The organism is Litorimonas sp. WD9-15 (genome assembly GCF_050271975.1).
GTDB lineage: Bacteria > Pseudomonadota > Alphaproteobacteria > Caulobacterales > Maricaulaceae > Litorimonas.
This window is the reverse complement of the sequence record NZ_CP189850.1, coordinates 2,744,922-2,801,759: the sequence shown is the minus strand read 5'-3', so window position 1 is coordinate 2,801,759 and position 56,838 is coordinate 2,744,922. Positions and strand designations below refer to the sequence as shown.

The 56,838-nt window shown below is 53.5% G+C and carries 55 protein-coding genes and 1 tRNA gene (2 of these 56 running past the window's edge); 35 read left to right on the top strand and 21 right to left on the bottom strand.

The genetic code is table 11. The annotated features are described in order from the left end of the window. On the bottom strand, positions 1–474 hold the 5' portion of the coding sequence (locus ACP9M6_RS13180; RefSeq protein WP_427451828.1) for a hypothetical protein. The gene continues 474 nt to the left of window position 1, outside the view; 474 of the gene's 948 nt are visible here — the first part of the coding sequence; it begins with the start codon at positions 472–474; the stop codon falls past the left edge of the window. 145 nt (positions 475–619) lie between these two features. On the opposite strand from ACP9M6_RS13180, the gene ACP9M6_RS13175 reads away from it, so the two are divergent. The 4 genes from ACP9M6_RS13175 to ACP9M6_RS13160 all read left to right on the top strand — a co-directional run bounded on the left by ACP9M6_RS13175 (position 620) and on the right by ACP9M6_RS13160 (position 6,182). Continuing rightward, the gene (locus ACP9M6_RS13175; protein ID WP_427451826.1) at positions 620–1,507 is read left to right on the top strand and encodes an acyl-CoA thioesterase; all 888 of its coding nucleotides are present in this window, start codon (positions 620–622) and stop codon (positions 1,505–1,507) included. Then, on the top strand, positions 1,500–2,054 hold the full coding sequence (locus ACP9M6_RS13170) for a hypothetical protein (protein WP_427451824.1): 555 nt from the start codon (positions 1,500–1,502) through the stop codon (positions 2,052–2,054). Before ACP9M6_RS13175 ends, ACP9M6_RS13170 begins: the two co-directional genes overlap by 8 nt. 167 nt (positions 2,055–2,221) lie before the next feature. Next, positions 2,222–5,257, top strand: a complete 3,036-nt coding sequence (gene ileS, locus ACP9M6_RS13165) for an isoleucine--tRNA ligase (protein ID WP_427451822.1) — start codon at positions 2,222–2,224, stop codon at positions 5,255–5,257. 247 nt (positions 5,258–5,504) lie between these two features. Then, a complete protein-coding gene (locus ACP9M6_RS13160; protein ID WP_427451820.1) occupies positions 5,505–6,182 on the top strand; it encodes a head GIN domain-containing protein in 678 nt (225 codons plus the stop codon). Positions 6,183–6,193: 11 nt separating this feature from the next. Here ACP9M6_RS13160 and ACP9M6_RS13155 read toward each other — a convergent pair whose 3' ends face one another. Continuing rightward, positions 6,194–6,580 (bottom strand): GCN5-related N-acetyltransferase, encoded by a 387-nt coding sequence (locus tag ACP9M6_RS13155; protein WP_427451818.1) that lies wholly within the window; start codon positions 6,578–6,580, stop codon positions 6,194–6,196. Between the two features lie 152 nt (positions 6,581–6,732). Here ACP9M6_RS13155 and ACP9M6_RS13150 point away from each other — a divergent pair, with 152 nt between their 5' ends. From ACP9M6_RS13150 to ACP9M6_RS13080, 15 genes are all read left to right on the top strand, one after another. Further along, positions 6,733–7,185: a hypothetical protein gene (locus ACP9M6_RS13150; RefSeq protein ID WP_427451816.1), complete on the top strand. Its 453-nt coding sequence runs from the start codon at positions 6,733–6,735 to the stop codon at positions 7,183–7,185. Positions 7,186–7,191: 6 nt separating this feature from the next. Next, positions 7,192–7,773, top strand: coding sequence for a class I SAM-dependent methyltransferase (locus ACP9M6_RS13145; protein WP_427451814.1), 582 nt, complete (start codon positions 7,192–7,194; stop codon positions 7,771–7,773). A 67-nt stretch (positions 7,774–7,840) separates the two neighbouring features. Beyond that, positions 7,841–8,239: a BlaI/MecI/CopY family transcriptional regulator gene (locus tag ACP9M6_RS13140; protein WP_427451811.1), complete on the top strand. Its 399-nt coding sequence runs from the start codon at positions 7,841–7,843 to the stop codon at positions 8,237–8,239. Then, entirely contained in the window at positions 8,236–9,186 is a 951-nt protein-coding gene (locus ACP9M6_RS13135; protein ID WP_427451809.1) for a M56 family metallopeptidase, read from the top strand. Before ACP9M6_RS13140 ends, ACP9M6_RS13135 begins: the two co-directional genes overlap by 4 nt. Beyond that, a complete protein-coding gene (locus ACP9M6_RS13130) occupies positions 9,179–10,231 on the top strand; it encodes a hypothetical protein (protein ID WP_427451807.1) in 1,053 nt (350 codons plus the stop codon). Before ACP9M6_RS13135 ends, ACP9M6_RS13130 begins: the two co-directional genes overlap by 8 nt. A gap of 105 nt (positions 10,232–10,336) precedes the next feature. Continuing rightward, entirely contained in the window at positions 10,337–11,740 is a 1,404-nt protein-coding gene (locus tag ACP9M6_RS13125; protein WP_427451805.1) for a Do family serine endopeptidase, read from the top strand. A 111-nt stretch (positions 11,741–11,851) separates the two neighbouring features. Further along, positions 11,852–14,197, top strand: coding sequence for a DUF1508 domain-containing protein (locus ACP9M6_RS13120; protein WP_427451803.1), 2,346 nt, complete (start codon positions 11,852–11,854; stop codon positions 14,195–14,197). Between the two features lie 86 nt (positions 14,198–14,283). Then, on the top strand, positions 14,284–14,679 hold the full coding sequence (gene crcB, locus ACP9M6_RS13115; protein ID WP_427451802.1) for a fluoride efflux transporter CrcB: 396 nt from the start codon (positions 14,284–14,286) through the stop codon (positions 14,677–14,679). After that, entirely contained in the window at positions 14,676–15,665 is a 990-nt protein-coding gene (locus ACP9M6_RS13110) for an RluA family pseudouridine synthase (RefSeq protein WP_427451800.1), read from the top strand. The genes crcB and ACP9M6_RS13110 overlap by 4 nt, the downstream gene beginning before the upstream one ends. Next, positions 15,662–17,347 (top strand): putative 2OG-Fe(II) oxygenase, encoded by a 1,686-nt coding sequence (locus ACP9M6_RS13105; protein ID WP_427451799.1) that lies wholly within the window; start codon positions 15,662–15,664, stop codon positions 17,345–17,347. Before ACP9M6_RS13110 ends, ACP9M6_RS13105 begins: the two co-directional genes overlap by 4 nt. Beyond that, the gene (locus ACP9M6_RS13100) at positions 17,347–18,048 is read left to right on the top strand and encodes an ATP12 family chaperone protein (protein ID WP_427451797.1); all 702 of its coding nucleotides are present in this window, start codon (positions 17,347–17,349) and stop codon (positions 18,046–18,048) included. Before ACP9M6_RS13105 ends, ACP9M6_RS13100 begins: the two co-directional genes overlap by 1 nt. Beyond that, on the top strand, positions 18,048–18,455 hold the full coding sequence (locus ACP9M6_RS13095) for an OsmC family protein (RefSeq protein WP_427451795.1): 408 nt from the start codon (positions 18,048–18,050) through the stop codon (positions 18,453–18,455). Before ACP9M6_RS13100 ends, ACP9M6_RS13095 begins: the two co-directional genes overlap by 1 nt. Positions 18,456–18,530: 75 nt before the next feature. Beyond that, positions 18,531–20,396, top strand: coding sequence for a monovalent cation:proton antiporter-2 (CPA2) family protein (locus ACP9M6_RS13090; RefSeq protein WP_427451793.1), 1,866 nt, complete (start codon positions 18,531–18,533; stop codon positions 20,394–20,396). Positions 20,397–20,458: 62 nt separating this feature from the next. Then, positions 20,459–20,968: a DUF805 domain-containing protein gene (locus ACP9M6_RS13085; RefSeq protein WP_427451791.1), complete on the top strand. Its 510-nt coding sequence runs from the start codon at positions 20,459–20,461 to the stop codon at positions 20,966–20,968. A gap of 82 nt (positions 20,969–21,050) precedes the next feature. Next, a complete protein-coding gene (locus tag ACP9M6_RS13080; RefSeq protein WP_427451790.1) occupies positions 21,051–21,587 on the top strand; it encodes a DUF805 domain-containing protein in 537 nt (178 codons plus the stop codon). Positions 21,588–21,635: 48 nt separating this feature from the next. On the opposite strand, the gene lipB is transcribed toward ACP9M6_RS13080, so the two are convergent. Continuing rightward, on the bottom strand, positions 21,636–22,304 hold the full coding sequence (gene lipB / locus ACP9M6_RS13075; protein WP_427454792.1) for a lipoyl(octanoyl) transferase LipB: 669 nt from the start codon (positions 22,302–22,304) through the stop codon (positions 21,636–21,638). Continuing rightward, on the bottom strand, positions 22,301–22,750 hold the full coding sequence (locus ACP9M6_RS13070) for a hypothetical protein (protein WP_427451789.1): 450 nt from the start codon (positions 22,748–22,750) through the stop codon (positions 22,301–22,303). Before ACP9M6_RS13070 ends, lipB begins: the two co-directional genes overlap by 4 nt. A 146-nt stretch (positions 22,751–22,896) precedes the next feature. Between ACP9M6_RS13070 and ACP9M6_RS13065 the strand changes: the two genes are divergently transcribed. Both ACP9M6_RS13065 and ACP9M6_RS13060 read left to right on the top strand, forming a co-directional pair. Continuing rightward, positions 22,897–22,983, top strand: a tRNA-Leu gene (locus tag ACP9M6_RS13065). A 134-nt stretch (positions 22,984–23,117) separates the two neighbouring features. Beyond that, on the top strand, positions 23,118–24,494 hold the full coding sequence (locus ACP9M6_RS13060) for a DUF6538 domain-containing protein (RefSeq protein WP_427451787.1): 1,377 nt from the start codon (positions 23,118–23,120) through the stop codon (positions 24,492–24,494). Positions 24,495–24,507: 13 nt separating this feature from the next. Here ACP9M6_RS13060 and ACP9M6_RS13055 read toward each other — a convergent pair whose 3' ends face one another. From ACP9M6_RS13055 to ACP9M6_RS13045, 3 genes are read right to left on the bottom strand one after another with little or no spacing between them, the layout of a single operon-like run. Continuing rightward, complete coding sequence (locus ACP9M6_RS13055; RefSeq protein WP_427451785.1) at positions 24,508–24,810, bottom strand: hypothetical protein; 303 nt, start codon at positions 24,808–24,810, stop codon at positions 24,508–24,510. Beyond that, the gene (locus tag ACP9M6_RS13050; protein WP_427451783.1) at positions 24,807–25,442 is read right to left on the bottom strand and encodes a hypothetical protein; all 636 of its coding nucleotides are present in this window, start codon (positions 25,440–25,442) and stop codon (positions 24,807–24,809) included. The genes ACP9M6_RS13055 and ACP9M6_RS13050 overlap by 4 nt, the downstream gene beginning before the upstream one ends. Further along, a complete protein-coding gene (locus ACP9M6_RS13045) occupies positions 25,439–26,134 on the bottom strand; it encodes an HNH endonuclease (RefSeq protein ID WP_427451782.1) in 696 nt (231 codons plus the stop codon). Before ACP9M6_RS13045 ends, ACP9M6_RS13050 begins: the two co-directional genes overlap by 4 nt. A 461-nt stretch (positions 26,135–26,595) precedes the next feature. Between ACP9M6_RS13045 and ACP9M6_RS13040 the strand changes: the two genes are divergently transcribed. The 3 genes from ACP9M6_RS13040 to tcmP all read left to right on the top strand — a co-directional run bounded on the left by ACP9M6_RS13040 (position 26,596) and on the right by tcmP (position 30,795). After that, positions 26,596–28,767, top strand: a complete 2,172-nt coding sequence (locus tag ACP9M6_RS13040) for a DUF3363 domain-containing protein (RefSeq protein ID WP_427451781.1) — start codon at positions 26,596–26,598, stop codon at positions 28,765–28,767. 121 nt (positions 28,768–28,888) lie between these two features. Beyond that, a complete protein-coding gene (locus ACP9M6_RS13035) occupies positions 28,889–29,653 on the top strand; it encodes a DUF5131 family protein (RefSeq protein ID WP_427451780.1) in 765 nt (254 codons plus the stop codon). Next, entirely contained in the window at positions 29,650–30,795 is a 1,146-nt protein-coding gene (tcmP, locus tag ACP9M6_RS13030; protein WP_427451779.1) for a three-Cys-motif partner protein TcmP, read from the top strand. Before ACP9M6_RS13035 ends, tcmP begins: the two co-directional genes overlap by 4 nt. Positions 30,796–30,953: 158 nt before the next feature. Here tcmP and ccmI read toward each other — a convergent pair whose 3' ends face one another. From ccmI to ACP9M6_RS13010, 4 genes are read right to left on the bottom strand one after another with little or no spacing between them, the layout of a single operon-like run. After that, the gene (ccmI, locus tag ACP9M6_RS13025; RefSeq protein WP_427451778.1) at positions 30,954–31,805 is read right to left on the bottom strand and encodes a c-type cytochrome biogenesis protein CcmI; all 852 of its coding nucleotides are present in this window, start codon (positions 31,803–31,805) and stop codon (positions 30,954–30,956) included. Then, the gene (locus tag ACP9M6_RS13020) at positions 31,802–32,248 is read right to left on the bottom strand and encodes a cytochrome c-type biogenesis protein (RefSeq protein ID WP_427451777.1); all 447 of its coding nucleotides are present in this window, start codon (positions 32,246–32,248) and stop codon (positions 31,802–31,804) included. The genes ccmI and ACP9M6_RS13020 overlap by 4 nt, the downstream gene beginning before the upstream one ends. Then, positions 32,245–32,778: a DsbE family thiol:disulfide interchange protein gene (locus tag ACP9M6_RS13015; protein ID WP_427451775.1), complete on the bottom strand. Its 534-nt coding sequence runs from the start codon at positions 32,776–32,778 to the stop codon at positions 32,245–32,247. Before ACP9M6_RS13015 ends, ACP9M6_RS13020 begins: the two co-directional genes overlap by 4 nt. Continuing rightward, positions 32,775–34,730, bottom strand: coding sequence for a heme lyase CcmF/NrfE family subunit (locus ACP9M6_RS13010; protein ID WP_427451773.1), 1,956 nt, complete (start codon positions 34,728–34,730; stop codon positions 32,775–32,777). Before ACP9M6_RS13010 ends, ACP9M6_RS13015 begins: the two co-directional genes overlap by 4 nt. Before the next feature lie 978 nt (positions 34,731–35,708). On the opposite strand from ACP9M6_RS13010, the gene ACP9M6_RS13005 reads away from it, so the two are divergent. Both ACP9M6_RS13005 and ACP9M6_RS13000 read left to right on the top strand, forming a co-directional pair. Next, positions 35,709–36,047, top strand: a complete 339-nt coding sequence (locus ACP9M6_RS13005) for a hypothetical protein (RefSeq protein WP_427451771.1) — start codon at positions 35,709–35,711, stop codon at positions 36,045–36,047. Between the two features lie 42 nt (positions 36,048–36,089). Beyond that, a complete protein-coding gene (locus ACP9M6_RS13000) occupies positions 36,090–36,695 on the top strand; it encodes a glutathione S-transferase family protein (RefSeq protein WP_427451769.1) in 606 nt (201 codons plus the stop codon). Between the two features lie 15 nt (positions 36,696–36,710). On the opposite strand, the gene ACP9M6_RS12995 is transcribed toward ACP9M6_RS13000, so the two are convergent. The 3 genes from ACP9M6_RS12995 to ACP9M6_RS12985 all read right to left on the bottom strand — a co-directional run bounded on the left by ACP9M6_RS12995 (position 36,711) and on the right by ACP9M6_RS12985 (position 40,456). Beyond that, on the bottom strand, positions 36,711–37,157 hold the full coding sequence (locus ACP9M6_RS12995) for a DM13 domain-containing protein (RefSeq protein WP_427451768.1): 447 nt from the start codon (positions 37,155–37,157) through the stop codon (positions 36,711–36,713). Positions 37,158–37,293: 136 nt separating this feature from the next. Then, positions 37,294–37,989, bottom strand: a complete 696-nt coding sequence (gene pdeM / locus ACP9M6_RS12990; RefSeq protein WP_427451766.1) for a ligase-associated DNA damage response endonuclease PdeM — start codon at positions 37,987–37,989, stop codon at positions 37,294–37,296. Continuing rightward, entirely contained in the window at positions 37,958–40,456 is a 2,499-nt protein-coding gene (locus tag ACP9M6_RS12985) for a ligase-associated DNA damage response DEXH box helicase (protein ID WP_427451764.1), read from the bottom strand. Before ACP9M6_RS12985 ends, pdeM begins: the two co-directional genes overlap by 32 nt. 103 nt (positions 40,457–40,559) lie before the next feature. Between ACP9M6_RS12985 and ACP9M6_RS12980 the strand changes: the two genes are divergently transcribed. The 5 genes from ACP9M6_RS12980 to ACP9M6_RS12960 all read left to right on the top strand — a co-directional run bounded on the left by ACP9M6_RS12980 (position 40,560) and on the right by ACP9M6_RS12960 (position 46,382). Next, positions 40,560–41,306 (top strand): SDR family oxidoreductase, encoded by a 747-nt coding sequence (locus ACP9M6_RS12980; RefSeq protein ID WP_427451762.1) that lies wholly within the window; start codon positions 40,560–40,562, stop codon positions 41,304–41,306. 1 nt (position 41,307) lies between these two features. Then, positions 41,308–42,336, top strand: a complete 1,029-nt coding sequence (locus ACP9M6_RS12975) for a ligase-associated DNA damage response exonuclease (protein ID WP_427451760.1) — start codon at positions 41,308–41,310, stop codon at positions 42,334–42,336. Between the two features lie 148 nt (positions 42,337–42,484). After that, positions 42,485–44,074: a cisplatin damage response ATP-dependent DNA ligase gene (locus ACP9M6_RS12970; protein WP_427451759.1), complete on the top strand. Its 1,590-nt coding sequence runs from the start codon at positions 42,485–42,487 to the stop codon at positions 44,072–44,074. A 20-nt stretch (positions 44,075–44,094) separates the two neighbouring features. Further along, positions 44,095–45,537 (top strand): flavin-containing monooxygenase, encoded by a 1,443-nt coding sequence (locus ACP9M6_RS12965; RefSeq protein WP_427451756.1) that lies wholly within the window; start codon positions 44,095–44,097, stop codon positions 45,535–45,537. Then, positions 45,534–46,382: an alpha/beta hydrolase fold domain-containing protein gene (locus ACP9M6_RS12960; protein ID WP_427451753.1), complete on the top strand. Its 849-nt coding sequence runs from the start codon at positions 45,534–45,536 to the stop codon at positions 46,380–46,382. Before ACP9M6_RS12965 ends, ACP9M6_RS12960 begins: the two co-directional genes overlap by 4 nt. Here ACP9M6_RS12960 and ACP9M6_RS12955 read toward each other — a convergent pair. Further along, a complete protein-coding gene (locus ACP9M6_RS12955; RefSeq protein ID WP_427451751.1) occupies positions 46,379–47,125 on the bottom strand; it encodes an HpcH/HpaI aldolase family protein in 747 nt (248 codons plus the stop codon). The genes ACP9M6_RS12960 and ACP9M6_RS12955 overlap by 4 nt on opposite strands. 88 nt (positions 47,126–47,213) lie before the next feature. Here ACP9M6_RS12955 and ACP9M6_RS12950 point away from each other — a divergent pair, with 88 nt between their 5' ends. Further along, on the top strand, positions 47,214–48,749 hold the full coding sequence (locus tag ACP9M6_RS12950) for an acyl-CoA synthetase (RefSeq protein WP_427451749.1): 1,536 nt from the start codon (positions 47,214–47,216) through the stop codon (positions 48,747–48,749). Positions 48,750–48,783: 34 nt separating this feature from the next. Beyond that, on the top strand, positions 48,784–49,656 hold the full coding sequence (locus tag ACP9M6_RS12945) for a hypothetical protein (protein ID WP_427451746.1): 873 nt from the start codon (positions 48,784–48,786) through the stop codon (positions 49,654–49,656). 15 nt (positions 49,657–49,671) lie between these two features. Here ACP9M6_RS12945 and ACP9M6_RS12940 read toward each other — a convergent pair whose 3' ends face one another. Then, complete coding sequence (locus ACP9M6_RS12940) at positions 49,672–50,280, bottom strand: metal-dependent phosphohydrolase (protein WP_427451743.1); 609 nt, start codon at positions 50,278–50,280, stop codon at positions 49,672–49,674. A 169-nt stretch (positions 50,281–50,449) separates the two neighbouring features. On the opposite strand from ACP9M6_RS12940, the gene ACP9M6_RS12935 reads away from it, so the two are divergent. Both ACP9M6_RS12935 and ACP9M6_RS12930 read left to right on the top strand, forming a co-directional pair. After that, entirely contained in the window at positions 50,450–52,510 is a 2,061-nt protein-coding gene (locus tag ACP9M6_RS12935) for a protein-disulfide reductase DsbD family protein (protein ID WP_427451740.1), read from the top strand. Between the two features lie 55 nt (positions 52,511–52,565). Then, entirely contained in the window at positions 52,566–53,183 is a 618-nt protein-coding gene (locus tag ACP9M6_RS12930; protein WP_427451738.1) for a redoxin domain-containing protein, read from the top strand. 114 nt (positions 53,184–53,297) lie between these two features. On the opposite strand, the gene ACP9M6_RS12925 is transcribed toward ACP9M6_RS12930, so the two are convergent. From ACP9M6_RS12925 to ACP9M6_RS12905, 5 genes are all read right to left on the bottom strand, one after another. After that, on the bottom strand, positions 53,298–53,729 hold the full coding sequence (locus ACP9M6_RS12925) for an acyl-CoA thioesterase (RefSeq protein ID WP_427451736.1): 432 nt from the start codon (positions 53,727–53,729) through the stop codon (positions 53,298–53,300). A gap of 3 nt (positions 53,730–53,732) precedes the next feature. Then, complete coding sequence (locus tag ACP9M6_RS12920; RefSeq protein ID WP_427451733.1) at positions 53,733–54,107, bottom strand: SdpI family protein; 375 nt, start codon at positions 54,105–54,107, stop codon at positions 53,733–53,735. Positions 54,108–54,125: 18 nt separating this feature from the next. Beyond that, the gene (locus ACP9M6_RS12915; RefSeq protein ID WP_427451732.1) at positions 54,126–55,256 is read right to left on the bottom strand and encodes an iron-containing alcohol dehydrogenase; all 1,131 of its coding nucleotides are present in this window, start codon (positions 55,254–55,256) and stop codon (positions 54,126–54,128) included. A gap of 54 nt (positions 55,257–55,310) precedes the next feature. Then, positions 55,311–55,928 (bottom strand): LysE family translocator, encoded by a 618-nt coding sequence (locus tag ACP9M6_RS12910; protein WP_427451731.1) that lies wholly within the window; start codon positions 55,926–55,928, stop codon positions 55,311–55,313. Positions 55,929–56,091: 163 nt separating this feature from the next. Beyond that, positions 56,092–56,838: the 3' portion of an NADPH:quinone oxidoreductase family protein gene (locus ACP9M6_RS12905; protein ID WP_427451726.1), read on the bottom strand. 225 nt of this gene lie beyond the right edge of the window; only the last 747 of its 972 coding nucleotides appear in the window; the start codon falls outside the window, past its right edge; its stop codon occupies positions 56,092–56,094.

Here is a 56,838-nt window from a genome sequence, read left to right as displayed (position 1 = left end):
GGGATCCGGTGTGTTAACACTTTGAGTGAGTAAAGCTGCGGGCAGTGCCAGATTTATAGTCACATTTGCGGAAATATTATTTGGAGTGGCTTGTGTGTTTCCAATTGCCGATGTGAGCGGTAGGTTCATTCCAGCAATGTCTTTTCTTCCCGCGACGATATTGTCGTTCCAGAACCGTCCACCGCGTTGTCCTGTCCTAATTTGTAGAACCGCACCTTGACTGACATCCATGTCATTGGGAATAACAAGACTATCGCATAAATGTCTATCCGCTTGAAATGTTCCATATGTCGCTAAGGCGAAAGCACTGCAGGCAAGACTAACATTATCGGAGGGTGCTAAAGTCGTTTGTGGGGGCGAGAAGACAGCCGGGGCAGGGGTCGTTTGACCATTGGATGTCGGTGTCGTGCAATTGAGCTGCGCAAAGGCGGTCGGTGGTGTGAAAAGTAGAAAAAGGAAAAGTATTTTTTTCATAGCGCCCTCGAGTTTTGCCCGTAACCATACTCCAGACTGCCTCGTTAAAGTAAAGCCCCATAAAGACGCCCCAGACGATAATTTTGGTACATATGTTTTCGTTATTTTACGTTGAGAGCTTATTTCAAGATCGCTAAGCACCCCTATGTTTAAACGCGATGAATTCCTGACCAAAATGCATGTTGAGGAGCTTGATACGCTCCTCTTTCGAGGTGAGGCCTTGCAAATGGGCTTGCCGCGTGTCTTTGGCGGGCAGGTTCTGGGGCAGGCACTAAATGCCGCCGTGCGGACGGTTGAGCCCGACCGCAAGCCGCATTCCCTGCATGGCTATTTCCTGCGTCCCGGTGACCTCTCCCGACCTATTCTCTACGAAGTTGATCCCATCCGGAATGGCCGCAGCTTTTCCACGCGGCGCGTCGTCGGCAAGCAGAAGGGTGAGGCGATTTTTAACGGCTCGATCAGTTTTCAAGTCGTCGAAGAAGGCCATGAGCACCAATTCGAATTTCCTGAAAATGTCCCGCATTATAGCGAGTTGCCGAATGATTATGACCGCGCGGGTGAGGTCGGCGCCTTGATGGGCATTCCTGAAGAGCAGTTCCGCAGTTACTATCTCATCTTTGGCACAGATATTTTGGAGATGCGGACGCCGGGCCTTGAGACAGTTGTTCTACCGGGCCAGTATGAGCCGAAGTTCGGGTTCTGGTTCAAATTTAACGATGCGATTGGCGATGACCCGATTACGCACCGAACCTTGCTGGCCTTTATCTCTGACAAAGCGTTGATGAGTACGGGTATTCGTCCGCAACCCGTCAATTTCCGAACGCATAAAATCATCGGGGCGAGCCTCGATCACGCCATGTGGTTTCATGACGAAATCCGCGTCGATCAGTGGATTTACTACCACCTCGACAGCCCGCGCTCTGCCCGCTCTCGCGGGTTTAACCGCGGCAGTTTTTACACCGAAGATGGCCGTCTGATCTGCTCCACGGCGCAGGAAGGGCTTATTCGCGTTGTGGGTGAACGAGATGACTGAACAAGTTGAACGCACGGCAATTGAGGATTGGACCGCAATTGAGTCGCTGTTCACTCTTCGCCAGTCCTTCGCCCCGTTGAAATTTGCGACGATGGGCATGAGCAGTCGCCTCGCCAAGGGACGCTTGGGCAAATTGCTGGCACATAAATCCGCAGGGCGTTTAGCGGCGCATGTCGACCAAATGGAGGATGACCGCGTGAAAGCCATGCGGACATTTGCGGCGATCAATCTGGAACAAGCGGCCGCCGCGTTCAAAATCACACTCGTCGCAAATGTGACTGCGCCATTGCTCGTCGTAACCTTCTTCAATCAGATCACACCGGGCGGCGTTGGCGATCAGCTTTATGACATTTTCGGCGGAGAGGGGAACGGGATTTACGGGCTCTTTGCCGGAATCGCGTTTGGTATCGCGCTCTTATTCGGTCTCGGTTTCTATGCCCTCGCCAATCTGAACCAAGCGCGGGATATCCGGAACCTGATCGACCTCTTCGCGGCGGAGCGGGGGATTTATTTTGGGTTGGAGGATATTGACGATATGAGTGCGTAAACCTCTTCCATTGAGAGGTAAGTCATTATGGACCTGTTCAACTTCTCCTGCTAACGCGCTCACATGCATATGAAGGCCATTATAATACGAATTACTGGCCCGGTCGGTTAGCCGCCCGGGAAACGTTCCGCCTCGCCTTCAAAATTTCTTCTCTATAAGAGACACCCATGACAGATTCTACGACAACAGCCCGCGATTACCGCGAGACGCTGTTCCTGCCCAAAACAGATTTTCCGATGCGTGCAGGCCTGCCAAAGGCCGAGCCGAAATGGCTGGAACGCTGGAACCGGATTGACCTCTACCGCAAGCAGCGCGAGGCAGAAAACGCGCTCGGACAATGGACGCTCCATGACGGCCCGCCTTATGCAAATGGTCATATCCATATGGGCACGGCGTTGAATAAAATTCACAAAGACATCGTCAATCGTAGCCACCAAATGCTCGGCCATGACGCGAATTACGTGCCGGGCTGGGACTGTCACGGCCTGCCGATTGAGTGGAAAGTCGAAGAAGAATTCCGCGGGAAGGGGCGAAGCAAAGACGATGTCCCGCCGAGCGAGTTCCGCGCCCGTTGCCGCGACTATGCGGCGGGTTGGGTCGATATCCAACGCGAAGAATTCAAACGGCTCGGCGTCATCGGCGATTGGGACGATCCCTACCTGACGATGAAACCGCAGTCTGAGGCCGATATCTGCGCGGAATTGTTGAAGATCGCGCGCACGGGACAGCTCTATCGCGGCAGTAAGCCGATCATGTGGAGCCCCGTGGAACAGACCGCGCTGGCCGAGGCCGAGGTGGAATATGCGGACCGGAAAGCGACCGCGATTTATGTGAAGTTTCCTGTTCGGGATTTGAATGTTCCCGAGCTACTTATTCGAGAAGAAAAAGAAATATCTGATGAATTTGAGAGCTTATTTGGGCACGAATTTGAAAAAGAGAAAGGCGATGAAGAAAATTTTGTCGACAACATCAAGTCTGTTTTTTCTAATGCATTTGTTGTTATTTGGACAACCACTCCCTGGACAATTCCTGCAAATAGAGCTGTAAGTTTCCGTGCGGGAGTTAGTTATTCGCTCTACGAAGTCATAGAAATGGAAAGTTCCGATTTCGAGCCATGGTCGAAGCCGGGCGATAAATTGATTGTTGCTGATGCTCTGTGGGAGACTGTTTCAAAAGCTGGACTTATTAAAACTGGAAAAAGGCATGCTCCGGTTCCGGCGACAATGCTAGATGGAACAACTCTAAGTCACCCCCTCAAAAACATGGCCTACGCCAACGGCAAATACGATTTCCCCGTCCCCCTTCTGGAAGGCGATCACGTCACCGCTGATGCGGGTACGGGTTTCGTCCATACCGCACCGTCCCATGGCGAGGACGATTATATTGTCTGGATGTCCAATCAGAAAAAACTCGAAGCCCTCGGCATTGACCCCGTCGTCCCGATGACACTCGACGATGCGGGCTGTTACACCGATGTCATGCCGGAGCGGTTCCAAGGGCTGGATGTTATCCGCACCAGTGGCAAGAAACGCGGGCAGGACGGCAAAGCTAATCCGGAAGTTCTGAAAGCGCTGGTCGAGTGTGGCAACTTGCTCGCCCGTGGTGTGCTGACCCTGCGCGACGCGCATAGCTGGCGGTCCAAAGCGCCCGTCATTCGTCGCGCCACGCCGCAATGGTTTATCTCCATGTCCAAGGAGGGATTGCGGGATAAGGCGCTGAAGGCGATTGATGACACGACATTCTGGCCGGAACGCGGGCGCAATCGTCTGCGCACGATGGTTGCGGACCGTCCGGATTGGCTGATCTCCCGCCAGCGCAATTGGGGCGTGCCGATCACGCTGCTCGTGCATGAGGACGGGACGTTACATACCGAACGCGATGATGTTGACGCGATTGATGCCCGCATCCTTGCCGCCGTCACCGAAAAAGGTGTTGATGGCTGGTTCGATACGCCCGCCGAAGACTTCCTCGGGGAGGACGCAACAGGCTGGACGAAAGTCACGGACATCCTCGATGTCTGGTTTGATTCCGGCTGTACACATGCGTTCTGCCTCAAACGTCGCGATGACCTGCCGGACCGTGCGGACCTCTATCTTGAAGGGTCAGACCAACATCGCGGTTGGTTCCAATCCAGCTTGTTAGAAAGCTGCGCCGTTTACGGCGAAGCCCCCTATAAGGGTGTCATGACCGATGGGTTTGTGGTCGATAATAAAGGCCTGAAAATGTCCAAGTCGCTCGGCAATACGATGAGCCCCGAAGATATCTCCAAACAATTTGGCGCGGAAATCATGCGCATCTGGGTGTCCAGTTCTGACACCTATAATGACCTGCGCATCGGTAAGGAAATCATCCAGACCAATGCGGATGCCTACCGGAAACTTCGAAATACACTGCGTTACATGATCGGGGCATTGGACGGCTATTCCGATGATGAGGCCGTGGATTATGCCGACATGCCTGCGTTAGAGAAATGGGTGCTACACCGCCTGCACGAGATCACGGCGGAGCATGAAGGCTGGGTCCGTGACCATAATCACCGCCGCATTTTCAGCACTTTATTTAATTTCTGTACGGTCGATCTCTCGGCGTTCTATTTCGATATCCGCAAGGATGCGCTCTATTGTGATCCATTGAATTCGACCCGTCGTCGCGCCTGTCGCACGGTGATGAATGAGATTTTCCTGCGTCTGACAACCTGGCTCGCGCCCGTCATGTGCTTTACAATGGAAGAAGTCTGGCAAGCGCGCTTCCCGAGCGAGGACGGGTCCGTGCATTTGGAAACCTTCCATACGTGTCCAGACACATGGGCCAATGCTGATGTCGCAGAGGCCGTCGAAGGTGTCCGTGCCTTCCGGATGGAAGCCTATGAAGCGATGGAAGCCATGCGGAAAGAGGGCAGTCTCAAATCCTCGCTGGAAGCCAGTGTGCGCGCACCGAAATCGCGTCTCGCGAAAGAGCGCGAGGTTCTCGGCCTGACGGATGAGAGTTCTTATGCAGATCCGTCTAATCCGTCAGATGTTCTCGCGGATTATCTCATCGTGTCGAAATGTCTGTTGAACATCGACAGTGACGACATGTTGGTCACGGATCTGAAATGCGCGGACGATTGGAAGAAATGCGAACGCAGCTGGAAATATTTCCAAGGCGAAGGGGAGATTACGCCAAGGGATGCGGCTGCGGTCGCGGCGTTTGATCAGGGGTAGTGCGGTAAATTCGCGATAGCTCTCAAAATGTCATCTCACATACAACGCAGTGGAGATGCGGGGCCTATCGGCTGCTCTCTCAAAGCTGCATTCTATAGGCGTCAGGCCCCGCATCAAGTGCGGGGTGACATGAGCGTATGTTTCATGGAGACTATTTCCCCGATATAATAATTATCGTTTTTCGATAATAATCTCTTGACGACACTTGTCGTTATAGTCTATCTCTTCCTCATTAAAGGAGAGTATTATGAAATTTACAAAGAAATTGATGACAGCCGGTGCCACGGCCTGTCTTCTTATTGCCCCCCTCGCAAACGCCCATGAAACGGATGAGGATAAGGGCCCGAAGGTCGAAAAATCCTATGACTTTACCGATTTTACCGGGATTGTTGTCACCGGCGTTTATGATGTCGAGATCAAAGTCGGACCCGCCTATTCCATTGAATTAGAGGGCAAAGAAAAGCGGATGAAATATGTCGAGGTCGAAAAATCCGGCGATACGCTGTTCCTCGGCATGGATGAGGACGGGCAGGGCAAGCGCTGGAACGGCCATAATAACGGTATTCGCGCCGTGATTACGCTGCCGGATCTGGATGAAGTCTCGCTGACGGGTGTCGGCGCGATTGAGGCCAGCGGCATTAAAGCAGGAAAATTCGTCAGTGAGTTGGAAGGCGTCGGGAGTATAGAGCTTTCCGGGTCGTGCGAAACGCTGGAGGCGTCGGTTGCGGGTATTGGCTCACTCGATGCGTCTGATCTCGAATGCGAAAATGTTGAGGTCGATGTCGAGGGTATGGGGTCTGCCGAAGTCTATGCGTCCAAATCTGTCGATGCCGATATTGACGGCATGGGCAGTATTGATGTCGATGGCAGCCCGGAGGATGTGAAGAAATCCAAGAGCATGATGTCCTCCATCGATATTCGCTAAAGTCTTAAGCGCTAATATTTGCGCGTCCATTTCGGACGCCGCCGCCGCGCAGGTTCCCGCCCGCGCGGTTTTTTGTTCCGCATCTTGAGGCTCGCATCATTGAGGTCCCAGATATCGGCCGTGTCTGACAGAACCGCTTCGCCGAGATCAATCGCGGTCTGCAGGACGGGCAGGGGCGTGTTCTTCCAAGCGGGCGGCTCAATCGCGTTCCGCCAGAATTGTCCGACTGCATTATCGAGCAAGATACGGGCAAAGCAGTGGTCGAGATAGACGGGCCAATCGGGGCGGTCCTCTGCCATGGCGGGCAAGCGGGTCCGGTAAAGCTCCCGCCAGGCCAGCCGGATATCGGCTTCGTCTTCATCTTCGAAACCGAAGGGGAGAATGGGGTCATGAGTCATCAGCAGTTCTTACGCACGGGATCTGCAAAAGCGGTGATTTATACATCGCGGGTACATGTTGATTTGCTAGAGAGGGACCCAGACAAAATAGAACGAGTCCATTTTCGGCCTCATTCTTGCTACACACCCGATATCTCTTGTGGGAGGATTTTATGAAAACCATCGTCAAAACATGTCTAGGCGCTGCTATGGCGCTCGGATTCGCCGCCTCTGCTTCAGCGCAGTCAGCTGATTTTAGCCCCGTTCTCCTGATTGAATCAGGGCCGAGCGATAATCCCGAATATCGCCGCATGGTGTTTGTGAAATATCTCGCCGGCAATTCTGTGTCGGTGAATTACCGCGCCTATAATCGGACGGAATTTACGCAGGTTCCGAATACGACGCCATCCGACGTCATCCGTGCTTGCGCCAATGGTGCGGCATCGAACCTCTCCGATATTCGGGCTTTCGAGCGCGCCGAGGCCAGCCGCGAACGAAATCGCCAAGCCCCCGAAGTTACGCGGTTCTGCATCAAAAACGTCCCGAATTGGGAAGGCGGCGGTCGCACAACCTGGCTCGATCCGATTTTCAACGGTCTGCCCTATGCGGCGAGTTTGAATAATTAGGGCGCTGTGGCGCATCAGCCTGATCGGTCGCATGGCTGGGACGCTATTGCCGAAGACTTTATGCGTCTTCGGTCTGACGCAGGTGTTTCTACTGTCCGGAATTGGGCCCATGGATTAGGTGAGGGCACGACAGTGCTGGACATAGGTTGTGGGCATGGCTTGCCACTCACGCCTGTCCTCGTCTCCGCAGGATTGTCCGTCTCCGCGATTGATGCTTCGCCAAAAATGGTTGCGGCCTATCGCCAAGCCTTTCCTGCTATTCCCATCGCTTGCGAGCCTGTTGAGGATAGTCGCTTTTTTGATAAAAAATTTGACGCTATTCTCGCGATCGGACTCATATTTTTACTGCCGGAACACGCGCAGAGACAATTCATTGACCAGGTTGCAAAGCATCTTAATCCGAAAGGGTGGTTCCTGTTTTCTGCACCGCGACAGATCTGCGAATGGAAGGATTTGCAGACCGGCCGCGCGTCCAGCTCGCTCGGTATAGAGGCTTATCGCGCCTGTCTTGCGGAAAGCGGTTTGGCCGTCATCGCGACCGATGAAGATGAGGGTGGAAGCTTTTATGTGTCTGCCCGTAAGATCTAAAAACCACTTCTTTTAAAATTACGGAAGAGTCACAAAATAATTATTGACCACATCTGTAGTCAATCATATGACTACAGATGTAATCGAAGGGAAAATTGTGAAAACCAAGATCAGCCAATCCGAACTGGACGTGATGGACGTGCTCTGGCGCGAACCGACTTTGGGTGCCACCGAAGTCGCCAATCGTCTGGCAGAGAAAAAGGACTGGTCCGATCGGACGGTCAAGACGCTCCTCGCAAGGTTGGTGGAGAAGGGGGCGCTGTCGACCGAAAAAGACGGTCGACGGTTTCTCTACACGCCGACAGTCAGTCGCGAGGATTACGCCGGACCTGCCACGCGCAGTTTTGCCAAGCGGTTATTTGGCGGTCGCGCCGCACCGCTGGTCGCGCATCTGGCGGAAGGTGAGGGGCTTTCCGATGAGGACATTGCTGAACTAGAAGCGCTGATCGAGAGTTTGAAATCATGACTCCCGAAGCTGTCATGGATTGGGCGGTCCAGACGGGGTTCGTGGTCAGCCTTCTGATCGTCGGAATTCTGATTATCCGACGCCCCTTCGCGCGGGCTTTCGGTGCGGGCGCGACTTATGCGCTTTGGTTGCTTCCACTTATCCGACTGGTCCTGCCGGTCATTGCTATACCACAAAGCTGGCTGCCCGGACGATTTAGACCTCAACCCGAAGCGACGGGCCCAATGGCGGATGTCACGGCAAGATACCAAACGCCTTCACCGGATACGTTCCCTGTTGCGGACCCCAGTTTACCATTAGATGAATTTATAGCGCCTACCCAACAGGGCTTTGATTGGACACCAATGATTATTGGGATTTGGTCGGGGGTAGCGGTGTCATGGTTTGCGTTCCAACTTTTTCGCCAGCGCGCTTTTTTGTTGCAAATGCGTCGGACGAGTGATTTTGCGAATGAAACTTTGTTGGCTGAAGGCCGCGTTGCTGGGGATATTACAGGTTTAAAAGCTGTTCCGATATTGCGTGTCTCACATCAAAATATCGGTCCATTTGTGACGGGTGTTGTGAGTCCAACGGTAATCTTACCCTCAGACTTTATGCAGGATTATACGCCGGCACAGCGCCACTATGCGCTTGTCCATGAGTTCGCCCACATCAAACGCAAAGACCTCTGGGCCGCTTTTGCTGCCTTAGTTTTCCGCGCAATTAATTGGTTCAATCCGCTGGTTCACTACGCCGTGCATAAGATGCGTGTTGATCAGGAAGCGGCATGTGATGCCTTTGTCATTGCGAAAACAGGCCAGTCCGGCACGAACAAATTGGACTACGCAAAAACTCTGCTGCAGGCGGCTAAAACAACAGGATCGTCAGCAGCCGGCGCACATCTCGCACTCTCTCTCGTAGAGACAGATGAGGCTGAAATTGAAGAAAAGGAGACTTCAAATGATTAAACTACTCGATCTAGGGGTGTCTGATCCCCTGACGCTTGGTATGGCCAGTCCTTTGGCCGACCGGATAGAAATTCTCGCGCGGAAACGTCCCGTGACCAAACTCTCACGCACGCTTGCCGGTTCGGTTCTATTGTGTGTTGCCGCGTTGAGTGCGCCTCTGACCATCGCAGGTGATCATCCGCATGATGATGACAAAACGAAATCTGTTATCATGTTCTCGGACGGTGCCATCTGGTCCAATGATGGCGAGACGAAACTCCGCAGTGGGGGCGCTTATGAAATCGTCACGGAAGACGGCGAGTTGAAAGCCTATCAGATAAGCGATGGCGGTGATACGCGTGAGGAGATCAATGTGTATCTCACGGATGATGGCGTCTATGAACTGACTCTCCAAAACGGCGAAGTCGTGACCTTTGATAAACCTGATTTATCAGGGCTGGAAGGTCTGAAGGGACTCGAAGGGCTAAAGGGTCTAGAAGGCCTCAAGGGACTTGAGGGTCTCAAAGGCCTGCGCGGACTTGAGGGCTTAAGCGGCTTATCCAAACTTGAAGGCTTGAGCGCCCTAAGTGAGCTGAGCGAGTTGGGCGAAATGGATTTTCCGCAAATGCTGGAAGACGGTGATATAAAGGTCATCGTAAATGGTGAAACCCACGCCTGGTTTGACAGAGATGAAGCGAGCCAAGAGAGCTTGAGAGCTAAAATTCAATCCATTTTTAAAGGTGAGGGCGAGGGAGCAAGTGTCCGCATCTTGACGAATAGAGATGATAAATCTGCCAAGCGTTTCACCTTCAGCACAGAATCTGAGTTTACGGACTCGGACGGTCAGCGTCTGCCGGATACGGTTATTCGTTTCGGAGATGGAGGCATCAAAGTCGAACGGTCACTTGATTTGGCAGAACGTCAACTCAAGATCACCGAGCATCAATTAGAGCGCATGGCTGAAAATAGTGAAGCCTCACGTGAACTCAAACAGGCGTTACGTGAGTTGGAAAAAGCTAAAAAGTCACTCGAGAAAGCCCGCCTCAAGATTGAAGGGGAAGACTGATCTCACCGAATTATTTTGCCATGTTCCGTCCTTTGGGATGAAAACCCGGCAAGATTCTGCGCCCGAGCCTTTGAACCCTGGCTCGGGTGCGCCTATGTGAGGGCTATGAAAAAATTACTCCCCTCCATTCTCGCAGCGACCGCCATGTTCGCAATACCTGCCACCGCGCAGGATGTTCAGCGTATGGTGCCGACATCTCAGGCGCAGGTACAACTGTCCTATTCTCCCGTAGTGAAACAAACGTCGCCTGCTGTGGTGAATATCTTTACATCACGGACTGTGCGGACGCGGACGCGGTCCTCCTTTTTTGATCAGATGTTCGGCATGCAACGCGCGCCGCGGGAACGGGTGGAAAGCTCGCTCGGCTCCGGTGTGATCGTGCGCTCCAACGGAATCATCGTGACCAATGCGCATGTCGTCAAAGGCGCGGATGAGCTTAAGGTCGTGTTGAATGACCGCCGCGAATTCGAAGCTAAAGTTGTGGCACAAGATGAAGAAACCGATCTTGCCATCCTCCGCATTGATACACAGGGCGAAGTCATGCCCGTCTTACAAGTCGGAGCGGATATGGAGCCAGAGATCGGGGATATCGTTCTCGCGATTGGGAATCCGTTTGGGGTGGGCCAGACTGTGACATCCGGAATTATTTCTGCGCTGGGCCGGACCAATGTCTCGGATATTTCCAGTGCCATTCAAACCGATGCCGCCGTTAATCCGGGCAATTCGGGAGGGGCCTTGGTAAATTTACAGGGTGAATTGATTGGCGTGAATACGGCAATTTTCTCGCGCTCCGGAGGGTCAAACGGGATTGGCTTTGCTATCCCGGCGGAGCTTGTCGAGCGCGCAATTGACTCGGCCCTGTCCGAGGGGCGGATCGTCAGGCCTTGGATCGGGGCGCGAACCAATGGAATTGATGCGACCATGGCGTCCGCTTTGGGGCTGGATCGGGCACGCGGGGCTGTCATAAACGAAATTCTGCCGCGTGGTCCTGCGGACAAAGCTGGGCTCGAAAAGGGCGATGTCATCCTTTCCGTCGGCGATACGGAAATTAATGATGATAGCGGTTTACGGTTTAAACTCGCGACGCTCCGACGTGATGAAACTGTTTCCGTCGAGTATGTTCGTGACGGGCGCATGCGTAGCACAAAAGTCAAAGTCGACACACCGCAGGAAAACCCGGAGCGCGACGAACGCGCGCTAGACGGTATTCATCCGTTTGATGGGGCAGTTGTTGTGAATATGAGCCCCGCGCTCGGCGAGGAACTGGGCTTCGACCCTTACCTCACAGGCGTCATGGTTTTGAAAGTGCGTAGTCGCTCGGCGGCGAATTATAACCGTCTGCGTCCAGGCGATCTGATTCTGGAGGTTAATGGCGTAGAGATTAGTTCCACGCGCCAGATTGATGATCTTCTGCTCTCTGAGCCAGTTGATGTGGTGTGGGATGTACAGGTTGATCGTAATGGTCGTATTGGCGCCCTGCCTATTCGTTATCTTCCTCCGCAAAATTAAGCCTCAATATTAATCGCAGCTGAATGAACTTTCGCCTAAGGCGAGAGGGCGTTTACATTCGGGTAATCTTTGCCCTATCACCATTTCATGGGGTTTTAGGGGAGATTACGCATGACCGATAAAATATTGGACGAATACAAGCCGCTCGCATTTTATAAAAAGCACGGAACCGAGAAACAGACGGGTTTTTCAAAATTTGAAGTAGAGGGCGAATATTACTTCTGTCGCTATTCCGACGGAAATATTTGCATGCTCAGTCAGGCTTATAAGAGTATTGCGGGACGAGATAACGGCATTGTTTCCATACGGACGAATGAGAAAATTAAGGGGCGTTACAAGTTTACACACCGTGACGGCGGAAAGCACGGGTTCTCACTTCGAGCCGGAAATCATCAAGAAATTGCGATTAGTCCGGAATATAAAACACTGGCCGCTGCAGAACATGTCGTCGGTCGACTAACAGGAAAAGTGAAAGCTAAGAAAACGGCTGCGAAAAAAGCGACGGCTAAACCAGCGGCGAAAACAGCGACGCCCAAGAAAACCGCACCTAAAAAACCTGTTCCCAAAGTCAAACCTGCAAAAGCAGCCGCTACAGCAGCTTTCACATCTACAGACGGCCGTATTGAGAATTACAAACCTCTCGCGTTTTACGAAAAACATGGCGGGATGGGCGACGGCTTTAATCAATTCGACGAAGATGGCGCTTATTATTTCAACTATGCGCAGGACGGCGACGTTGTTCTGATTTCAGAGAGTTACACGTCTGCGCGTGGCCGTGATAATGGCGTCGAGTCGGTCAAGAAAAACATGCCTCTGGCCGCCCGTTACAAACACCACACGCATAAGAACGGCAAATATTATTTCGATATCAACGCCGCTAATCATCAGGAAATTGCGACGTCACGCTGGTATGATAGCGAAGGTGCGGCGCAGGATGGTGCGAAACGGTTGCGCGGCGAAATGCCGTTAAAGTCAGCGCTGACGGCGGGTGCTGTTGGCGCGGCAGGTTTGGCCGCTGGGGCTGCAGTGGCTGCAAGAGCCGCGAATGTTGAGCAGGATTACAAACCGCTCGCATTCTACCAAAGACAAACCGAAGGCCGCGAGCATGGTATTGAGACATTTACCGGTGACGATGGTAAACATTATTTCGCCTATTTCGAGAATGATAAAATTGCCCTGATCTCCGAAGGTTATCCAACGAAAGCCGCGCGTGATACGGGTGTGGCGTCCGTTGAAAAAAATATCGGCATTGAGAAACGCTATGAGTATCGGGGTCCACTGAAAAACGGTAAATATGATTATCGTCTCAAGGCCGGCAATCACAAGGAAATCGCGCGGTCAGTTTGGTATGGCTCTGCCGCTGCTGCGGCAGCTGGCGCGGCTTATCTCATGGGCACACGCAAACGGGCTGCGGCTGTTCCGGTTGTTGCGCCGAAACCCTCTGCGCCAATTGCGAAAGTCGCTGCGGCCCCCTTGGCGGCGGCGGCCGTCGCCGCGTCAGCGGCTGCGAGACCGGAACCCGTTGCGGCTCCGGTTGCCGCCAAGCCAGAACCTGTTGCAGTGGCCGCAGCGGCTGAACCCGCAGCGGCGGCCTATGATGGTGGTGGCGGTATTTGGGGTTGGTTGAAGTGGTTGCTTCTGGCGCTCATCGCGCTGCTCGCCATGTTCTTCCTGTTCAAAAATTGTGTGGGCGGTGAGACAACAGCCAAAGTCGCACCTGTAGCCACCGAAAGCGGCGCAGCGGCAGTTACTCCCATGGTCAGCTGTTGGAACGGGACGGAAGCCGCAACGCTCTCGGCCTGTCCGGCCAAGATCACGTGTTGGAACGGGGATGAAGTGACCGCGCAATCGGCTTGTCCAGTGGAACCGGCCCCAGCGGCGGTTGAACCTGAACCCGCGCCGACTTTCACTTGTTGGGACGATAGCGAAGTCGAAGACCTCGCCAATTGTCCGCCAGTGCCAGAGGTCGAGTTTGCCGTGGTTGAAACACCGAGCGCGACGCCAACACGCAATAATTCTGTGACGTCATCTGCAGGTTTCCTCTCCGGTGCAGGTGCGACGGCGGGTATCTTCCTTGCGGGCGATACACCCGTGACGGTCCGTCGTCTGGGGACATTCCCGGAATTTGGTGACAGTCGCGGCCTGAGTGGTTCGGCCTTCTATGACAAGTTAAATGCGCGCTACGCGACAAACAACTTTGATCGGAACTATCTCGACTATCTCGCAAAAGAACTGGGTTATACGGGTTGGTCAGAGGTGACAGCGGCAGACTTTACAGAGACGTCCATTGCCAATGGTACATCAGGCGTTCTAGGTTTTGGCGAATATCACGGCTATCAGTATGTGACCTATGACATGGAGGATCTGTCCCATCTCGAGGCGTTTCAATTCGCGTCCCGCAATGGAAAGCAGGTTTATTTCATGAAGCGCTGCGGGAATTATTTCTTCCCGACTTAGGTCCGCACTGTATTGCGTTTGAGAACGGGGCCTTATGGCCCCGTTTTTTATTGGCCAAGCGGGGAGGGCGGGTCTAAGTCCCGCCCATGATGTCTTTTCTTTATGTCGCCCTTGGCGGGGCCATCGGTGCGAGTGCGCGCCACGGCCTCGGACTTGTATCTTTACGGGCCTTTGGGCCGGGTTTCCCGGTAGGAACGCTGTTGGCGAATGTGATTGGTGGCCTGCTCATGGGCTTGCTGATTGGCTGGTTAGCGATGAAGACGCCTGAAGCGCAAAACGATATTCGCCTTTTTGCAGGTGTCGGCGTGTTGGGCGGATTTACGACTTTCTCCGCGTTTTCGTTGGAAGCATTTCGGATGTTTGAAACGAAAGCCTATGGGCAATTGTTCGGATATGTCAGCGCGTCAGTTTTATTATCAATTATGGCCGTCGGATTGGGATTAGTCCTGATGCGGACATTGGCCGGAGGAGTCGCGACATGAGTGGCGTTCAAAAGATCACGGTCCCAGACCACGACTCCGGCTCCCGCTTGGACCGCTGGTTCAAAAAGCAATTCCCGCATATCCCGCATGGCAAAGTCGAAAAACTTCTCCGCAAGGGTGAAATTCGCCTCGACGGGAAACGCGCCAAGGGCAATGTCCGTGTTGAGGGCGGGCAGGAAGTCCGCGTGCCGCCCTTGCCGGACCCGTCCGATATGTCCGGTCCCAAACCCGTCAATCCGGAAGATGCGAAGCTCATTAAATCTCTTGTGATTTATGAGGATGATGAACTCATTGCGATTAATAAACCTGCGGGTCTGGCCGTGCAGGGCGGTACGAAAACAACCCGTCATGTGGACGGTATGCTGCCTGCGCTGGGAGAAGGTTGCCGTCTGGTCCACCGTCTTGACCGTGATACCTCCGGCGTGCTGCTCATCGCGAAAAACGTCGCCGCCGCGAAATGGGCGGGTCGGGCGTTCCAGAGCCGCCGTGCGGAGAAGATCTATTGGGGCGTAACCAATGGTGTGCCCAAACCACCGGCAGGCGAAATTAAGGGCTACATGGCCAAGGGTCGCCTCGATAATCGCTTTGGCAATATCAATGAGGGCAAGGAAGTCATGGTCGCCGTGCGTCACGGGTCGGACGGTGCGAAACATGCTCGGACCCTCTATCAGGTGCAGACCAATGCCGGACAGAAAGCCGCCTGGGTCATCATGATGCCGCTCACCGGACGAACGCATCAACTGCGTCTCCACATGCAATTGCTCGGCGCACCCATTGCAGGCGACCCGCGTTACCTCACGGACCGTCCTATGCCGGGCGGCCTTATCTGGCAGCTCCACCTCCATGCGCGCTCACTGGAAATTCCGCGCGAGGGCCGCGAGCCGCTCAAGCTTGTCGCAGACCTCCCGCCGCATATGTTCAGTGCCTTTCAAACGCTCGGTTTTAATCCGAAAAATGACGAGGTCGATTGGGAGGGCTTGCTATGAGCGAACTCGCGCAAACCCTTCAAAACCTCTACGGCGCCTATCAAGCGGGTGAGGTCATACAGGCTGAAATCGGGATACGTAGCCTGCTGCAACTCTACCCGGAACAGCCGGATGTGTTGCGCCTCGGTGCGCTTACGGCACTTGCCGTCAATCAAGTCGTGACGGCTGACCAACGCCTGTCAAAGGCTGCGTCACTGACACCCCTGACGGCGGAAATGGCAAATACGCGGGGAAATATTCTCAAAAAGGCGGCGGATTGGCCGGCCTCCAGAGAAGCTTATCAAGCGGCTATCAAGCTCGATTCGAATTATCAGCCTGCTTATGATAATTTACTGGATATGTATGTTCAGTCTGAACAGCCTGGTCAGGCTTTAACATTATTGGAAAGCGGTAGAGACTTCGGCGAAATGGGGGAATATGCCCGGTCTCAAGCGCTCACCAATCTGGGCAAATATGAGGACGCGCTTGAAACACTCAACGCCGTTAATGCGACACGCTATGCAGATCGCATGACCCTTCAGCGGGTCGTTATTCTCTCGGCAATGAGTCGGTTAGACGAGATGAAAGAGACGATTGGGAAATTACCGATTGGGTCTGAGCTGTTTCCAAAAGCGCTGGGTATAGGAGTGAACGCCTTGGAAATGCGGGGACTGCGATCCGAGGCCCTGAACATGATCGCAGAATATACGGTGCCATCTGACACGACACCGCTGACTTATATAAAAGGTGTCCAGCTCTTGCGACGGGCAGAGCAGAATGCGGCGTCACGGGCCTTGATGGATGTCGCGGCTGATAAATTTGACTCGAACCCGGAGATATTGGGGGAGATGGCAAATTTTGCACTGTCCAATGGAAATGCGCCGGGCAGTTGCGAGATCTATCAGAGAGCGCTGAGCGTCAAACCGGGCGACCTGTCCTTGATGACCGGCTATGCGCAGGCTGCGATTGTGGCGGGGAATTATACGACAGCTCAAAAGCTGATTCAGTCTGCCCTGGGGCAAGCGCCGAATAATCAATTCCTCTTCGCTCTCGCCGCGACGCTGCAACGGGCCAGTGGTGCGGACCATACCGCGCTTTATGATTATGACCGTTTCGTTCGACCTTATGATCTGGACCCGCCAAAAGGCTATGCCGATATTGGATCTTTCAATGCGGCCTTGAAAGACGCTTTGGGTCGTTTGCACATCTACACTGGAACGCCTGTCAATCAGTCACTCCGGAAGGGGACGCAGACAGATATTAATCTCGCGCTTGTCGAGGATCCGGTCATTCAATCCTTCTTCGACATGGTCGATGGGCCTCTTCGGGATTACATGTACCGCCTACCACAGGATGTGCAGCACCCGCTATGTCGTCGAAAGCGGGAGTCTTATCGCATTGCGGGGGCATGGTCTGTCCGTCTCTCCGAGTCGGGGCATCATGTTAATCATGTCCATCCTATGGGCTGGATCAGCTCATCTTATTATGTCGATATTCCACCTTCCGTGAATGAGACTTCAAAAGAGGGGTGGATTAAGTTTGGCGAGTCCTCTCTTCCTTTGCCGAGCGTAGGACCTGAAAAATTTATCCAGCCCAAACCCGGCCGCCTCGTCCTCTTCCCCTCCTATATGTGGCACGGGACTGTCCCGTTTCAGGGGCAGGAAACGCGCTTGACCCTCCCCTTTGATGTGGTGCCGGATTAATGGCCAAGTCTCTTGCTAAGCGGTTTTATCAGGACGTCACCGTTGAGCCGTCTGATGACGGATGGTGTGTGCTGCTCGATGGGCGACAGGTCCGAACACCCGGTAAGATGAAATTGACCTTGCCGAATGAAGCGCTGGCCAAGGTGGTCGCGGCAGAATGGGATGCGCAGACTGATAAAATTGATCCATCCACAATGCCCGTCACACGGCTCGTCAATGTCGCGAGTGAGCAGACGCCAACCCGTCGCGATGATCTGATAGAGGAAGCTGTCCGTTATGCCGGGACAGACCTCATTTGCTACCGCGCCACTCAACCCCGTATTTTGCAGGAGAGACAAGCCGCAGCTTGGGATGACTGGCGCGATTGGGGCGCAGAGCAGGGCGTTGACCTGAAAATAACGGAGAGCCTCACAGCGCTTGAACAGCCTGAGGCCAGTTTGAGAGCCGTCGCGTCCTATGCGGATGAATTAGATGATTTGAAACTGACGCTCTTCGTGCATCTCATCGCCGTTTATGGGTCTGTCGTTTTGGCTATGGCGGTGATACAGCGGGCGCTGGATCCCCGTACCGCCTTTGATGTGTCCCGCGTCGATAATGCCTATCAAATTGAACATTGGGGCGAAGATGAAGCGCAAGCGGAAATTGATGCCGCTCTGCGGACGGAAACCATCACCCTCGCAAACCTCGTGGAGATTTTATAATGGCGCAACCCGTCACCGTTAAAGAACGTCTTGGTGGAATATATACCTTGGATGTCACGAATGGCCGTCACCATCTCTATGCGGATGAGCCTGTCGAATATGGCAGTTCCGATCTCGGGCCGTCGCCATTCGAATATCTCTGCGCCTCGCTGGGGTCTTGTACGGCGATTACGCTGCGTATGTATGTGGGACGGAAGAAATGGGAGATTGAGACTATCGCGGTCACGGTCACACATAGTTACCGCAAGACAGCCGACGGCGAGACTAAGAGCGTCTTCTCACGGGTGTTGAATATTGAGTCTGACCTCCCGGAGGAAGAGCTTGGCCGCCTCGTAGAGATTGCAAATAAATGCCCGGTCCATAAAATGCTGGAACATGGGAATATTGTCGAAACAACATTGGGATAATCCTGCGCGCTTAATTTACCTGTCATTCCAGACTGAGGCGTCTAAAGTCTCAATAAATTACTCTTAGGTGTTCCCATGAGTGCAGACCTCCTCTTCTCCGTTTTTGTTTTTCTGGCGGCGGCCTGCGTGCTGGTCCCGATATCCAAATTATCCGGATTGGGGTCTGTCATTGGTTACCTGATTGCGGGTGTTCTGATTGGGCCCTATGTTCTGGGCCTCATTACAGAGCCGGAAACGATTTTACATTTTGCGGAATTCGGCGTTGTCATGATGCTGTTCCTCATCGGCCTGGAATTACAGCCCAAAGCCTTGTGGGACATGCGGTCCAAACTTCTGGGTTTAGGTGGGCTGCAGGTCCTTATTACGACGGTATTGATAACGGTAATTGCCCACGCGCTTGGCCTGGCCTGGGCGGAAGCCTTTGTTGTCGGCATGGCATTGGCGCTCTCTTCCACGGCTATTGCGCTTCAGATGATGCAAGACCGGTCCATCATGGGTCACCCTGAGGGGCGTTCAGGTTTCGCAGTTCTCTTGTTCCAAGATGTGATTGTCATTGCGATGATCGCCTCACTCCCGTTTTTGGGTGGACTGAGCGGAGACGTGCTCGATCCAAATATTCTCGGGGCTGAGGCCGCGCATGGCGCAGATCATGGCGTCAGTCATGAGTACAGTCATGGTCCGGCAATGGCGCGTCCCGAAGGCTTTATGTTTGTCCTCGCAATATTCGGTGTATTGGGCGGCATGGTACTGGCGGGGCGTCTGCTCCTACGTCCTGTTTTTCGTATGATTGCGCGCTCCAATGTCCGCGAAACTTTTACAGCCATTGCTCTGCTTCTTGTGATCGGTGCGGCTTTACTGATGAATTGGTTGGGTCTTTCTGCGGCGCTAGGCGCATTTATTGCCGGGGTCGTGTTGGCGGATAGCGAATATCGGCACCAACTCGAATCCGATATTGAGCCATTCAAAGCGTTGCTATTAGGCCTCTTCTTTATCAGTGTCGGGATGAGCCTCGACTTCGGTATGTTGGCACAATTCCCCGTTCAGATTTTCGCGGTGGTCTTTGGGTTGCTCGCGCTGAAATTCGCTGTGTTGTTTGGTATTGGCACGCTGTTTAAATTGGAAATTTCCAGTCGAATACTCTTCGCAACATTGCTCTGTCAGGCAGGCGAATTCGGTTTTGTCCTGTTCCAATTCGCCCTGACAGAAAATGCGATCAAGCCTGAAACGGCGAGCTTCCTAAATGCCGTCATTGCGCTGTCCATGGCGCTGACGCCGCTCCTCGTCCTGTTTTATGACAAGCTTGTCGCGCCGCAATTGCAAGCGGCCGCCAAGACGGGTGAGAGCCCGCAAAATGAGCATAATCCCGTTCTCATCCTTGGATTTGGCCGGGTGGGGCAGGTGGTTGGACGATTGCTGCAAACACAGAATGTCGGCACGACGATCATCGACATTGACGGCGACCATATCGAATTTTTGAAACAATTCGGACATCGCGTCTACTATGGCGACGCCACGGATATGGATCTCCTTCGCATTGCGGGCGCGGACGAAGCCAAGCTGATTATTGTGGCGATGGATGATCGTGTTGCCGTCACGACAGCGGTGAAAGCGATCAAACAGGCTTTTCCAAATGCAAAAATTCTGGCGCGGGCACGGGGCCGCACGCATCTCTTTGATCTTTTGGCGGAAGGGGTGGATTATGCGGAACGGGAAACCATTCGCGGTGCGCTGGCAATCGGCGAGACAGCGCTAACGATGCTCGACTTCGACGATATCCGCGCGGCGCGCCTTGCCAAAGATTTTCTCGCATTTGATTATAAGCTCGTCGAGGAGACTTATGAGATGCGCGACGATATAGCGGCACTGGCCGAGCGGGCGGATAAACACCGGGCTTTATTGAAAGAGACGTTAAACGCGACGCAGCAGGATACGGGTGGATAAAGCGGCGCGACATTTCGGTCACACCGCTTGTACCTTGCGGGGCAGGGCGCTAAGTGCACGCTATGCCAAATATGTTGAAAATCCTGCTCTCTCCCCGTGGTCGAATGGGCCGCCGCGACTACCTGATTGGGTTGGTCGCAATCGTTGTTCTGTCAACGATTTTCAATTTTGTTTTAGGTCGATTGGGTAATTCTGTTTGGGCTTTTCTTATCTCATTGCCCTTTCCATTCCTCGTTTTGCACATGATGTATTGTGTTTACGGAAAACGCCTGCACGATATTGGGCGGTCATTTTGGCCACTGACGGGTATGATTGTCGCGCTGATCGCCGTCATGATTGGTGTCATGATGACGTTTGGCGGCAGTGAATATTTCACCGCCTTTTCGCAATATACGCCGGATAATCCCGCCCCCGAGGATGTACGCGCTGCGCTACAAGCTGAATATGAAACTAGATTGGCAGAAGGGACAGGTTGGCTTTACGGCCTTATGTGTGCCGTCATTGGCGGGTTTTCCCTCTGGCTGGCCCTCGCAAAACCTGACTCTAAAGAAAATCGCTACGGTCCCGCATAAACTTATTCCCGTCGATTTTTCTTGATTTTTCGTTAGAATCCGCCATTCTCTTATCGTTATTCAACAAATGAGAGAGTGTCACATGGGTAGTTTACTGTTTTCTCCGTCGGGTCGTGTTGGACCTGCAGACTTTATGAAGGGCTATACGATCTTAATCGTGATCGGCCTGATCATTAATTTGCTTTTCGCATTCGCGCCAATGTTGGCGTTGCTATCATTTCCGATTTTGATTGTCTTGCTGTGGTGCTCTATTGCGCTCTGGATTAAGCGTTATCACGATGCGGGTAAATCAGGTTGGATGTGCTTGATTCCAATTATCGTCGGCATGGTCGCCGGCTTTGTCCTGTCCTTGATCCTGACGCCAATGTTCGTGGACGCGGATGCGGCACTTGCGGCAACTGAAGCTGCTGAAGCTGCGGCAGCCGAAGGCGATATTGGCGGCGCTATGTCCGCCGCGATGGGGGCCAGCGGTATGACACAGATGGGAATGATTATTTCCGCCGTGGCCAGCGCTGTCCTGTCCTATGTCATCGCGATGGTCTTTAACGGCATGATCAAACACGAAGACCATGATAATCGCTTTGGTCCAGAAACAAGCACAGCTGATACATTTAGCTAGGCCGGTTCGATTAAAAGTTTGAGAAGCCCGTCATTTGGCGGGCTTTTTTCATGCGGTAATCGTCGTTGGCCCGAACAGGGCTTCAAACGCTGATTTCAACGCCATATCGAGATCCACCATCGTGGCCGAATGACCAAGATTTGCTAAACTCGCGACGCCATGTTCCCGAATACCGCAGGGGATGATACCGTCAAAATGGGTGAGGTCCGGGGAGACATTCACACTAATCCCGTGAAAGCTGACCCATTTTTTCAGACGTACGCCAATCGCCGCGATCTTCTCCTCACGTCCATCATTCCGTGTGACCCAGACCCCGACCCGGCCGCAGCGGCGTTCTGCTGTCACATCGAATTGTGCCAGCGCATCAATAATCCATTGTTCCAGCCCCCGCACAAAGGCGGACACATCCCGCCCCCTATCGCGCAGGTCTAACATGACATAGCCGACGCGTTGTCCGGGCCCGTGATAGGTATATTGCCCGCCACGTCCCGTCTCGTGCACCTCAAATCGATCCGGCGCGACGAGGTCTGCAGGGTTGGCAGAGGTCCCCGCCGTATAAAGCGGGGGATGTTCCACCAACCAGACGAGCTCTTCCGCTTCGCCCGCTGCGATGGCCGCCGCGCGCGTTTTCATGCGCTCATGCGCAAAGGCATAATCGGTGAGGCCCTCTGAAACCTCCCAGAGAACAGGTTTATCGCTGAAAATTTTGTCGGTTATTTGGGGAGTTCCAACTTATCTAATTCGGTTTCAATGACCGCGCGGGCCTCGGGGATTTCGCTAATCCGACCCATTTCAGAGACGAGGCCCGCCTGTGTCTGCATGACTTTCGGTAGTTTCCGCATCAGGCCAAAGCTGATCTCATTCTCATCAATATTTTCAAAGGCCTTAAACGCCGCCGCCAATTTCGGGCCGCGCGCACGCAGATCATCAATCGCCGCTTCAGCACTCGCCTTATCCGTCACAGTTTTGAGGACATCTGTCACGGCGAGCGCTTCTTCATTCAGATAGTCAATCATCTCCGCCGGCTTCATATCGGCCAGTTCAGCGGAGGCATTCGCCTCTATCTGTTGAATGTCTGCCGCCGTTTCGGGCGCGTCATTGCCGCCACAAGCCGCAAGGATGACGGCTGCGCCCGCCAAGAGGGAAAGTGTAAAATGGGTCATAATCATATCTCCTAGAAGCGCCCCGTTAGCATAGGTGGAAGCCTGACGTAAACGCTCCCCATGCTAAGCTGTATTCCATGACATTCGCGTACATTTTAGGCTTCACAAGTCGACCTGACGCCCCTATAGACCGCCAACCTTAATGTGCGGCCGTGGCGGAATTGGTAGACGCGCAGCGTTGAGGTCGCTGTGGGGTAAAACCCGTGGAAGTTCGAGTCTTCTCGGCCGCACCACTTTCCTGACATTGCAAAGAGCGTAAGCCTTTGAAAAGTCTCGGAAAATCTCTCTTTCCTGTACTTTCCATACGGTAACTCGCGCGATTTGCCTAACTTCTTGCCTTACAATTGGCACGACAGGAGATGGCTATATGAGGTCGATTCAGCGTCCAGATCAGTATTTAAAACTACGCAACGACATATGGCATTATGTGCGCCGCGTCCCGAAAGCGGTTCGCCACATAGATGATCGTGTCTTGATTTACCGTTCCCTTGAAACAGACAGCCGCAAAGTGGCACGGCAACGCCGCGATATATGCGCCGCAGCAGACGACCAGCGCTGGAGCGAGGTTGCGCCTAGCCGTTTCGGGACGCCTGCACCCGATGCCGTCATGAAAGACTTACAGCAGCGGGCGCAAGCGTTTGGCTTTACCTACATGCCAGTCTCTGAAATCGTGGACAAATTGAACGGTGAACAGATCGTGCAGCGCGTGACGGCACTTGGCCCAATCAATGGCCCTTTATCACCAAAACAGCAACGGGATGCTGATGCACTCCTTGGCTTGGCGGAAACGCCAAAGGTAAAAATAAGCCAAGCCTTAGAGCTATATCTAAGCGAGATTGCGCTGGACGAGCAGACAGGTAAGTCACCAGAACAGCTTAAGACTTATACCAAAGTCAAACGCCGTGCCGTGGCGAACTTTATCAAGCTAAACGGTGATATGGATATGCTCGAGATAGGCCGCGACGAAGCGCGAAATGTCTACCGCTTTTGGGCAGACCGCGTTCAGCCCAAGGGTGACCAAAAGCCGTTGAGCGGGAGCAGCGCCAATCGAGACTTGGGGAACCTACGCAAACTCTACCGCCGATATTTTGAACACATCGGAGATGAGAACCGCCAGAACCCGTTCCGCAATCTACGCTTTGCTTCGCCCAAATTGAAGCAAGTGCAGCCATTTAGTGATGATTGGGTTAGGTCAAAAATTCTCGCGCCCAATATGTTCAAAGGTCTAAATCGAGAAGCTGCTTTGCTTTGTCTCGCCATGATAGAAACAGGATGCCGACCGAGCGAGCTAGCCAATATCGAGCCAGATAACATTCGTCTAAACGATGAAATTCCGCATATCCGTATTCGTTCAAGTTCCAAACGTGCATTGAAATCGACAGCATCCGTGCGCGAAATCCCGCTTGTTGGTGTATCGCTCGAAGCTATGAAGCGTGCGCCAAATGGCTTCCCGCACTATCAAGACAGAGGCTATCTCTTGTCTCAAACGTTACTTAATGGCTTCAAAGTTAGAGAGCTTCTACCCACTATGAACCACCGCATTTACAGCTTTAGGCATAGCTTTGAGAAGCGAATGTTGGAGGGCGGGCTAGATTACGGCCTTCGTTGCACCCTTATGGGCCACCGTAACCCGCGACCTGAATATGGTGACGGAGGCTCGCTAACTTACCGCCGAGATGAGATGATGAAAATTGTGCATCCGATTTCAAAGAGATTGTTGGAGGGGTGCCCTTTCTTCCCATAAATGAGCAATTAGTTCAGGGATTGTCTCTATGTTTGGCCAATCTAGCAAGGGCAATACAATTTTGTTCCTGAATAAAATTAGTCTCATACTCCTCTAGTTTTGTTAAAATAGTAACGTGTAGAGGTAGTTCGAAACAACGATTGCCTAATTCTGCTTCTAGGCGCTTAGTTTTTGTTTTGTTATCACAAACTACCAATAGATCAATATCAACCCCATGACCTTTTTTTAGTAAGGAGCCAAATCCGTATATCTGCATTTCTGACGCTGTTGGGCATTCATTCAGTATTTTGTTAGCAACGTCCTGAAAATTCATCATCGTTTACTAATGACACTCATTGTTTCACCTAACTTAAGTATTTTAGTTCCCAATTCTTCTGCTGCAGAATGTGCGCCCGATGTTGGTCTTCCATTGGGGTTTATGTTGCAAATGACATCTACGGGTCCAAATTTTTCCCATATTTTTCTAACGACATCTGCTGTCGGGTCGTAATCCTCCGCAAAGGCTATTCGTTTGTTTTTACCGTAGTTGTTTGTAACTTTAATGACGCGATCATATTCCCGTTCGAATGTAATACCTCCCATTTGTCGTATTGCACGGGCTGCAAATCGAAATACTTTGTGCTCAGCAAGATTGGCATCCCCATCAAGTAAAGCCGATGTGAGAGTTCCGAAACTTCCCCAGCCAATACTTTGTGATTTTAGGTAAGTAATCGCGTCACCATGCCAAATACAGTTTTTTCTATACCCGCAGACGAAATCTATTTCGGGGTGGGAGGCTGCCATTGCTCCTGCCGAATTATATTCAATACTATGAGCGTCGCTAATATAGGCCATGACGTCTGGCTTATTATCAGCCTTCAAAACAATCACATTGTCTGATATTAAATCAGCGGAAATGTCGCCTCTTTCCGCTATATTCTCTAGTGCGTAATTTGTTGCCCAACTCATTTGAATAAACCTTCCATTTCTGCTGGATATCTGATCGCTGGCTCCTCAGAAGCGGTTAGGTGTTTAGATGTAAACCCTCTCACGTGTTCTTTATATAACGCAACTGTTTTTGATTCTTTTTCACTTAGGTGGTGTCGATTGAGCGATATTACCGAAAGTAAGTGATAGTGGTTTGGGATGATCACGGCCTTTACTCTTCTATCCCAAATTTTGGCCGTTTCACTTTCAGGGTCATATTCAAACTCTGTCCCATCACATGGTGCAAATTTGTCCCATATTGCTTTGTTTTCCTCCATGCGTTCGCGTAGTTGCTTTGCAGCCTCTTCTCTAGTCTCGTATGGTATAATCCCATTCTTAGCGTTTAATGATGCTAAATGCGTCTCTTTCCAGCGCAATATTTCTTCACGTGGATACTGGTCAGGTGCTTTGTCAATTCTTTTGTGGCAGGTAGGGTGAAGTAGGATCAAATTCTCGACGCTATGCAAGTCCTCAGTCCCTATAGCTCTATCTTGACTACGAGGTCCCTTTTTGCCCCATGGAATAATATGAGCCATTTCAGCCAAGTGAATTTCACCCCCCAAATCTTTAGGAAACAGAGGCTCGAGGCACTCTGGGTATTGGCAGTGGCCTGCGGCTTGAGCGAATAGCGATAACTTCGTTGCAGTTGGTATAGCTGGTCTTTTTTCACTCATTATGGCTCCGATAATTATAACTTGTTGGCATTTAGCTTTACATTATTTGCTGTGCAAACATAGCTCTGTTGAACAATCACAGATTAATTCATTGATGACTTTAGGTCGCCGCGTTGCGGCGAGTCCAACGCCCCTGCCTCCGCTCGTGAGGGCGGCTCCGGCAGGCGCGTCTGACGGCACTATTTTGAGAGAGCGTAATTAATTAGATAGGTTTGGAGCTTGAGGAGAGGTTAGGAGAGAAAAGAGCTTTAGCAAGATAAAGCGAACCGCCCTTTTGGGGGCACTTCGACGCTAAAGCTCTGTTTTTGCTACGCGAGTTGGGGTGTCACCTTTTTGGCAACTCATGTGGGGTGCCTCCAAAATGCCTCTATCCCGCTAAGACCTAGAAAGTCCCACTTCCCTTTAATTTCTAATCGCCTTCCTTCGAGACAAAGACGCCCTTTTTGCTTGATTATGGGCGCATGTCAGATGAAGATGATTTCCGCTTAAAAGCCAAAGCCAGCAAGAACAGCAACCGAGGTGCCGAGGTTAATATCCCCGCCAACTATAAGGGATTCCATCAAGAGGTTCGCGCCGCCTTGGTCAGAGGCAAGGCCGTCTCTGGGCGACGGACGCTAACCGTCCCGTCCAAACCGCGCACAGGGCGCTTCAACTCACGCGGCAGAGGCCGTGCGGCTTTGGAACGCGGCATAGGACCGAAGCAAGGTTGGCGCGTTCACAAGGCGACGGGCGACCGATACCGCGCCCGTAGAGCCATCGTGAAAGTCCGTGTCGTGAAACTGCGCAATGCCAAGCCTTCTGTCTCTCGCGGGCACTTGGCTTACCTTCAGCGCGAAGGCGCAGGTGTGGAGCGAGCCGAAGGGCTGGATAGCTCGGCGGAACTAACCCCAACGCGCGGCCAGCTCTACGGCCCAGAGGAAGGCGTTGAGGTTGACGGGCGGGATTTTGTGGCCCGCTCCGAGGAGAGCTTTGACGGACGCGGCGACCCGCACCAGTTTAGAATTATGATCTCACCCGAAGACGGCACGGAGCTGGCCCGCGTGAACGGCGACGGCACGCCGAACCTCAAGGACACAACACGAGCGCTGATGGCACAGATGGAAGAGGACTTAGGCACGCGGCTGGATTGGGTGGCAGTTGACCACTTCGACACGGCCCATCCGCACACGCATATCATCGCGCGGGGCGTCACACATGACGGCAAAGGATTGAACATTGCAGGCGAATATATCTCGCGCGGCATACGCGGACGGCTGGAGGAAGAACTGACCCGCGAGCTAGGTTGGAAATCCGAGCTTGCAATCCAGCAAGAGATGAAACGCGAGATGAGCGCCATGCGCGTCACGACAGCAGACAGGCATATCGCGGACGGTATGGACAAACTCTCCAACACAATCGACCTACGCGCAGGGGCATCCGCCGCCACCTTCCCTACTAACTCATCTATGAACAGACATATCCTGATTGGGCGCATGAGACATTTGAAATCTATGGGCCTTGCAACGCAAATTGAGTCAGGCCGCTGGCATATCGAAAAGGATGCGCTCATGACCCTCGGACAGATAGAGCAGCGCGAGCAGCTCAACAAAGATATTCACGCGGCGATGAAGCGGGCCAACATCAAAAGACCCGTTCGCTTACATGATGGCCGTCAGAGCTATGATGGAAGCCTCTCAACTCACCGCGTCATAGGCCGCGTCATCGCGAAAACTCACGGCAATGATGAAGGCATGGACGCAAGTCAAAAAGGCGGCGGGAAAGTGCGGTTCATTATCGACGGCACGGATGGCTATGTCAGCACGGTTGAAACAGGCATTGACACAAGAGCAGGCGAAGCCGCCAAGGTCGGTTCCATCATCGAAGTCTCCCCGCCCAACCTGCGCAAAGTTGACCGCAACATCCAAGCCCTTGCGACGGGTAAGGATTTTGACGGCAAGCCGCGTAACGGGCTTATCGGGAATTACGCTATAGCCACGAGCGGGCCAGAGGATTGGACTGACGGCAGCGGTAGTAGAAGTGCAGCCCATATTCGGGCACATCGGCTAAGACTCGCCACACTGACGAAAGCAGGCGTGGTGCAAGTCGTGAGCAAAGACAAAGATGGTGGCCCCTATGAATGGCACGTACCTGCCGACTTTGAAGAGAGGGTCATCGCACTTGATATGAAGCAAGGCCGCGCGGCAGGCGTGAAACTGCTATCGGTTCAGGACTTGGACGCACAGCTCGCGAGTCCCGGTGCGACGTGGCTTGACCGTGCTCAAGTCAGTTGGGGCAGAGGCGATATGGACAGCATCAGCTCAAAGATAAGCCCTTTTGCAAAAGAACTGGACACGGCCTTCCAGCAGCGACGTGAGTGGCTGATTAAGCGCGGCTATGCAGAGCTACGCCAAAACGGGCAGAAGGCTTCTGTTATTTACAAGCGTGGTTATATGAAGGCCTTAGAAACTGAAGGTTTCAACGCCGCGACCGAGAAGCTGGAGAGCATGACGGGCAAAGCCCGCATCGCGGCGCAGTCAGGGCGATTGTTTGAAGGCACTGTTGCCCAGAAGTGGGGCAAGCGTATCAAAGGCCGTGTGCTCGGAGGTGGTGGTATTGATTGGGAGACAGGACGGACACGAGGGATTGGGCGGTAAGTTGTTATTAACCAAATCACTAGACTTTAAGAAACTCGCGAGAGGCGGTGATCTTAGCAAAAAGCGACGAAAGCGGTTAAAGCCTCTTTCATTTGTTCGCATTTTGTTCTAGGATGACGTAATGGCAGAAAAAACTCAAATCGAATGGACTGACGCCACTTGGAATCCTGTAACGGGTTGCACGAAAATTGGCCCTGGCTGCGACAACTGTTACGCGGAACGTTTTGCAGAACGCTGGCGCGGTATCAAAGATCATCCCTATGAACAGGGATTTGATTTAAAGATTTGGCCACATAGGCTAGAGCAGCCCAAAAAATGGAAAAAACCACGAATGATTTTCGTGAACTCTATGAGTGATCTTTTTCATAAGAAAATCGACAAGAGTTTTATATCGCAAGTGTTCAATGCGATGGAGGACGCTGATCATCACGTCTTTCAGGTTTTAACGAAACGAAGTTCAATTATGCGGAAATTCGTAAATGATAGGTATGGAAAAACTGGCGCTCCTGCACATATATGGCTTGGGGTTTCGGTTGAAGACGACGCTCATAAAGGTCGCATAGAACATCTTCGCGGCACTAATGCGAAGGCTAGGTTTATTTCATTTGAGCCTCTTCTTGGGCCAATCGATAGCGTGGATTTGCAAGGCATCCATTGGGCAATCGTTGGTGGTGAAAGCGGCCCTAGAGCGAGACCTATGGAGCCAGAGTGGGCTACATCTTTGCGTGACCAATGTTTGGAGCAGGGCGTTGAGTTCTTTTTTAAACAATGGGGTGGACCAAGGCCCAAGTCTGGCGGTCGTCTTTTGGACGGTGAAGAGTGGAATGGCTTTCCTTGGCAAATAGTTCCACACGATACGATGAAGGCACTGCGCAGGGCTGCATGAACAAAGATGATGTTGAGAAGCTCTACGAAGGGCGTGAACATTCTAGGATTAAGCACGAGTTCCTTCGCGAATACGTGAAACTTCTTGCCATCAAGATCGGGATGTCGGGAACTTCGACGATCAATTTTGTCGATGGTTTTGCTGGCCCTTGGGGTTCGGTTGACGAGGCGAAAAGGTCCGACACCTCATTTGGCGTGGCTATAAAAACGTTGGAGGATGTTCGTGGTTTCATGTTTAGTAAAGGCCGTAAGATTCAAACTCGCTACTTTCTTTGTGAGAAAGACCCAGAGGCGCATGCTAAGTTAGCAAGCTTTGCAGAGGCAAAGGGTAAAGGCGTTATCGCGCTCAAGGGAGCGTTTGAAGACAACCTCTCGACTATTGATGCCGCTATCAATTCTCGCACTGACTTCACCTTTACTCTAGTGGATCCTAAAGGTTGGAAAATTGGGTCTAACCAAATTTTCGACTTTCTGAGGCGACAAAAACGGAGCGAAGTATTACTTAATTTTATGTCCGATCACATTAATAGACATACTGAGTTCCCTGGAGTGCAAGAGAGCTTTGGGCGTTTCTTGGGTAACGCTGACTGGGTCAGTGACTACGAGGAGCTACCTGACGTTTGGCGGAATGAACGACGCATATTGCACCTTTTTAAGAGCAAGCTAAAGGCAGAGGGAATCGCTGACTACTGCCCCGATATGCCGATTGAGCATAAGGATCAAAAGCGCACCAAAATGCGTCTCGTTTTAGGTACTCAGCATCCAATGGGCGTGCATGTTTTTCGCGATGTCCACGATAAAATGAGAAACCTTGAAGTTGCAGGTAAAGCAAAACGAACTTTGACGCCCTCTTTGTTTGAACCAGAAACGTTTGCAGGTCCAGAATATGACGAGGAGGCCGTCGGCTCGGATGTACAAAAATCCAGAGCGCGGGAGCATATCAAAGCACTTTTGGAACAAGCTTCACCAATTGTTTTTAAGACATTGGTTGTTGAAGTCATGGAAGAAGTTGGTGTGCGACCAACACACGTCAAAGATGTTCTTACAGCCGCGAAGTCCGATGGTCTACTATCGTTCGAGTTGTCTGGAAGAAGTCGCAAGCCTAACGATAACACTATGATCTATCTAGCTCGCCAAACGTGAAGGCATTTTAAGCGGCCAGTAAAGGTTAGTTATGCCTCACAAAAAACCCAACTTCTTGCCTCACAAATGACTTGAACGGCCTGCCAACTCATTGTATTCATTAGCTTAATGGAAAGCGCTAAGCCCTCTCGGCCGCACCATTTCTCCAATCTCTCTGATTACTCAGACCATCCGGTTTCAATAATAATCTTATCCGCTTGATCGGGAAGGGCTTGGCGTAGGGCTTTAATGTCGGCTTTTGCTTCTTCGGTCTGAGTTAAAACTTTTCTTGCTCGGAGGAGACGTGTCCAGCCTTCTGCGTCTTCCGGTGTGTCTTCTAGGCGCGCACGAAGAGAGGCGACCATGCCGCGGACCATTTGCTGTTGATCCTCGGGCGACAACTGCTGTGCTGCGGCGATGTCTTCCGCACTTGGACCGCGTTCGCGTTGTTCGGCGTAAGTCTTTGCGGCCTCAAATTCCTTGCGTACATCGGGATTTTCATTGAGCTCTAGTGACCTTGTATAGGCCTTCAACCCGTTCTCATATTGATCCACGAGCATCAACGTCCGACCATAGAGATACCACCCCGTCGCATCATTCGGATCGGCGGCCAGGCGGGCTTCTATTTGCGGGAGGAGCGCTGCGAAATCCGGTTGTGTTTCTTGCGGCGGTGGGGGCGGGGGCTGGAATGTCTCAGGTGTGAAATTCGGAGAGCCAATTGTTCTGTAAATGCCCAGTGTGCCAGTCAAAAACGCAACAGCTATTATGCCGGAGGTGAGCCATGAAGCCTTGCCAAAACTTGGGGCATCTGTTTTGGCTGCGCTTAGCAATCGGCCCTGTAAAACCGTTTTTTGCGCGCGGGCGGCGTCGTCGATTTCTCCGGCGTCAATGCGAGCCTGTATTGCGCGCAGCTCGCTCCGATAAGCGGCAATTTCTTCTGTCTCAGACGCGCCTGCGGCTTTCGCCAAGATCGGTGAACAGAGATAGGCACTTATCGCGAGGATAAGAGATATACCGATGATCCAGATCATGTGTCATCCGCCATGAGTTTATCAAGCAGGGCTTGATCAGTATCTGATATTTCCGTCACGATATCCGCTTTGCTTTGGCGTTTGGACCGCAGCGCAAACCAGCCCAAGCCGAAGAGAACAAGGCCCGCCGGCAGGAACCATAGGACGTAAGTGTTGGATTGAACGGGCGGTTTTAACAGGACGTAATCGCCATATCTGTCGCGCATATAGGCGACGACCTCGGCATTTGTATCTCCGGCGGCAACCCGCTCCCTGACGATGACTTTCATGTCCAGCGCCAGGTCCGCTTCCGATTCTTCGATGGATTGATTTTGGCAAACGACACAGCGAAGCTGATGGCCGATGTCGCGGGCGCGATCTTCTTCTGCGTCGGAGATTTGAGCGGTGGCGGAGGCCGCCAGTGCCGTGACAAAAAGAGTGAGGGTGAGGAGAAGGTGTCTCATGGTTGCACCGCGAGCAGGCTTTCGACAATTGGGTGGAGGTCGTTCTTCCAATCGTCCGGTGTGATAATACCGACATGTTTGTACCGAATGTCGCCGTTCTGATCGACGATAAAGGTTTCCGGCGCGCCGACAACACCCAGGTCGACAATCAGGTGACTATCCGGATCAAAAATGATCGCGTCGTAGGGATCGCCGTTTTCCGAGAGCCAGCGAACAGCATTTTCGCGCGTATCGCGCCAATCCACGCCAACCATTTGGATGTCCAGGGATTGGCTTATCTCCATCAGTTGCGGATGTTCCACAGTACAAGAGACACACCATGACCCGAAAATATTGACGAGACTCACGCGGCCCTCAAAAATCTCATTTTCCAACACGGCATCATTGGCAAGGTTGTCTAAGGCGAAAGTCGGGAAGGGTTTTTCAATTAATTCCGATGGCAAAATGCGGGGATCGCGCGTTAGCCCATAGGCCAGCGCCGCGAACAAAGCCGCAAACCCAAAGAGAGGAATGAGCCCGCGCAGTTTCATTCCGCTGGGACAAAGTTGGCTGGCGCAGAAAGGCTCTCACGCTTAGGCAGGCGCAGGCGTCTATCTGCGAGGGAGACAAAACCCGCTAAAGCCATAATCAAAGACCCCAGCCAGATCCAAACGACAAAAGGATGTTTATAAACCTGCACGACAAAGCCGCTCTCTGGGTCACCTTCGCCAATACTGGCAAAGAGCGTCTGCCCAAAGGAGAGGTGCATCCCTGCCTCTGTCGTGACCTGATTGCGAACGGGATAGAACCTGCGTTCCGTGCCCAGCAGGGCGACCTCTTCTCCGTTTTTCGTGACCGTGACAGTCCCGCCGAAATATTGGTAGTTTTCGCGTTGCCCGCCGCCGACTTCGCCGAGTGTGAACGTGTAAGGCGCGATCACAAGGCTGTCTCCCGTCCGTAACGTCCCAATGTCTGTCTTCGCCCAGACCGTCATAGAGGTCACGGCCGCCGCGAAAATTGCGAGGCCCAGATGTGCGCCGACAAAGCCCCAGGTCGAGGCCGGTTGCGCTTTCAGACCAACCCAGGTCCAGCGGGCTTTTCGTCCCAGCGTTATGATTGTGCCGAGGGCTAACCAAGCTGCCAGCCCAATGGACAGTGCGCCGAGAACGGATTTTCCGATGACATAGGTGAGGGCGGCGACAATGGTTAAAGCGATGCACATAATGATCAGCGGACGTTTGAAACGTTGCAGCGTATCCTTCCGCCATTTTAACATTGGCCCCACGCCCATGAAGAGAATGAGCAGCGACATAATCGGCGCAAAGGTCAGATCAAAATAAGGCGCACCAACGCTGATTTTTGAGCCATTCGCGGCATCGATCAGCAGTGGATAGAAAGTTCCGAGGAAGACGGTCGCCGTCGCTGCCACGAGCAGAAGATTATTAAGCACCAAAGCCCCGTCCCGGGATGTGGCGGATAACGCTGCATTATCCCGCAAAGTATGAGAGCGCAGCGCATAGAGCGTTAACGCGCCGCCTGTCGCCAGACCTAGCAGGAGGAGGAGGAAAACGCCCCGTTCTGGATCAACGGCAAAGGCATGAACAGAGACCAAAATACCTGAGCGCACAACAAACGTCCCGATGAGGGAGAGCGCAAATGTCGTGATGGCCAGCAAGACCGTCCAATTCGCCATGGAATGACGCGTCCCCAGCACGAGGATGGAATGGAGCAAAGCCGTTCCCGCGAGCCACGGCATAAAGCTGACATTCTCAACAGGATCCCACATCCACCAGCCGCCCCAGCCGAGCTCGTAATAGGCCCAGAAACTGCCCAATGCGATTCCGATGGTCAGAAAGGACCACGCGATGAGAACCCAAGGCCGCAACCATTTCGCCCAGACCGCATCGACACGGCCTTCCAACAGGGCGGCGACGGCGAATGAAAAGGGTAGGGAAAATCCGACATAGCCGAGATAGAGAAAGGGTGGATGGAACGCCAATCCCGGATCTTGCAACATCGGGTTCAGTCCATTGCCGTCAATTGGCACGGGGTTCAGCCGTTCAAACGGATTGGACGTGAAAAGGATGAAGGCGAGGAAGCCAACGCCCAACAGACCTTGAATGGCAATGGCGCGCGCTTTCAAACCCGTAGGGAGGGATTTACCCAAAAATGGCACCATCGCGCCATATCCGGCCATCATCAGGACCCAAAGCAGGATGGACCCTTCGTGATTACCCCAAACGCCGCTGATCTTATATAGCAGCGGTTTTTCAGAATGACTGTGCAAGGCTGCCAATTTAACGGAGAAGTCGGATTCTAAAAAAACCAGAGTGAGCGCCACAAAAGAGAACGCAATCAACAGGAAATGCCCCATCGCTGCACGGTCGCCAAATTCCATCAAACGCCCGTCATTCCGCCGCGCGCCTATCCAAGGCAAACTCGCTTGCGCAATCGCCACGCAGAAGGCGAGAACGAGGGCAATATGTCCGATCTCTGCAGTCATAGCAGCGTCCTAGGCGGGATGGGCCAAAGTCTCAATCTGATTGTGCAAATCCAGATGCTTTTGCCGCAGTCATCTTTGACCTTCATCTGTTTGTTTCCGCATATGCATTTTTTTCAAATTATACGCCGCCTGTGATAAAGTGAAAACGCCGGAGATTATACTGGAAGACGGCCCCGACGGCATGACCTGGCGGAAGGCGTAGCCGCTTGAAGGTCAGTTTTTCTCAGGAACGGAATGCAAAGCCCGAGCCCGTCCCGGTGTCTTATTTCGTCATCCTCGGACTTGATCCGAGGGTCCATCTCTCGCCGCAAAGATGGCCCCTCGGGTCAAGCCCGAGGGTGACGACTGGTATGGGTTTGGGTGTGTTGAAAAGATAATCCTCGGTTATGGCGATATCGGAATCGTGGATTGGTATTCTTTTTTCTAAGAGAAATGTGCTTGTCCCCGGCCCGTTGTTTGCGAGCAAAGAACATGAGCCGCGACCTCGTGGGTTATTGAAATCATTGCGTTAATCGACGTCCTCCCCTGTGGCGGACGAGGCCCCGGTCCATGTTCTTTGCTCGCAAACAACAGGCCGGGGACAGGAATATAAACGGGGATTGGAAAAAAGTTCAAAAACTACGTCCACACCCCCTTTACCTTGTGTCATTTTCATCCTGTCTTCTTTCAAAGGGCAGTCAAGCGTACGTTGGCTTTTCTGGAAAGAAGCGGTGCTTGTCATTGGAGCGGAAGGGTTAACGTCCTCGAGCTTGGGTGGCCTATCGAGAGCTGATCGTTCCCAGACTGAATGGTTCGGCCGGTAGTGGAAAAAGGTGCCGTCGCGTGGGATTCCTCTAGCAATGGATGCTGGAAGGGCTCGAAAACTATTTATTTAACTGGGTTTCCGACCCGAGCCTGACCACCCACGCGAACATCCCGTTTTTCCAAATCTAAAATATACAGGACGCGACAGGGTCCGAGGTAAGGGAGACGCAAAGAATGCCCCGAAAATATAATCACCGCTATGCAGCGCGTCAGGCCAACCTGTTACGCGCAGAACAGACACGCGATTGTCTGCATGAGATGCGCGCAAAACGCCGCTCGAATAGACGTGTGCAGACGCGGCTGGAAGGCGTGGCGCGCTATCGCCATTTTCTCAATGCGGTGGAGAATAATGCGGTGCAGGACGCAATTGATATCGTGGAGCTGCGCCATATCAATATTGATCGCGCCAAATCCGGCCTGCCGCCTTACGCGACGATGGAGGAGGCGCTTAACCCGCCCTTGAAGCCCGAACCCGTGCGGCCACCACCTTATAAGTCTTCAGATTACGAATAATCCCGACTTGTTCCGGGCCTCGTTCGGTTTTAGGCCGTGCCTATGAAACTCTATGGCAATCTCAATTCCGGCAATTGTTACAAGGTCAGGCTGTTACTGTCTTATCTGAATGTGCCCTACACCTATCAAGACATGGACGCCCCGCATGGCGCGACGCGGACGGCCGAGTTTCTGGCGATTAATCCAGCGGGACAAATTCCCGTGCTGGCTCTGAATAACGGGCGTACGCTGGCGGAAAGCAATGCGATTATGGCGTTTCTGGCCGAGGATACGCCCTATTTGCCGATCAATGCATTTGAACGGGCTAAGGCGCTGCAATGGATGTTCTGGGAACAATATCGGCACGAACCCGCCATTGCGGTTGCACGGTTCATCAAGATTTACGCGCCGGAACGCGCCGATGAACTGCCGAAATTGATGGAGCGGGGGAAGGATGCGCTCTCTGTGATGGAGGGTCATCTGCGGGGAAATGTCTGGTTTGTCGGCGCAGGCCCAAGCGTCGCGGATATTGCGCTCTATGCCTACACGCATGTCGCGGAAGATGGCGGATTTACCTTGGGAGATTATCCGCAGGTGCAAGCCTGGTGCGCGCGAATGGCAGAACATCCCCGACATGTCCTGATGACGGATATGCCGGAGAAGATTTAGATAGATCGGCTGTGACTAGCTTTCGGAGAGTGTCGCAACACCGAGGGGGACATCAAACTTCTCACACCAAACATAGACCTGTGAGAATTGTCCGGGTGTGAACGTAGCGGGCAGGTCGTAGCTTTGCTGACCTGTTTTGTTTTTCAGTGTGCCGATTTTATTTGCGGCCAGATAGGTCTCGCCATTGCCAAGTGCAACGATGGGATCAGGTGCGCCGTCAAGGAAGAAATCATTGGCGAGGGTGAGGCGGTAACCGGTTGCTGTTTTTTCCAGCGTGACTTTGCCGGATGTGACATGGTCCGAACGGCCGGAGAATGAGCCTGTTGAGACGGTTTGCGCGTCACTGGCTACGGCTTGGGCGGGTTTGTAATCGCTGCCCTGATTGGCGTTAGCCGTAGCGATCGCGATGCCTGAGATTGCTGCGAGTGTGACGCCGAGGGCGATAAATGTTTTGTTGGCCATGATGTATTCCTAACTGATTGGTCAATAACTTAGCAAGGCGAAGAAAGTTTCGGATTGCTTGAAAGAGGGAGTAAGAGATAAAAACCAAATGGTCAAGAATAATGATATGACGTTTCCGTGAGTGGAAAAGAAAGCTTCAGATGACGGCGCCGTCAAAGCGGTAAATCCGGTCCTTGCGCACCATGTGATAGCGATGCGCGCCGGGCAGGGCGGATTTGAACGCGATGTCTTCGACATCCAAGCCGCCCGTGAACGTGCCGAAGCTCGGCAGAATGATCCGCTCCTCGGAAACGGCGAAACAGGGGCCGGAGACCTTTCCGCGTCCCGTATTGACGCGCAGTTTGGGGTGGTAATGGCCGCAAAGGTTCACGCCGTCCGGTCCGGGATCGTGCGGGTGATGGGTCAGGAGGAACCCGCCAACCTGCGCGTGGTCCTCGCGCGGCCCGCGGACACAATCCGGAATGTCCGGGTCATGGTTGCCAAGGACCCAGATGAAGGTTTCGACGCTATCGACAATCGCGTTGAGAAGGTCGCAATCCGTCTCGCTGAACCGTTGGTCGGCGTCAATATCGTGAAAGGAGTCCCCCAATGCGACAACGGTCTTGGGCGCGTAATCCGCGACCAGTCCCGCCAAACGGTGCAGGCTGTCCCGCGTGTCATAGGTCGGCAGCGGCGCATGGCCGTTCATCTGGAGGAAGCTCGCTTTTTCGAAATGGAGGTCCGCGACGCAGAGCGTATCATGGTCCAGCAGCATCAGGCCCTTGCGCGCATCACAGGCCGTCACGCCCGCGCGTGTTCTTTCAATCAGGGCTGTCTGCTTTTGCGGCGACATAGTCGGCTACGGTCTCCAATAGGTCTTCGCCGTAAGATAGGCTGCGGTCCGAAGCGCGGGCGAGCAAGGCGTCTTTCGCCTCGCCGTCTACGACATTCTTGCTGACCTGAATCATCGCGGGAATAGAGAGCGGGGAGGCATGGGGCAAGACCTCGTACTGTATCTGGCCCTGCACCTCTTCCAGCCAGCGTTGCAGGCGCGGCAGGTCCAGCAGGTCGCGTTCCGCCTCGGTCCGCGCGATTTGGAGGAGGATGTGGTCCGGCTCATATTTGTGAAGGACATCATAAATGAGATCGGTTGAGAAGGTCACGGATTTCATCGACCGCTGCGCCCCAGGCAGGCGTTGTTCCGTCAGGCCGGCAATGGTCGCGATTTTGCGAAAAGACTTCTTGACCATCGGCGCTTGGACCACCCAATCGTCAAATTCTTTGTCGAGAATGTCTTCGGTCAGCAGGGCGGCAACATCTTCGACAGGTTCTAGGGAGGAGATGCAGAGCGCATAATCCGTGATGACGAAACTGACGGGTTTCAACCGCGCACTCTCCATCCGGCGTGTCAGGAGGAGGCCCAGCGTGTTGTTGACGGGGCGGCCCTCAAATGTGTGGAGGACAAGATTGAACGTGCCTTGGTTCCAGCTTTTCTTGTCGAAAAATCCTTCGGCGAGGAGACCTGTCGCAGGCGGGAGAGCGGAATATTTGGCTTGCAATTCCAGCCAGTCCTGAACCTGTTCGGGCAGGAACCGCCAATAATGTTCATCGGCGAGAAAGCGGCGGACCCCGTCCGCCAGATAGGTCGAGAGCGGCATGGCTCCGCCCGCATAGGCGGGGACTTTCGGGCGGTCCTTACGTTTCACGGGACTGGCCTCCACGGCCATTTCCCGCACGCCGCGAAAGCGCAGGATTTCGCCGCCAAACATGAAGGTGTCACCGGGGATGAGGGGCATGACGAACCGTTCCTCGATCTCGCCAATATTGCGCCCCCGCTTTGAGGCCGCATTGGGAAAGCGTCGGACCTTCAGCTTGGCATATTCGACGATGGTGCCAATGTTCATGCGGTGCCGCCGTGCCTGTTGCGGACTGGCGATTTTGTAACCGCGCGAAGTCGGTTTCAGGCGGTGGAAGCGTTCATAGGTTTTGAGGGCATAACCGCCATCGACCGCGAAATTCAGGAGGGCATCGAAATTGGCCTTGCTCATATCGCGGTAAGGATAGGCACTGCGGATCTCGTTGAGCGTCTGGCGTTTTTTTAGCGGGGCCGAACAGGCGCGGTTGACGAGATATTGGATGGCGACATCCATCGCGCCGGGGCGGAACGGGTCGCCATCGCGGTGGCCGTCCTCAATCGCCTCAATCGCGACGGCGCATTCAATCGCCTCCATCGGGTTGCAGGGGACGAGTGTGGCTTTTGACGGCTCATCCATGCGGTGATTGGACCGCCCGATCCGTTGGAGCAGGCGGGACACGCCCTTGGGCGCACCGACTTGCAGGATGGCATCAACGTCGCCCCAGTCGATGCCCATCTCAAGGGCGGAAGTCGAGACGACCGCTCGCATCGCACCGCTGGCAATCGCGTTCTCCGTCTTCTGCCGCCGTTCGCGGGAGAGGCTGCCGTGATAGAGCCCGATGGAGAGGTTGTCGTCATTGATCTGCCAGAGCGATTGGAACATCAATTCGGCTTGGGCGCGGGTGTTGACGAACACGATAACGGAGTTGGAGGCTTTGATCGTCTCGTAAATATCGGCCACGGCGAAGCGCGCATTATGCCCGCCCAATGGCATGCGTTTGTCTTCCGGCACGAGGATGTCGAGCTCAGGCGGGGTGTCGCCGACGACTTCGATTAGGTCTGCGGGCGATCCCGTCGGGCCGAGCCATTTGGCGGATTCGGACGGGCTGGCCACGGTGGCGGAGAGACCGAAGCGGACGTGGCCGGGTGCAAGGCTCTTCAGCCGCGCCATCGCCAGCGCCGTGAAATCGCCACGCTTACCCGTCGAAAAACTGTGCATTTCGTCCACGACGACGCATTTCAGATCGGCGAAATAGTCCGCTGCATTATCGTAAGACAGCAACAGCATCAGGCTTTCCGGCGTCGTCAGCAGGATGTCCGGCGGAGATTTGCGCTGCTTCGTCCGGACGTGGGATTTTGTGTCGCCCGTGCGCACGCCAACTTTGATGGGCAGGCCGATCTGTCCGATCGGTTTCATCAGATTGCGTTCGATATCGTTAGTCAGGGCGCGCAAGGGCGAGATGTAGATTGTGTGAAGTTTAGGTGTTGCTCCCGTAGGTTTCGCGTGGAGATCAATTAGCGATGGCAACAGCCCCGCCAATGTCTTCCCACCGCCCGTTGGCGCGATCAGCAATGTATCCCGCCCTGCGCCAAACGCCTCCACCATGTCGCGCTGATAATCGCGCACGGTCCAGCCTTGGTCGAAAAACCAGTCTTGGAAAATGGACGGGACGGGAGAGGTCATGATGTATCTACGCGCGAGGGTGGATTTGGTTATCGTTTAAATTTTGGAACAGCCCGCCCTCCGGTTCGTAGGTACTCCATACAAGACTCAAGAGGAGATTATTATGAGCGAACGGTTCAAAGGTAAAACGGTACTCATCACGGGCGGCACATCCGGTATCGGTCTGGCGACGGCCAAACGCATTGTCGCAGAAGGCGGCGATGTCGCGGTCACAGGCACGACGCAGGAAAATCTGGACGCGGCGGGTCGCGCCCTGCCAAGTTCCGCACTCGTCTTGCGCAATGACTCCTCCAGCCTGGAAGACATTGCGGAGTTGGAAGAGAAGATTGCCGAGATGGGCAAAGGTCTGGACGGCCTGTTCCTGAATGCGGGTTACGGCAAATTCCGCCCCGTCGAGAAAGTCGACGCGGAGTTTTTCGATCATATGAATAATGTGAATGTCCGCGGCCCGATGTTGCAGATGGCGGCCCTCAAGAAACATCTGAATGAAGGGGCAGGCGTGCTGCTGACCTCTTCCGTTGCGCCCTTTCTCGGCGGACCCGAGGCGGCGGTTTACGCTGCGACGAAATCTTCGCTCGCAACCTTCACGCGGTCCTTTGCCCGTGACCTCGCCCCGGAGAAAATTCGGGTCAATGCCATCGGTCCAGGTCCAATCTCGACGGGTTTCTTTGGTGATGTAACGCCTGAAGAGGAAAAGGAACTCAAGGCACATCATTCCAAAATGGTCCCGCTCGGACGGTTCGGTGAATCGGAAGAAGTCGCTGCGGTTGCATGCTTCCTCTTATCCGAAGAAGCGTCCTATGTGACGGGGTCCGAATATATGGTCGATGGTGGTATGACCCTCCGCTAGGATGACCTCCGACCCTGAGACATGGATGCAGGTGCGGGAGGCGGGGCTCTACTGTGTCCCCGCCGACGCCTATATTGATCCGATAACCGACGCCGTCCCGCGCGCCATCATCACGCATGGTCACGCCGATCATGCGCGGGCGGGTCACGGTCACGTTTGGGCGACGCCCGAAACCATCGCGATTATGAAGACGCGCTATTACCTCACGGAAGAAACGGGTGAGACAGAACTGACATATGGCCAGCGGCATGATCTCGGCAATGGCGTGACGCTCTGGTTTGCGAGTGCGGGGCACATTCTCGGCTCCGCACAGGCCGTCCTCGAATATCAGGGCAAACGCGTCGTTGCGGCGGGGGATTTCAAACGTCATCCCGACCCGACCTGCGCGCCGTTCGAAGTCGTCCCCTGCGATGTGTTCATTACCGAAGCAACCTTCGCGCTGCCCGTCTTCCAGCACCCCCCGCTGGAAGTCGAAGTCGACAAGCTCATGCGGTCCATGGCGGCCCTGCCGGACCGCACGCATATTGTCGGGGTCTACGCACTCGGCAAATGTCAGCGGGTGATGAAGACCTTGCGCCTCGCGGGGTATGAACATCCGTTTTATATTCACGGCGCGTTGAAGCGGTTGACCGAACTCTATGAGAGCTACGGACAGGATTTCGGAGACTGGGAACTTGTCTCCGAAATTCCGCGCAAGGACAAACACGTCTTCCAAGGCAAAATCGTCCTCTGTCCACCCGCGCAGATCAATGATCGCTGGTCCCGTCGCTTCGAAGGTCCGCTTCCAACGGTGGCCTCAGGCTGGATGCAAATCCGCGCCCGCGCCCGTCAGAAGCGGGCGGAAATGGCCTTGGTCGTGAGTGATCACGCGGATTGGGGCGATCTCATTCGGACCTGTAAGGAGACGGGCGCACAGGATGTCTGGATTACCCATGGTCGTGTGGAAGCGCTGGAATATGCGCTGAAAAAGGAGGGGATTAACGCGAAGGGGTTGAATCTGATTGGGATGGATGAGGAGGTGGGGGAGTGAGCCTTTTCTCAAATGTCATCCCGCACGCAGCGAAGCGCAGATGCGGGACCTATCGTATATTAACTCAAGCCGGCGCTCTGCAAACGTTAGGTCCCGCATCTGCGGGCTTCGCCCTTGTGCGGGATGACAGTTTGGAGAACCAGACAGCATGAAAGCCTTTTCACAACTCCTCGACGATCTCTATTTCACCAATTCCACCCTCGCCAAGGAAACGATTCTCGCGAATTATCTTCGCGCGACGGCTGATCCAGATCGGGGTTGGGCGCTCGCAGCCATCGCGGGAACACTCTCTTTTGACCTTTTCAAGCGGAACCTTATCAAGACCTTGATGATGGAGCGGATGGATCCATTTTTGTTTGATCTCTCGCGGCATTATGTCGGCGAAATGAGCGAGACCGTCGCGTTGGCTTGGCCGCAATCGCCAGACCCCGTGCGGCTCAACCGCCTGCCGGACCTCCACGAAGTCATTGCGGAATTTCAGTCGCGGTCAAAGCCTGAGATCCGAGACTATTTAATTACACTGCTCGACAATATGGCCCCCGCACAGCGCTGGGCCTTGCTAAAGCTCGGGACGCGCGGCTTGCGCATTGGCATGTCGGCGCGGACCGTTAAAAAGACCCTCGCGAATATGGCCGGGGTCGAGGTCGGCGTGATTGAGGAACTCTGGCACGGGCTGGAGCCGCCCTATGAGACCCTCTTCGCCTGGATTGACGGCGAGGCGGAGATGCCAGATATTTCCAAGGTTCTGACCTATTCGCCCGTCATGCTGGCCCATCCGATTGACGAGGAAAAAGACTTGGATCGCCTCTCGCCGAAGACCCATCAGGCCGAATGGAAATGGGACGGTATCCGCGTGCAACTCGCCGCCATGAATGGTGAGGTGAAAGTCTTCTCCCGCACAGGCGATGATGTCAGCCACAGCTTTCCCGATCTCGCGGCAGCGGTAAATTTCGAGGCCGTGCTGGACGGCGAGCTGCTTGTGAAACCCGAAGGAGAGATCGGGTCCTTCAATGAATTGCAACAGCGTTTGGGGAAGAAGAAACCGTCCAAAAAACTGATGACGGACTTTCCGGCGCATCTCATGGCTTACGATATTCTGAGTTTGAACAATCAGTCGCTGCGCGGGGAGACCCTCACGGCGCGACGGGAGATTTTAGCGAAGTTTATTCAGACCCAAAATTCCCCGCGCTTTTCGATTTCCAAAACGCTGGATTGGACCACCATTGATGACCTCCGCGCATTACGGGAAGAGGCGGCGGAGAGTGGCGGTCTGATCGAGGGATTGATGATCAAAGATACGTCCTCGACCTATGTCTCCGGCCGTCCGAAACATATGTGGTACAAGTGGAAACGCGACCCGTTCCTGCTTGATGCCGTCCTGATGTATGCGCAGCGCGGCACGGGGAAACGGTCGAGTTATTATTCCGATTACACCTTTGGCCTCTGGGGGCCGGACGGAACATTGTTGCCAATCGGCAAGGCCTATTTCGGATTTACCGATGAGGAGTTGAAATTGCTGGATAAGTGGATCCGCAATCACAAACTCAAGCGCTTCGGTCCAGTGCAGGAAGTCGAGAAAGAACTCGTCTTCGAGATCGCGTTTGACTCCGCGCAGACCTCCTCCAGCCATAAATCCGGCTATGCCCTGCGTTTCCCACGCATCCACCGAATCCGCTGGGACAAACCTGCAGGAGAGGCCGACAGAATTGAAGCCGTCGCCGCGCTTGTAGGCAAGTAATTTTCCGTTAGGGTCGCGCCATGGGGAAAACACATTTTGAAACAGTCATCATCGGGTCCGGCTTTGGCGGTCTCTGCATGGGCATCAAGCTGAAAGAGGCGGGGCGCGAGGATTTCGTCATCGTCGAGAAGGCCGAAGAGGTCGGCGGGACATGGCGCGAAAATACCTATCCCGGCGCGGAATGCGATATTGCGAGTGCGCTCTATTCCTATTCCTTCGCGCCCAATCCGGCGTGGGATTTTAAGTGGGCGAAGCAGAAACAGATTCATGAATATCAGAGAGGTATTGCGAGAGATTACGGTCTGTATGACCACCTAAAATTTGGGCGAACAGTTATCTCCGCAAGTTTTGCCGACGGAGTTTGGACGACGACATTTCGCGATGGCGAGGTTCTGACAAGTCGCTTTTTAGTCTCCGCCATCGGGCAGCTTCACATTCCGAAAACACCGGAGATTGAAGGCGCAGAAAATTTCGAGGGGGCGAGTTTTCATTCCGCGCAATGGGACAATGATTTCGAAACGGCGGGCAAAAATATCGGCGTCATCGGGAACGCGGCCAGCGCAATCCAGCTTATCCCTGAACTTGCGGAAGTCGCAGACAAGCTGACGGTTTACCACCGCACGCCGAACTGGATTATTCCGAAGAAAGACCGGCCATACTCCAAGCTAGAAAAATGGCTGGGCAAGAAGATTCCGGCACTCGGTAAACTCTATCGGTTCAGTCTTTTTGCGCAGGGCGAATATTTCGTCTGGCGCATCATTCAGGGCAAACCGCTGGCGCGTAAATTTGGTGAGGTTTGGGTGAAATCGGGCCTCAAGAAACATATCAAAGACCCTGAATTACGTGCCAAAATGTTGCCGGATTATCCAATGGGGGCGCGGCGCATTTTGCTCTCGGATAAAATCTATCCAGCGTTTGCGCGGGAGAATGTGGAGGTCGTGACCAAGGGGTTAGATCGTTTTACGAAAGATGGGCTTGTCACGAAAGACGGGACCGAACGCCAACATGATCTCGTCGTTTATGCGACGGGGTTTCATACCAATCCATTTCTGAAAGAAATTGACGTGCGAGGTGAGGGCGGTGTCTCGCTCAAGGACCACTGGGCGGAGGGGGCGCAGGCCTATATGGGGACCATGACGGACGGCTTTCCGAACCTATTCATCCTCTATGGTCCCAACACGAATACCGGTCATACCTCGATTATTTACAAGCTGGAAAACCAGATCGGCTATGTCGTCAAACTCATCGAAAAAACTGCGGGCGTCATTGCGGTGAAGCCAGAGGCCGAATCGGAATTTAGCGCGGAAATGCAACGCCGCCTCAAAGACCTCGCCTGGTCGAAAGTAGATGCGAGTTGGTACAAGGTCGGCGATAAAGTCCCGAATAATTGGCCCGGTAGCGCATTGGAGTTCAAGCGCCGTTTTAAAACGCCCGACTGGGAGGCTTACGAGATTACGGAATGACGACATTACGCTATAAAATGCTGGAGACAGTTCTGCGTTTTACGGGGGCGCGGAACTCCATTGCGAAGGCTGTGGCCAAAGGCAATGTGCCCTCTGTGGCACCGCCTATGTCTGTTCGCAAACGCTGGAAGAAGAGCGAATTTCAAGGACGTGATATTTGGACCTGTGAGCCAAAAACTGGCGGCAATGGACGTGTTTATGTTCACCAACATGGCGGGGCCTATGTGATTGGTCTGATCGGATTGCATTATGCGATGTTTACGAAGCTCGCCGATATGTCGGGGACGACGGTTATCCTGCCGGATTATCCCTTGCCGCCGGAAGCTATCGCGGATGAAGTCATCGACTTCGCCAACGCCCATTTCGATACTGTTGTCGCGCAATATGGCGCGGAAAATGTGAAGCTCGGAGGCGACTCAGCGGGTGGCAATCTGGCGCTTGCTATGTGTCAAACGCTGACGCCCGCGCACCCCATCATTTTACTCTCGCCTTGGCTCGATTTGGACATGTCGACCGTGCCGGATGATATTCCGAATGAGGAAGTTCTGTTGGAACCCGTCGGCGCGCGCAAAGCCGCGCATCAATATGCCGGACCGCGCGATCCGAAAGACCCGCTGATCAGTCCGATAAATGCGGAACCGGAAACCCTCCCGGAGATGATGATTTTTACAGGTGAGAAGGACTTGCTTTACACGGACATTATGACCTTCGCGTCAAAAGCCAAAACCGCCGGAAAGCTAAAAAAACTCGCGACCTATGGCGAGTTTGGGCATTACTGGATGTTTTACCCGACCCCGGATCGCGAGAGTACGCTGATAGAGTTGGCGCAGATTTTACGAAGCTAAAACCGCCCGCGCACATCCTCTAAAAATGCGTTTGTGCCGTTAATCATGAAACCTTGCTCGGACCCCAGAAGAAACAGGTTGATCCCCATATTTCGCCATTTCGGCAGTTCTCTTAAATCCGATGTAAAGGTTCCGACCCGACGTCCCCGCGCGACGGCGCGACTCGTGATGTCCTCGACTGTTGCGATGACGTCGGGATGGTTGCGGTCCGTGTGACCCATGGACAGCGTCAGGTCAGACCGCCCAATGAAATAGCAATCAATACCGTCCACTTCTAAAATCGCGTCCAGGTCTTGGACGGCTTCAATATCCTCAATCTGTCCGATGACGACGGTATCCCCACCTGCCAAGCGAACGTGTTCTTCCAGTGTTCGCGTCCCCGCCGCGCGCGTCCCGCCGCAAAACCCGCGGCTTTGTTTATAATCCGACTTTGCGACAATCATCCGCGCATCTTCCGCACTCATCAGGTGCGGCGCGACGAAGCCGCCCGCCCCGCAATCCAATGCGGTCGCGATATGTTCGGCTGACGCGATGGGCAAGCGGACCAGATTTGGCAGGCCCACTGATCGACAGGCCAACACGCAATCCGAAATATCCCGACGGTCAAAGGGGTTGTGCTCGGCATCTATACAGAGAAAGTCGAGCGTCGTCCGACCCAACACTTCGCAGATTGTAGGAGAGGGTGTTTTGAGGAAGGTTCCGACCAATGTCTCACCCTCGGCCAATTTTTGTTTGAAGGTCATGCGGGCCTCATTTTTCGGTTTCACCTTGCAACTCTATCCGGATTTGTCACAACTGTCTCAACGATAAAATATATTCGGGGAAAATGCGATGACGCTTCAGGCCTATGATTGGATTTCGTATCACGCGGCGACAACGCCGCATAAACGCGCGATGTTTGACCTCGCGAGCGGACGGGACTTTTCATATTCGCAGATGAATGATCGTATCGCGCGGGTCGCGGGCATGTTGCGTGAGAACGGGATCAAGCCAGGAGACCGCGTCGCGTTTCTTTGCCTCAACACGACGGATGTGATGGAACTCGTCTTTGGCTGTTGGCGGGTCGGTGCGATTTGTCTGGCGCTGAACTTCCGGCTCACCCCACCGGAGCTCGCTTATATTTTGAATGATTCTGAAGCGTCCATGGTACTCGTCGATGCGCCCTTTGCACCTTTGGCGGAAGCGACAAAAGGCCTGACCGATGTGGCTCACTGGATCGGGACAGACGGCGTCGGCGGAGAGAGCGCATATGAAACCGGGCTCGCAGTGGCCACGCCAATCTATGACTACCATCCGCAATCGCTCGAAGACCAGTGCCTGCTCATGTATTCTTCCGGCACGACCGGATCACCTAAAGGGGTGATTATCACGCACGCGATGCTCGACTTCACCGCCTCTGCCGCTATCCGCCTCGGCGCGTCAGGCCCGTCAGATGTTTCGCTCAACAATATGCCGCTCTTCCATATTGGCGGGCTAAATGTCACGGCGCTGCCCTCCATCTGGATAGGCGGGACCTGCGTCATCATGCGGATGTTTGACCCGGACGCGACGATCAAAGCGATTTCTAACCCTGATCTCGGCATCACGACGATGTTCTGCGTGCCGGCTGCCTATAATGCGATGCGGGCGAGCGCGGAGATGGAAACGGCCGATTTCTCGCGCATATCGCTCGCGCTGTGCGGGGCGGAGACCGTACCCGAGGCCCTCATTCATTGGTGGATGGAACGTGGTATCATTATCCAAGAGGGATACGGGATGACAGAAACGGCAGCGTCCGGCGCGATGCTCCTCAAATCCGATATTCCCGACCGGATCGGCTCTGCCGGACGGCCTCTCATGCATTCGCGGATCAAGATTGTGGATGAGGACGGCAATGAAGTGCCGCGCGGCACGCCGGGCGAAATCTGGTTTAAAGGCCTGTCTGTCACGCCCGGATATTGGCGAAATCCGAAAGCGAATGCGGAGAGCTTCACCGATGGGTGGTTCCATTCCGGCGATATCGGAATCATGGATGAAGATGGCTATATCTCAATCGAGGACCGCGTGAAGGACATGTATATTTCCGGCGGCGAGAACGTCTATCCGGCGGAAATTGAGGGTCTGCTTTACGAGTTAGAACAAGTCGTCGAGGTCGCCGTGATCGGCGTCCCAGATGAGCGCTGGGGCGAGACAGGCTGCGTCTGCGCCGTCGTGAAAGAGGGGGAAGCGTTGTGTCTTGAAGACGTTTTAGGTCATCTCGACGGGCGCCTAGCGAAATATAAACAGCCGGGGCATTTGCACCTGATTAAGGAACTACCGCGCGGCGGCACGGGGAAGGTGTTGAAATTTGAATTGCGCAAGGCTGTGCCGGGGATGTTGGGGTGTTAGAGTGAGTTCTGTTTACCTATTTAACGACTTGAACATGAAATACGGTCGAATTTTCATGTTTCTTGTTCCGTTCTTTCTCACAATAGGCTGCATTCAGCCAGAGGCAAAATCAGGTGTTAAATGCAATTATGAGCAGACTCTTCCTGTCGTTACTAGTTCTACGGAACTAGGTGCGATATTTTTGTTTGGTGAGCGTCACGGCACTAAAGAAGCGCCAAGCTTTGTGGCTAACTTTGCGTGTAAAATAGCCCAAGATACAGAGGAAACAGTAATCGTTTTAATGGAGCTTGGCATACCTGATTCTTTGTCAAACCTTTCGATAGACGCAATACCTGTTCTTGAGGCCCAGTCCTTAATTATTAGGGAGGACGAACGTCATTGGACAGAACTCCATGATGGCAGAACCAGTGTGGCTATGATGGACTCGATTTCAAGATTATTGGCACTACGCGAGCAGGGCTTAAACATCGCAATTGGTACCATTTATCCAGATACTGATATATTATCAAAGTACGGCAATATTGATATTTCATTTGCTGATGAGCAAACAGTAGTAAATCGGTTCTTTTTAGAATCTTTGCAAATCTTGAGACATAAAGAAAAATTCAAGAATGTTGTTGTCTTAAGCGGTAAAAATCACACTAGGAACCATCTCGAGTTTTTTGAAAAAATGGGTGTGGATTACCCCCACTTAGGCTTTGTTCTGGATTCTGGTGGAGGGTCGGAATGGAATTGTAGAAGTCATGGAAAAGGTTGCAAAACTCATCCGGCTCCCACAGCAAGAAGACCTCTCATCAATTCATCTGAAAATGCTTCATTAGTCATATTTGACGACGCAAACGAAATTTTTGATGGTGCTTTCGTTTTCAAAAGAACAACGGCCTCTGCGCCTTTTCTTGACAAGTAATGAACTATTGCTGGCCTATAACGGCATCGGGCTGTCGTGAAAGACCTTCCGCATGAGCGGGATGAAGCTCTCCAAACTATCGGCTTCGAAATCCGGGTCGAAAGCCGGCGCGTCCCATTCATCGACGAGCTTAACCGCGAGGTCATACCACGGCTCATCTTTCCACTGTAGGCGGAGGTCCGTGGGTGCGCCCATATAATGATAGTAATGTTCGCCCTGAAACGCTTGGTGATTGCGGATAACGTGATAGCTGTCATCCGAAATATAAGGCCGCATCATTTCTGCGGCGATGGGGCCGTGGTTCGGGACATTGATGACTTTCGCAATGTCGTGGCAGAGCGCGATGACGATCTGCTCATCCGTGGCGCCGGCGCGACGGGCGAGTGTGCCGCACATCAGGGCGTGTTGCAGTTGGTCACAGGCGAACCCGAGTGTCGCATTTTCGAGCTGTTTGAGCATGTCGATGAAACGGTCTGCGGTCTTGCCGAAATCCTGTTTATGAGCCGCGCCGATCTTTTTCCAATCTTCGAGTGTACCGTCCTGCATGCGCGTAAATTTAGCTTGCTGACTGACGAGAGCCGGGTCGGTTTTAATGACGTCTTCGAGGTTTTGTGCGTCTAACATGGTTTAATCTCCCCCAGTTTTTTTCTCACTCTATCAGAAATTTTTACGGGTCGGCGATTTTTTTCATCGACATGAATATTCAGAAATGAACCTCGCCTATCCACCTCGCGTAAATGCTATTAGATTTGATCAGTGTGTTGTTCTATTTGATCGCCCATTCGGAGATTTTATGCGCGCTTTTGTCCTGATGTTCTTAATTTGGCTTTTGGCTTGGCCGGCTTTCGCAGCCGAATCTGAGCCCGTGGATACAGGTAAAGTCACGGCGTCCATTGTCAGTTCCCATAACAGCGTCGCGCCGGGGCAGGAATTTTACATCGCACTGCGCACAGTGCTGGATGAGGGTTGGCATACCTATTGGCGCAATCCGGGGGATAGCGGAGAACCTGTTCAAATTAATTGGGACTTACCCGAAGGTGTCACAGCCGGAGAGATTAGCTGGCCTATACCGCGCCCCATCCCGACGGGGCCGATTGTCAATTACGGCTTTGAAGGGACGCCACTTTTCCCTGTCAAATTCACGGTCAGTCCGGACGTTGAGCCCGGCACAGACATTACAGTCGTCTCAAACTTTTATTATCTCGTCTGTGCGGATGTTTGCATCCCTGAGGACGGCAGTGTCAGTCTATCCATGATCGTAGGTGAGCCCGTAGAAGACGCGCGGTGGAGCCCTGAGATTGTGGCCGCATTGGCCTCGTCCCCCATTCGCGGGGAGGTGCAGGGCGCAATCCAAAAATCCGGTGACGTCATCGATATCAGCTTCACAGACTTGCCGGACGGTGATTTCTCGAATGCCTATTTCTTCCCCTATGATCAGGGCGTTTTGGGTCACAGCAATCCTCAAACCGTGACGCGCGGTGCGGACGGTCTGCGCCTGTCCGCGATACCGGATTATCTCTGGGAAAACACTCTGCCGGAAACGCTTGAAGGCGTTCTAACCTATGAGGCGGGCGGCGAATTAAAGGGCACAAATATTGCTCTGACTGTCGGGGAAAGCCTGAATATTGGCGCGACCGCCGTCCCAAGGCCCGCAGTCGGCGGGCTCACGGTTTGGACCGCGATTATTGGTGCTATGATTGGCGGGCTCATTCTAAATCTAATGCCCTGTGTTTTTCCGGTGATCTCAATCAAGGCCTTGTCGATTGCCAAAACAGCTCATGGCGAACGGAGTGTCATTCGCCGCGAAGGCTGGCTTTATACGGCGGGTGTGATGGCAACTTTCTTATTGCTCACGATTGTTTTGCTGGCCCTGAAAGCGGGCGGGGCGGAGATCGGATGGGGCTTCCAATTGCAGTCCCCAAAGGTGGTTGCCGGTCTGGCTATTTTGCTGTTCGTGATTGGGTTAAACCTCTTAGGCGTTTTCGAATTTGGCGGTGGTCTGCAAAATACGGGGCAGTCCCTCACACAGAAGTCAGGGGCGGCCGGGTCGTTTTTCACGGGCGCCTTGGCGGTGATCGTTGCCACGCCCTGTACGGCGCCGATGATGGCCGGGGCCGTGGGCTATGCCTTGGCCGCGCCCGCGATTGTGACACTCGCTGTCTTTATGGCGCTGGCCCTTGGATTTGCTCTACCGTTCTTGCTGATCGCCTATGTCCCGGGTCTATTGTCCAAGCTGCCGAAGCCCGGGCCTTGGATGGTGCGGTTTAAAGAAGTTCTATCCTTCCCGATGTTCGCGGCGGCGATCTGGCTTGTCTGGGTGCTGAGTTTGCAGGCGGGTGAAGACGGCGTGCTGGTTGTTTTGTCAGCCATGCTGGCGGTGGCCATCGCCATTTGGTGTTTCAAAAACACGCGTTTGTTTGGAAAAGCGATTGGTGCGCTGGCTGTCTTAGCAGCTATATTCATGCCGCTCTCACTTTCTGGCGCTGGCACGGATGAGGCAGTGGCCGCAGAACTGAAAGCAGAGGCTTGGTCTCCGGCCCGTGTCGAAGAGCTTCAGGCGGAAGGCCGGCCCATCTTTGTGGACTTCACAGCCGCCTGGTGCGTGACCTGTAAGGTCAATGAAAAACTTGTCCTCAATACGTCGAAAGTGCAAGAATTGTTTGAGGAAACGAACACAGCTTTTTTGATCGCGGATTGGACGAATAAGGATGATGTCATCGCCGCAGAGCTGGCAAAATATGACCGGGCGGGCGTGCCGCTCTATCTCGTTTACTCTGACAATTCCGTGAGTCCGGCCATTTTGCCTCAAACCTTGAGCTATAATGTGATAAGGAAAGCTATAGCTGGTGAATAATCCGGCCCGCTTTGACACGCGTAGAAAAGATATCCCTCACATTCAGGAGATTAAAATGTCGATTTCAAAAGTTCTACTTTCAACCCTCGCCGTTTCCGCTCTCGCATTGGCCGCACCGGCCACCGCAAAAATCGCAACAGGATCCAATGTCTCTGACATGACCGTCACGGACTCAAATGGCGTTCAACATAATCTTTCCGACTTTGCCGGCCAGAAAGTCGTCCTCGAATGGACGAATGAAGGCTGCCCCTATGTGAAGAAGCACTACTCCACGAACAACATGCAAAAGACGCAAGCCATGGCGACAGCAGATGGTGCCGTCTGGCTCTCCGTCATTTCAAGTGCTCCCGGCAAGCAGGGCTATAAGTCCCCTGACGAAGCCAATGCCTGGAAAGACGCGCAAGGTGCCGTGTCCACGGCCATCGTCCTAGATCCCGAAGGCGAGATGGGCAAAACTTTTGCCGCGAAAACAACGCCGCATATGTATATTATCGATGAATCGCAAACGCTCGTCTATCAGGGTGCGATTGACGATAACCGTTCCGCTAATCCGGCAACCGTCGAAGGAGCGCAAAACTACGTTCTGGCCGCGATGGATGATTTGAAAGCTGGAAATGCCGTCGCTATATCTGACACGGCGCCTTATGGCTGTTCAGTCAAATATAAGTCATAGACTCAATAAATAAGAAAATTTGCCCGCTGCTGACGATCTGTTTGCAGTGGGTTTTTTATGAGGTGAGTCTTAATGTCGCGCCGGAGATTTTCTTCTCCGGGAGAATGTAACTTATTACTCCGCAAGTCTCTCTAGCGTCTCCCGCATCTTAGCCGAAATTTTTACAGGCCGCCGCGTCTGCTCATCAACATAGACATGCACGAACCTGCCCTGCGCGCTGGCTGTGGTTTCGTCATTCCGGAAGAGACCGATTTCATAGGTCACGCTGGATGACCCGATTTTCGCCGCGCGTAATCCTGCGACGACATCATCCGGAAAACTAATGGCGGAAAAGTAATCGCAAGACGTTCCGACGACGAGGCCTATGACTTTGCTTTTGCCTATCTCCAACAGCTCATTCTCGATCAACCACCGGTTCACAACCGTGTCGAAATAGAAATAATAAACCGAATTATTCACATGCCCATAAACATCATTATCCGCCCAGCGCGTGGGGATCGTGAGGTGGTGCGGGTAGCTGTCGAGGGTGTTGGGGGTCGGTCGCATGGATTAGCCTGAAAATTTCATATTTATAATCAATATGGCGATGACCACAGCGCCTAAAATCATCAGGGTCGATAGACCCAGACTGAGCAGAAGGTTGATGACAGCCGTTCGATTCGCGCGTTTATAAACCCGCTCAATCATCATAATCGAAAGCAGAGCCGCCCCCGTCAGGGACCAGCCTAAAAGGGTATTCGAAGCATACCAGAGATCAGGATTGGTCAAGCTTTCCGGCGTTCTATATCCAATCATGCCATTTGGCGGCGTTTCTCCGGAAAGCAGCGGAATTGCAAGCCACAACGTTATGGCAGGAATCGCATAGGCGAAAATGCGCGCCAGAAATTCGTCTGCTCTGAAATTATCAAAGCCGTTTTTAAACACCGGGTTGCTCCCACAGACTCACAAAATCGTTTCGTAAATTTTCACAACCGCCTCATGAGTCATCTCACGGGCATTGTTCATCAGCAGGCGGTCTTTTGTCATGGCGTCATCTGCCATCATGTGGACGGCGTCCGCTGTGATATTCACCTCGTGTAGGCGCGTCGGGACTTTCGTCTCGGCCTTGATGCGGAGCATTTCATCGACGAGCGACGAGCCGTTTTGTCCCACACCTAAATCGCTCGCGATTTCGGCGTACCAGTGATCGGCCTCAGGCTGATTATATTTCATGACTTCCGTCAGGACGAGCGCATTGGAGAGGCCGTGTGGCACGTGGAAAAACCCGCCGAGCGGATAGGCGAGGGCGTGGACGGCGGCACAGGGCGCATTGGAAAAAGCTTGCCCGGCAATCATCGCGCCCATCAGCATTTCATTGCGGGCGTCGATGTTGGTTGGCTCATTCACGGCCTGCACGATATTGTTTCGCAGCTTGCGTAATGCTGTCAGGGCAAGCGCGTCCGAGATCGGGTTTTTCAGACGGATGGAGGTGTAGGCTTCAATCGCATGGACCATTGCATCAATACCCGTACTCGCGGTGATTGACGCGGGCAGGCCGAGCGTAAGTTCCGCGTCCAGCAGCACGCGGTCCGCGTAGAGTGGGTCGGAAACGACGCCCTTCTTGGCCGTTTTCCCCGTTGTGAGAATGGCGACATTCGTAACCTCAGACCCCGTGCCGGATGTGGTCGGAATTAGGAGGAGCGGCAGGCGAGGGCCCTTGACCTGATCGACGCCATACATGGTCTCCAACGATTGATCCGACCCTGCCAAACAGGCCGCGACCTTCGCCGTATCCATGGGCGATCCGCCGCCAAAGCCGATGACGAGGCCCGCATCAAACAGGCGCATATCATTGGCGATTTGCTGGACGATGCTGTCCGGTGGGTCGGGCACGACCTGATCGTAAATCATGACGTCATATCCCGCATCGGACAGCGCCGCGACGCCCGCGTCCATCAGGCCGAGCTTGCGCACGCCCATATCGGTGACAATCGCGATGCGTTTATTCGTACAAAGCCCCTCGACAAAAAGATCAAGCTTGGCGGCCCCGCCGGGTGCGATACGAATGTCGGAAACGGTTTTGAATATGTGCATATGGGATTCCTCTTAGGCTCTAGCTTGCCGTTGATTTTGAGCGTTGTCCACTTATCAAGCCGCGCGCGTTGACCAACCGAACCAGATTGCCGTGAGCGCCAAAGCCAGCGCGAGTACTCGCCGCACCCAAAGGCTCCGTTTCGGATCGTCCAGAAAACGGTGAAATGTACCCGCAAAGGTGACGATTAAAAGATGCACGACTGTCGCGATCCCGACATAGAGCACGGTCAGACCGAAAATCTCTGACCAATCCGCCTCTCGCGAGGAGAGGAAGGTCGGCAGGACCGTGATGTAGAACAAGGCCGCTTTCGGGTTGAGCAGATTGACCGTCAGACCGTGCCGGAAATAGGTCAAATCGCTGGACGCCGATTCGGCTTTTTGCGGTGAGCTCTCGCCCGCTTCACGCCAACCTTCCCATGCGAGGTAGAGCAAATAAGCAATTCCGCCCCAGCGCAGAATTTGAAACAGAATGGGATTTTGCGTGATAAGAGCCCCCACGCCTGCCGCACTGAGCAGCCCAATAAGTAAGAGCCCAATCGCGATCCCCGCCGTTGTGGCAAACCCATGCCGCCGTCCCTTGGTCGCGCTGATCAGCGCGAGAAAGGCCATATTCGGGCCGGGTGTGAGTTCGATCAGGATAGAGGCAGAGATAAAAGTGAGTAGATTTTCCATCGTGCTGCCGCGTAATTTTTATTCCTGTCATACCGACGCGGTGAAGCCGCCCGGTACCCATTCCGTGAGGCCAGCGAAATAGGCAGATATTCATTTTCACTGCAAATTTCACGACATGGGCACCGGGCGACCCTACTGGCCGCGTCGGTGTGACATCCTAATTTTATTCACCCATCGTCAGAATGACTTTCCCCATCGCCTTGCGGCTCGTCAACTCGTCAAATGCGTCGGCGAATTTCTCTAGCGGGTAGTGATTGCTGATGCGCGGTTTGATCTGGCCTTTTTGCAGCATTTGCATGATCTCGGCGATATTGCCCATATGGGCTTTTGGGTCGCGTTGGGTCCACGCGCCCCAGAACACGCCGCGAATATCGATGGATTTGAGGAGGCAGAGATTGAGCGGGATGCGCGGAATGTCGCCTGCGGCGAAGCCGATAACCATATAACGCCCGCCCCAATTCATCGCGCGGACGCAGGGTTCCGCAAATTTATCGCCGACCGGATCGTAGAGCACGTCTGCGCCGCCTAACTCTTTGATGGCTTTTTTCAGGTCCATATCATTTGAGTAATTGATGCCTTCATCCGCGCCGTGTTCTTTACAGACCGCGAGTTTCTCATCCGTGCTGGCACAGGCAATGACGCGCGCGCCCATGGCTTTGCCGAGTTCGACGGCGGCCAATCCGACACCGCCCGCCGCGCCGAGCACGACGAGCGTTTCGCCCGGTTGCAGGTTCGCACGCTGCTTCAAGGCATAATAGGACGTGCCGTAAACGAGGACCAAGCCCGCAGCGATGTCGAACGGCATATCGCCAATCGGGCCAACCACGGCGACGGGCGCGAGGACTTCGGTCGCAAAGGCCCCGACCTGCCCCAGATAGGCGACGCGGTCGCCAACTTTGAGATGTTTCAC

Coding starts and splice junctions, on each gene's coding strand:
- ACP9M6_RS13155 (WP_427451818.1), bottom strand. CDS start 6,580: ATGACTCATGACCCCATTCTCCCCTTCGGTTTCGAAGATGAAGACGAA.
- ACP9M6_RS13110 (WP_427451800.1), top strand. CDS start 14,676: ATGAGTGGCGTTCAAAAGATCACGGTCCCAGACCACGACTCCGGCTCC.
- ACP9M6_RS13015 (WP_427451775.1), bottom strand. CDS start 32,778: ATGAAACTGCGCGGGCTCATTCCTCTCTTTGGGTTTGCGGCTTTGTTC.
- ACP9M6_RS12980 (WP_427451762.1), top strand. CDS start 40,560: ATGAGCGAACGGTTCAAAGGTAAAACGGTACTCATCACGGGCGGCACA.
- ACP9M6_RS13085 (WP_427451791.1), top strand. CDS start 20,459: ATGCCAAATATGTTGAAAATCCTGCTCTCTCCCCGTGGTCGAATGGGC.
- ileS (WP_427451822.1), top strand. CDS start 2,222: ATGACAGATTCTACGACAACAGCCCGCGATTACCGCGAGACGCTGTTC.
- ACP9M6_RS13090 (WP_427451793.1), top strand. CDS start 18,531: ATGAGTGCAGACCTCCTCTTCTCCGTTTTTGTTTTTCTGGCGGCGGCC.
- ACP9M6_RS13095 (WP_427451795.1), top strand. CDS start 18,048: ATGGCGCAACCCGTCACCGTTAAAGAACGTCTTGGTGGAATATATACC.
- ACP9M6_RS12955 (WP_427451751.1), bottom strand. CDS start 47,125: ATGACCTTCAAACAAAAATTGGCCGAGGGTGAGACATTGGTCGGAACC.
- ACP9M6_RS13035 (WP_427451780.1), top strand. CDS start 28,889: ATGGCAGAAAAAACTCAAATCGAATGGACTGACGCCACTTGGAATCCT.
- ACP9M6_RS13040 (WP_427451781.1), top strand. CDS start 26,596: ATGTCAGATGAAGATGATTTCCGCTTAAAAGCCAAAGCCAGCAAGAAC.
- ACP9M6_RS13050 (WP_427451783.1), bottom strand. CDS start 25,442: ATGAGTTGGGCAACAAATTACGCACTAGAGAATATAGCGGAAAGAGGC.
- ACP9M6_RS12985 (WP_427451764.1), bottom strand. CDS start 40,456: ATGACCTCTCCCGTCCCGTCCATTTTCCAAGACTGGTTTTTCGACCAA.
- ACP9M6_RS12950 (WP_427451749.1), top strand. CDS start 47,214: ATGACGCTTCAGGCCTATGATTGGATTTCGTATCACGCGGCGACAACG.
- ACP9M6_RS12930 (WP_427451738.1), top strand. CDS start 52,566: ATGTCGATTTCAAAAGTTCTACTTTCAACCCTCGCCGTTTCCGCTCTC.
- tcmP (WP_427451779.1), top strand. CDS start 29,650: ATGAACAAAGATGATGTTGAGAAGCTCTACGAAGGGCGTGAACATTCT.
- ACP9M6_RS12965 (WP_427451756.1), top strand. CDS start 44,095: ATGGGGAAAACACATTTTGAAACAGTCATCATCGGGTCCGGCTTTGGC.
- ACP9M6_RS13150 (WP_427451816.1), top strand. CDS start 6,733: ATGAAAACCATCGTCAAAACATGTCTAGGCGCTGCTATGGCGCTCGGA.
- ACP9M6_RS12960 (WP_427451753.1), top strand. CDS start 45,534: ATGACGACATTACGCTATAAAATGCTGGAGACAGTTCTGCGTTTTACG.
- ACP9M6_RS13070 (WP_427451789.1), bottom strand. CDS start 22,750: ATGACCCATTTTACACTTTCCCTCTTGGCGGGCGCAGCCGTCATCCTT.
- ACP9M6_RS12910 (WP_427451731.1), bottom strand. CDS start 55,928: ATGGAAAATCTACTCACTTTTATCTCTGCCTCTATCCTGATCGAACTC.
- ACP9M6_RS13120 (WP_427451803.1), top strand. CDS start 11,852: ATGACCGATAAAATATTGGACGAATACAAGCCGCTCGCATTTTATAAA.
- crcB (WP_427451802.1), top strand. CDS start 14,284: ATGATGTCTTTTCTTTATGTCGCCCTTGGCGGGGCCATCGGTGCGAGT.
- ACP9M6_RS12970 (WP_427451759.1), top strand. CDS start 42,485: ATGAAAGCCTTTTCACAACTCCTCGACGATCTCTATTTCACCAATTCC.
- ACP9M6_RS12940 (WP_427451743.1), bottom strand. CDS start 50,280: ATGTTAGACGCACAAAACCTCGAAGACGTCATTAAAACCGACCCGGCT.
- ACP9M6_RS13045 (WP_427451782.1), bottom strand. CDS start 26,134: ATGAGTGAAAAAAGACCAGCTATACCAACTGCAACGAAGTTATCGCTA.
- ACP9M6_RS12975 (WP_427451760.1), top strand. CDS start 41,308: ATGACCTCCGACCCTGAGACATGGATGCAGGTGCGGGAGGCGGGGCTC.
- ACP9M6_RS13125 (WP_427451805.1), top strand. CDS start 10,337: ATGAAAAAATTACTCCCCTCCATTCTCGCAGCGACCGCCATGTTCGCA.
- ACP9M6_RS13010 (WP_427451773.1), bottom strand. CDS start 34,730: ATGACTGCAGAGATCGGACATATTGCCCTCGTTCTCGCCTTCTGCGTG.
- ACP9M6_RS13140 (WP_427451811.1), top strand. CDS start 7,841: ATGACTACAGATGTAATCGAAGGGAAAATTGTGAAAACCAAGATCAGC.
- ACP9M6_RS12995 (WP_427451768.1), bottom strand. CDS start 37,157: ATGGCCAACAAAACATTTATCGCCCTCGGCGTCACACTCGCAGCAATC.
- ACP9M6_RS13055 (WP_427451785.1), bottom strand. CDS start 24,810: ATGATGAATTTTCAGGACGTTGCTAACAAAATACTGAATGAATGCCCA.
- ACP9M6_RS13135 (WP_427451809.1), top strand. CDS start 8,236: ATGACTCCCGAAGCTGTCATGGATTGGGCGGTCCAGACGGGGTTCGTG.
- ACP9M6_RS13060 (WP_427451787.1), top strand. CDS start 23,118: ATGAGGTCGATTCAGCGTCCAGATCAGTATTTAAAACTACGCAACGAC.
- ACP9M6_RS12925 (WP_427451736.1), bottom strand. CDS start 53,729: ATGCGACCGACCCCCAACACCCTCGACAGCTACCCGCACCACCTCACG.
- ACP9M6_RS13080 (WP_427451790.1), top strand. CDS start 21,051: ATGGGTAGTTTACTGTTTTCTCCGTCGGGTCGTGTTGGACCTGCAGAC.
- ACP9M6_RS13130 (WP_427451807.1), top strand. CDS start 9,179: ATGATTAAACTACTCGATCTAGGGGTGTCTGATCCCCTGACGCTTGGT.
- ACP9M6_RS13000 (WP_427451769.1), top strand. CDS start 36,090: ATGAAACTCTATGGCAATCTCAATTCCGGCAATTGTTACAAGGTCAGG.
- ACP9M6_RS12945 (WP_427451746.1), top strand. CDS start 48,784: ATGAAATACGGTCGAATTTTCATGTTTCTTGTTCCGTTCTTTCTCACA.
- ccmI (WP_427451778.1), bottom strand. CDS start 31,805: ATGATCTGGATCATCGGTATATCTCTTATCCTCGCGATAAGTGCCTAT.
- ACP9M6_RS13175 (WP_427451826.1), top strand. CDS start 620: ATGTTTAAACGCGATGAATTCCTGACCAAAATGCATGTTGAGGAGCTT.
- ACP9M6_RS13100 (WP_427451797.1), top strand. CDS start 17,347: ATGGCCAAGTCTCTTGCTAAGCGGTTTTATCAGGACGTCACCGTTGAG.
- ACP9M6_RS12935 (WP_427451740.1), top strand. CDS start 50,450: ATGCGCGCTTTTGTCCTGATGTTCTTAATTTGGCTTTTGGCTTGGCCG.
- ACP9M6_RS13005 (WP_427451771.1), top strand. CDS start 35,709: ATGCCCCGAAAATATAATCACCGCTATGCAGCGCGTCAGGCCAACCTG.
- ACP9M6_RS13160 (WP_427451820.1), top strand. CDS start 5,505: ATGAAATTTACAAAGAAATTGATGACAGCCGGTGCCACGGCCTGTCTT.
- pdeM (WP_427451766.1), bottom strand. CDS start 37,989: ATGTCGCCGCAAAAGCAGACAGCCCTGATTGAAAGAACACGCGCGGGC.
- ACP9M6_RS13170 (WP_427451824.1), top strand. CDS start 1,500: ATGACTGAACAAGTTGAACGCACGGCAATTGAGGATTGGACCGCAATT.
- ACP9M6_RS13020 (WP_427451777.1), bottom strand. CDS start 32,248: ATGAGACACCTTCTCCTCACCCTCACTCTTTTTGTCACGGCACTGGCG.
- ACP9M6_RS13105 (WP_427451799.1), top strand. CDS start 15,662: ATGAGCGAACTCGCGCAAACCCTTCAAAACCTCTACGGCGCCTATCAA.
- ACP9M6_RS12915 (WP_427451732.1), bottom strand. CDS start 55,256: ATGCACATATTCAAAACCGTTTCCGACATTCGTATCGCACCCGGCGGG.